The sequence below is a fragment of the Sinorhizobium fredii USDA 205 genome, assembly GCF_001461695.1.
GTDB classification, from domain to species: Bacteria; Pseudomonadota; Alphaproteobacteria; order Rhizobiales; family Rhizobiaceae; genus Sinorhizobium; species Sinorhizobium fredii.
In genome coordinates, this window is the sequence record NZ_AUTC01000141.1 from 1 (window position 1) to 57671 (window position 57671).

General features: G+C 63.6%; 44 protein-coding genes and 1 pseudogene. 27 read left to right on the top strand and 18 right to left on the bottom strand.

Annotation, left to right across the window (positions count from 1 at the left end; all coding sequences use genetic code 11):
- Window positions 1–40 precede the first annotated feature (40 nt).
- From dnaQ to N181_RS16810, 5 genes are all read right to left on the bottom strand, one after another.
- Window positions 41–739: a DNA polymerase III subunit epsilon gene (dnaQ, locus tag N181_RS16790; protein WP_037398703.1), complete on the bottom strand. Its 699-nt coding sequence runs from the start codon at window positions 737–739 to the stop codon at window positions 41–43.
- A 103-nt stretch (window positions 740–842) separates the two neighbouring features.
- Window positions 843–1433 carry a dephospho-CoA kinase gene (gene coaE / locus N181_RS16795; RefSeq protein ID WP_037398701.1) on the bottom strand — a complete coding sequence of 197 codons (591 nt, stop codon included), beginning with the start codon at window positions 1431–1433 and terminating at the stop codon, window positions 843–845.
- A complete protein-coding gene (locus tag N181_RS16800) occupies window positions 1430–2290 on the bottom strand; it encodes a shikimate dehydrogenase (RefSeq protein ID WP_037398698.1) in 861 nt (286 codons plus the stop codon). Before N181_RS16800 ends, coaE begins: the two co-directional genes overlap by 4 nt.
- Entirely contained in the window at window positions 2283–2882 is a 600-nt protein-coding gene (locus N181_RS16805; RefSeq protein ID WP_037398696.1) for a Maf-like protein, read from the bottom strand. Before N181_RS16805 ends, N181_RS16800 begins: the two co-directional genes overlap by 8 nt.
- A 131-nt stretch (window positions 2883–3013) precedes the next feature.
- The gene (locus N181_RS16810) at window positions 3014–3835 is read right to left on the bottom strand and encodes a pyruvate, water dikinase regulatory protein (RefSeq protein WP_014330370.1); all 822 of its coding nucleotides are present in this window, start codon (window positions 3833–3835) and stop codon (window positions 3014–3016) included.
- A gap of 406 nt (window positions 3836–4241) precedes the next feature.
- Between N181_RS16810 and hemE the strand changes: the two genes are divergently transcribed.
- From hemE to N181_RS16850, 8 genes are all read left to right on the top strand, one after another.
- Entirely contained in the window at window positions 4242–5276 is a 1035-nt protein-coding gene (gene hemE, locus N181_RS16815) for a uroporphyrinogen decarboxylase (protein WP_037398694.1), read from the top strand.
- Window positions 5273–5812 carry a protoporphyrinogen oxidase HemJ gene (hemJ, locus tag N181_RS16820; protein ID WP_080577672.1) on the top strand — a complete coding sequence of 180 codons (540 nt, stop codon included), beginning with the start codon at window positions 5273–5275 and terminating at the stop codon, window positions 5810–5812. Before hemE ends, hemJ begins: the two co-directional genes overlap by 4 nt.
- Window positions 5813–6014: 202 nt before the next feature.
- Window positions 6015–7280 (top strand): transcription termination factor Rho, encoded by a 1266-nt coding sequence (gene rho, locus N181_RS16825; protein ID WP_012709824.1) that lies wholly within the window; start codon window positions 6015–6017, stop codon window positions 7278–7280.
- A gap of 356 nt (window positions 7281–7636) precedes the next feature.
- Window positions 7637–8956, top strand: coding sequence for a tRNA uridine-5-carboxymethylaminomethyl(34) synthesis GTPase MnmE (gene mnmE, locus N181_RS16830; protein WP_037398690.1), 1320 nt, complete (start codon window positions 7637–7639; stop codon window positions 8954–8956).
- Between the two features lie 103 nt (window positions 8957–9059).
- Complete coding sequence (gene mnmG, locus N181_RS16835) at window positions 9060–10943, top strand: tRNA uridine-5-carboxymethylaminomethyl(34) synthesis enzyme MnmG (RefSeq protein ID WP_037398688.1); 1884 nt, start codon at window positions 9060–9062, stop codon at window positions 10941–10943.
- On the top strand, window positions 10940–11581 hold the full coding sequence (rsmG, locus tag N181_RS16840) for a 16S rRNA (guanine(527)-N(7))-methyltransferase RsmG (RefSeq protein WP_037398686.1): 642 nt from the start codon (window positions 10940–10942) through the stop codon (window positions 11579–11581). Before mnmG ends, rsmG begins: the two co-directional genes overlap by 4 nt.
- A 14-nt stretch (window positions 11582–11595) precedes the next feature.
- Window positions 11596–12390 (top strand): ParA family protein, encoded by a 795-nt coding sequence (locus tag N181_RS16845; protein ID WP_014330364.1) that lies wholly within the window; start codon window positions 11596–11598, stop codon window positions 12388–12390.
- A gap of 32 nt (window positions 12391–12422) precedes the next feature.
- Window positions 12423–13313: a ParB/RepB/Spo0J family partition protein gene (locus N181_RS16850; RefSeq protein WP_014330363.1), complete on the top strand. Its 891-nt coding sequence runs from the start codon at window positions 12423–12425 to the stop codon at window positions 13311–13313.
- Window positions 13314–13547: 234 nt separating this feature from the next.
- Here the strand turns inward: N181_RS16850 and holA are convergent, their stop codons facing one another.
- Genes holA through leuS form a run of 3 tightly spaced genes read right to left on the bottom strand, consistent with a single transcriptional unit; the run spans window position 13548 to window position 17740 of the window.
- On the bottom strand, window positions 13548–14579 hold the full coding sequence (gene holA, locus N181_RS16855; RefSeq protein ID WP_037398683.1) for a DNA polymerase III subunit delta: 1032 nt from the start codon (window positions 14577–14579) through the stop codon (window positions 13548–13550).
- 13 nt (window positions 14580–14592) lie between these two features.
- The gene (locus N181_RS16860) at window positions 14593–15123 is read right to left on the bottom strand and encodes an LPS assembly lipoprotein LptE (protein ID WP_037398682.1); all 531 of its coding nucleotides are present in this window, start codon (window positions 15121–15123) and stop codon (window positions 14593–14595) included.
- Window positions 15110–17740, bottom strand: a complete 2631-nt coding sequence (gene leuS / locus N181_RS16865; RefSeq protein WP_037398680.1) for a leucine--tRNA ligase — start codon at window positions 17738–17740, stop codon at window positions 15110–15112. The genes N181_RS16860 and leuS overlap by 14 nt, the downstream gene beginning before the upstream one ends.
- A gap of 213 nt (window positions 17741–17953) precedes the next feature.
- Between leuS and N181_RS16870 the strand changes: the two genes are divergently transcribed.
- Window positions 17954–18613, top strand: coding sequence for a YggS family pyridoxal phosphate-dependent enzyme (locus N181_RS16870; RefSeq protein ID WP_037398678.1), 660 nt, complete (start codon window positions 17954–17956; stop codon window positions 18611–18613).
- Window positions 18614–18755: 142 nt separating this feature from the next.
- On the top strand, window positions 18756–20663 hold the full coding sequence (locus tag N181_RS16875; protein ID WP_037398676.1) for a propionyl-CoA synthetase: 1908 nt from the start codon (window positions 18756–18758) through the stop codon (window positions 20661–20663).
- A gap of 111 nt (window positions 20664–20774) precedes the next feature.
- On the opposite strand, the gene N181_RS16880 is transcribed toward N181_RS16875, so the two are convergent.
- Window positions 20775–21650 (bottom strand): LysR substrate-binding domain-containing protein, encoded by an 876-nt coding sequence (locus tag N181_RS16880; RefSeq protein WP_037398674.1) that lies wholly within the window; start codon window positions 21648–21650, stop codon window positions 20775–20777.
- 138 nt (window positions 21651–21788) lie between these two features.
- On the opposite strand from N181_RS16880, the gene N181_RS16885 reads away from it, so the two are divergent.
- Window positions 21789–22175 carry an ectoine synthase gene (locus N181_RS16885; RefSeq protein WP_014330356.1) on the top strand — a complete coding sequence of 129 codons (387 nt, stop codon included), beginning with the start codon at window positions 21789–21791 and terminating at the stop codon, window positions 22173–22175.
- Between the two features lie 164 nt (window positions 22176–22339).
- On the opposite strand, the gene N181_RS16890 is transcribed toward N181_RS16885, so the two are convergent.
- The gene (locus N181_RS16890; protein WP_014330355.1) at window positions 22340–23035 is read right to left on the bottom strand and encodes a DUF1013 domain-containing protein; all 696 of its coding nucleotides are present in this window, start codon (window positions 23033–23035) and stop codon (window positions 22340–22342) included.
- 298 nt (window positions 23036–23333) lie between these two features.
- On the opposite strand from N181_RS16890, the gene acs reads away from it, so the two are divergent.
- Entirely contained in the window at window positions 23334–25283 is a 1950-nt protein-coding gene (gene acs / locus N181_RS16895) for an acetate--CoA ligase (protein WP_014330354.1), read from the top strand.
- Window positions 25284–25557: 274 nt separating this feature from the next.
- Here the strand turns inward: acs and N181_RS16900 are convergent, their stop codons facing one another.
- On the bottom strand, window positions 25558–25812 hold the full coding sequence (locus tag N181_RS16900; RefSeq protein WP_037398672.1) for a DUF1674 domain-containing protein: 255 nt from the start codon (window positions 25810–25812) through the stop codon (window positions 25558–25560).
- Window positions 25813–25947: 135 nt separating this feature from the next.
- On the opposite strand from N181_RS16900, the gene htpX reads away from it, so the two are divergent.
- The 4 genes from htpX (at window position 25948) to purH (ending at window position 31930) form a co-directional block, all read left to right on the top strand.
- On the top strand, window positions 25948–26907 hold the full coding sequence (gene htpX, locus N181_RS16905) for a zinc metalloprotease HtpX (RefSeq protein WP_060563605.1): 960 nt from the start codon (window positions 25948–25950) through the stop codon (window positions 26905–26907).
- On the top strand, window positions 26907–28331 hold the full coding sequence (locus N181_RS16910; RefSeq protein WP_014330350.1) for an RsmB/NOP family class I SAM-dependent RNA methyltransferase: 1425 nt from the start codon (window positions 26907–26909) through the stop codon (window positions 28329–28331). The genes htpX and N181_RS16910 overlap by 1 nt, the downstream gene beginning before the upstream one ends.
- A 164-nt stretch (window positions 28332–28495) precedes the next feature.
- Window positions 28496–30181: a heparinase II/III family protein gene (locus N181_RS16915; RefSeq protein WP_014330349.1), complete on the top strand. Its 1686-nt coding sequence runs from the start codon at window positions 28496–28498 to the stop codon at window positions 30179–30181.
- A gap of 138 nt (window positions 30182–30319) precedes the next feature.
- Window positions 30320–31930: a bifunctional phosphoribosylaminoimidazolecarboxamide formyltransferase/IMP cyclohydrolase gene (purH, locus tag N181_RS16920; RefSeq protein ID WP_014330348.1), complete on the top strand. Its 1611-nt coding sequence runs from the start codon at window positions 30320–30322 to the stop codon at window positions 31928–31930.
- Between the two features lie 56 nt (window positions 31931–31986).
- Here the strand turns inward: purH and N181_RS16925 are convergent.
- Together N181_RS16925 and N181_RS16930 are read right to left on the bottom strand one after the other, a co-directional pair.
- Window positions 31987–33377: pseudogene (locus N181_RS16925) on the bottom strand (MFS transporter).
- A 122-nt stretch (window positions 33378–33499) separates the two neighbouring features.
- Window positions 33500–38287: an NAD-glutamate dehydrogenase gene (locus N181_RS16930; protein WP_037436917.1), complete on the bottom strand. Its 4788-nt coding sequence runs from the start codon at window positions 38285–38287 to the stop codon at window positions 33500–33502.
- A 282-nt stretch (window positions 38288–38569) separates the two neighbouring features.
- Between N181_RS16930 and pdxY the strand changes: the two genes are divergently transcribed.
- On the top strand, window positions 38570–39448 hold the full coding sequence (gene pdxY / locus N181_RS16935) for a pyridoxal kinase PdxY (RefSeq protein WP_060563606.1): 879 nt from the start codon (window positions 38570–38572) through the stop codon (window positions 39446–39448).
- A gap of 137 nt (window positions 39449–39585) precedes the next feature.
- On the top strand, window positions 39586–40233 hold the full coding sequence (locus N181_RS16940; RefSeq protein ID WP_014330344.1) for a carbonic anhydrase: 648 nt from the start codon (window positions 39586–39588) through the stop codon (window positions 40231–40233).
- A 79-nt stretch (window positions 40234–40312) separates the two neighbouring features.
- Here N181_RS16940 and N181_RS16945 read toward each other — a convergent pair whose 3' ends face one another.
- Both N181_RS16945 and N181_RS16950 read right to left on the bottom strand, forming a co-directional pair.
- A complete protein-coding gene (locus tag N181_RS16945; protein WP_037398646.1) occupies window positions 40313–41134 on the bottom strand; it encodes a lytic murein transglycosylase in 822 nt (273 codons plus the stop codon).
- A gap of 178 nt (window positions 41135–41312) precedes the next feature.
- Complete coding sequence (locus N181_RS16950; protein ID WP_037398643.1) at window positions 41313–42347, bottom strand: aspartate-semialdehyde dehydrogenase; 1035 nt, start codon at window positions 42345–42347, stop codon at window positions 41313–41315.
- A 513-nt stretch (window positions 42348–42860) separates the two neighbouring features.
- Here N181_RS16950 and N181_RS16955 point away from each other — a divergent pair.
- Window positions 42861–44753 carry an MFS transporter gene (locus tag N181_RS16955; protein WP_037398641.1) on the top strand — a complete coding sequence of 631 codons (1893 nt, stop codon included), beginning with the start codon at window positions 42861–42863 and terminating at the stop codon, window positions 44751–44753.
- Between the two features lie 131 nt (window positions 44754–44884).
- Here N181_RS16955 and N181_RS16960 read toward each other — a convergent pair whose 3' ends face one another.
- On the bottom strand, window positions 44885–45577 hold the full coding sequence (locus tag N181_RS16960) for a phosphatase PAP2 family protein (RefSeq protein WP_037398638.1): 693 nt from the start codon (window positions 45575–45577) through the stop codon (window positions 44885–44887).
- Between the two features lie 126 nt (window positions 45578–45703).
- Entirely contained in the window at window positions 45704–46816 is a 1113-nt protein-coding gene (leuB, locus tag N181_RS16965) for a 3-isopropylmalate dehydrogenase (RefSeq protein ID WP_037398635.1), read from the bottom strand.
- Window positions 46817–46930: 114 nt separating this feature from the next.
- Here leuB and N181_RS33220 point away from each other — a divergent pair, with 114 nt between their 5' ends.
- The 3 genes from N181_RS33220 (at window position 46931) to N181_RS16975 (ending at window position 49983) form a co-directional block, all read left to right on the top strand.
- Window positions 46931–47083, top strand: coding sequence for a hypothetical protein (locus N181_RS33220; protein ID WP_153451492.1), 153 nt, complete (start codon window positions 46931–46933; stop codon window positions 47081–47083).
- A gap of 109 nt (window positions 47084–47192) precedes the next feature.
- Window positions 47193–47834 carry a LysE family translocator gene (locus tag N181_RS16970; protein WP_014330337.1) on the top strand — a complete coding sequence of 214 codons (642 nt, stop codon included), beginning with the start codon at window positions 47193–47195 and terminating at the stop codon, window positions 47832–47834.
- An 85-nt stretch (window positions 47835–47919) separates the two neighbouring features.
- A complete protein-coding gene (locus N181_RS16975; protein WP_037398653.1) occupies window positions 47920–49983 on the top strand; it encodes a M3 family metallopeptidase in 2064 nt (687 codons plus the stop codon).
- A gap of 256 nt (window positions 49984–50239) precedes the next feature.
- On the opposite strand, the gene N181_RS16980 is transcribed toward N181_RS16975, so the two are convergent.
- Window positions 50240–51412 carry a dihydrodipicolinate synthase family protein gene (locus tag N181_RS16980; RefSeq protein WP_037398651.1) on the bottom strand — a complete coding sequence of 391 codons (1173 nt, stop codon included), beginning with the start codon at window positions 51410–51412 and terminating at the stop codon, window positions 50240–50242.
- Between the two features lie 293 nt (window positions 51413–51705).
- Here N181_RS16980 and N181_RS16985 point away from each other — a divergent pair, with 293 nt between their 5' ends.
- From N181_RS16985 to N181_RS17005, 5 genes are read left to right on the top strand one after another with little or no spacing between them, the layout of a single operon-like run.
- Window positions 51706–52749, top strand: coding sequence for a LacI family DNA-binding transcriptional regulator (locus N181_RS16985; RefSeq protein ID WP_037398632.1), 1044 nt, complete (start codon window positions 51706–51708; stop codon window positions 52747–52749).
- The gene (locus tag N181_RS16990) at window positions 52746–53747 is read left to right on the top strand and encodes a Gfo/Idh/MocA family protein (protein WP_037398629.1); all 1002 of its coding nucleotides are present in this window, start codon (window positions 52746–52748) and stop codon (window positions 53745–53747) included. Before N181_RS16985 ends, N181_RS16990 begins: the two co-directional genes overlap by 4 nt.
- A 5-nt stretch (window positions 53748–53752) precedes the next feature.
- Window positions 53753–55372, top strand: a complete 1620-nt coding sequence (locus tag N181_RS16995) for an acyl CoA:acetate/3-ketoacid CoA transferase (protein ID WP_060563609.1) — start codon at window positions 53753–53755, stop codon at window positions 55370–55372.
- Window positions 55365–56144, top strand: a complete 780-nt coding sequence (locus N181_RS17000) for an enoyl-CoA hydratase/isomerase family protein (protein WP_037398623.1) — start codon at window positions 55365–55367, stop codon at window positions 56142–56144. Before N181_RS16995 ends, N181_RS17000 begins: the two co-directional genes overlap by 8 nt.
- Entirely contained in the window at window positions 56144–57652 is a 1509-nt protein-coding gene (locus N181_RS17005) for an aldehyde dehydrogenase family protein (RefSeq protein ID WP_037398620.1), read from the top strand. The genes N181_RS17000 and N181_RS17005 overlap by 1 nt, the downstream gene beginning before the upstream one ends.
- Window positions 57653–57671 lie beyond the last annotated feature (19 nt).

Consider the following 57671-nt stretch of genomic DNA (forward strand, 5'->3'; position numbering starts at 1 on the left):
CATCATGCTCTGGCTCAAATGATTAAATTGTCACTACAGCCTAGCCGCTGTACTTCATCCAGATCGCCTTGGCGCCGATCTTCGAAACAAGCGCCGCGTGAGCGGCGATCTCGGTTTCGCTCAGGCGCGGCGCCAGCAACCGCTCCCTTTGCATGACAATAATCGGACCGTCGTCCGCCTGGACGGCTAGGCCGCCGATCTCGCTGGTGACCAGCCCCAGCGCCGCCTGCCGGCCGCCGATCATCTCGATATAGACTTCGGCCAGAAGTTCGGAGTCGAGAAGGGCGCCGTGCTTGGCGCGATGCGAGTTGTCAATGCCGTAGCGGCGGCAGAGCGCGTCGAGCGAATTCGGGCCCATCGGATGCTTGCGTCGCGCCAGCGCCAGCGTATCGGTCACCCGATCGATGGCGATCGGCGACAATCCGAGACGGTCAAATTCCGCATTGATGAAGCCGATGTCGAAGGTCGCATTGTGCGCGACCCAACGCGCGTCGCCAAAGAAATCGACGATTTGCTCGACGACGTCGGCAAAGGACGGTTTGTCCTTGAGGAACTCGTCGGTGATGCCGTGTACGGCCAAGGCGTCGGGATGAACCTTGCGGTCGCCCGGATTGATATAGAGATGAAGCGTGCGCCCCGTTGGGAACTGGTTCTCAAGCTCGACGCCACCGATCTCGATCACCCGGTCCTCGCGACTGTCGAGGCCGGTCGTTTCCGTATCGAAAATGATCTCACGCATGTCTTTTCCTAAGGCGGGCGCTCGGCGAATCAGTTCGGGCCATTCGTGCGCTCGATTCTAATGTCGTTCTTCTTACAGTTGAAGCCCGCTCGGTTGCCGTGGGTCAGTGGCGGTCGGCGCGCAATTCTTCGACAATGGCGCGAACCTGCTCCCGGGTGACGTCGAAACTGTCGCTCGTGTCGATCACGTAGTCCGCGCGGGCGCGCTTGTCTTGGTCGGGGACTTGCCTAGCCAGGATCATCGCGAATTTCTCGGCCGTCATCCCCGGGCGTTTCATGACCCGTTCTCTCTGGGCCTCCGGGGCGCAGCTGACGACGACGACCCGGTCGACGCGCTTTTCAGCCTTCGTCTCGAAAAGCAGCGGAATATCGAGAAGAACGAAAGGCGCTTCCGCCGCCTTGTGCATGGCGATGAACTCGCCTTCCTTAGCGCGCACGAACGGATGAACGATCTGCTCCAATTCGCCGAGGCGCTGCGGCTGCGCAAGGAGCTGCCTCGAAAGTTCCGCCCGATCGATGACGCCGTCCTTCGCTACGCCCGGGAAGGCCGCCTCGACCGGCGCCACCGCTTCGCCGCGATAGAGCTCGTGAACCACCTCGTCGGCGTCGTTCACCGGGACGCCGAGCTCCCGGAACATCTGAGCGGCCGTCGTCTTTCCCATGCCGATGGAGCCCGTGAGCCCGACAATGATCATGCGTGAACGTCCATATCTTTTATGATGATCTGCCGAAGCGCTTCATCGACAACCGGCCTCTGACCGAACCATTTCTCGAATCCGGGCGCGGCCTGATGCAAGAGCATGCCAAGGCCGTCGACGATGCAGTAACCCTGTTCTTCAGCCTGGCGAAGGAGTGGCGTCTTCAGCGGCACATAGACGATGTCGGTCACCACCGCCCCGTTCGCCAAGGGGGAGAAATCGATCGGCGGCGCCGGCTCGCCGTCCATCCCAAGCGAGGTCGTGTTCACGAACAGACCGGCACCGGCCATGACTTCGGAGAGCGCCGCGATCGGATGCGCGTGCACGGCGCGACCAAACCGGTCGGCCAGTTCCTGCGCCCTGGCGGCGGTGCGGTTCACCACATGGATCGTCTTGACACCGCGATCGCGGACCGCCTGGATCACGGCGCGACTGGCGCCGCCGGCGCCGAGAATGACGGCCGTCGAGATCCGGTCCCAGCCGCTAGCGCGCTCGTCGAGATTGGCGACAAAGCCTCGCCCATCCGTGTTGGCCGCGCAGATCCTTCCGTCCTCGAGCCAGAGCGTATTGGCCGCGCCGAGCTCCGCGCTCAGGTCGTCCGGCCGGTCGGAGAGCTCGAAAGCCATCTCCTTGTGGGGGATGGTGACGTTGCCGCCGCAAAAGCCGGCTCTGCCGTCCCGCAATTGGCGCATGAAATCCGGGAAGGCCTCCGGGGCGACCTCGTGAGCCCGGTAGCTTCCGGCAATGGCGAACTGCTGCAGCCAATAGCCGTGGATGAGGGGCGAGCGCGAATGCTTGATCGGATAGCCGGTGACGAAAGCGTGGTTAACAAATGTTTCACGTGAATCACGCATCGATCGATCCCAGTTCGCGAAGTTTTTCAAGAAGCGGCAGCATCGGCAGGCCGAGGATCGTAAAGTAATCGCCCTCGATCTTCTCGAAGAGCTGGATCCCCTCGCCCTCGAACTGATAGGCGCCGACGCTCGAAAGCGCCATCTCGCCGACCCTGTGCAGATGCCGTTCGATAAAGCCCCGGTCCAAGAGCCTGACCGTCATATGCGCCGTCGAAACGTGCCGCCAGAGGATATCTCCATCCCGGACGAGCACGATCGCGCTGTTGAGGCTGTGGGTCCTGCCGGACAGCGACAGGAGATGCTCGGCCGCCTCCGCCATGTCCTTCGGCTTGTGATAGACCCGCAACCCAAGCGACATCGTCTGGTCGCTGCCGATCACGATGGCGCCGTCGAAATGGCGCGACACATCCCGCGCCTTGGCTTCGGCAAGCGCCAGCGCAACTTCGGCAGGCGGCGCACCCGCTTCCTCCAGGGGCCGCTCCAGGACCCGCTCGTTAATCTGGGCTGCGCGGGCCGAGAACCTCAGCCCCGCGTTCTCGAGAAGCGCGCGTCGAAATGGACTGGCGGAAGCCAGAACGAGCGAGGATGTCATCTTTCAATCCGCAATTCGAGATCACGATGGTGACTGGACCCATTCGATCCGACCATTATGACCGGTTCCTCATGAACCGGAACCGAACGGCGCGACCGTCCGGCTCATGCGACCGGTTCCTGCGATTCGCTCTATCTGAGCCGAGGACGGAGGGCAACGATCGCCGCAGCCGTTTCTTCTATCGAGCGTCGCGTCACGTCGATCAGCGGCCAATTGTTGCGGGCACAGAGCGTGCGCGCATATTTCAGCTCCTCCGAAATCGCCGCTCGGTCGGTATATTCCTCGCCATGGAAGCTCGGCGTCGTGCCGAGCAGGCGGTGTTGGCGAACCTGGGACAGCCGGTCGGCACTGGCGATCAACCCCACCACCAGCGGCTTCGTCGCCTTGAGCAGACCATCCGGCAAGGGCACGCCGGGCACGATCGGGATATTGGCGGTCTTGATGCCGCGATTGGCGAGATAGATGCTCGTCGGTGTCTTGGAGGTCCGGCTCACCCCGATGAGCACCACGTCCGCCTCGTTGAAATCGGCCGGCATCTGGCCGTCGTCGTGATCCATGGTGAAATTCAGTGCCTCTATCCGGGCGAAATAGTCGGCATCCATGACATGCTGTGCGCCGGAACGCCGACGCGATGGCGAACCGAGATAGGATTGGAACAGTTCGATGATCGGATCGAGGACGGAGACGCAGGGAACGCCGATCTCGCGACATCTCTGGTCGATCATGCCGGCAAGCTCCCGATCGACGATCGTATAGAGCACGATGCCCGGCGCGCCGTCGATGGCATCGAGGACCTGCATCAACTGCTTCCTGTTGCGGATCAGCGGGTAGACGTGTTCGAGCGCGTGCGAGGACTGGAATTGCGCGGCCGCGGCGCGGCCGGCGGCGATCAGCGTCTCGCCCGTCGAATCGGAGACGAGATGCAGATGGAAATAGTTTTTTCGGTTCTCCACGCAATTCTCCGGGGGCTGTTGATAGGCCGGGACACCAGACGGCTTAAGTCGCGGTCGCCGCCCAGGCCCGTGGAAAAACGTCGCGTTATTCACATTTGACGCCCAAACGAAAAACGCTCAGGCGCAGTTGTGGAAAAGACTCAAGTCGACGACAAATTGTCACGCGGAACGACTCCTTGTCCACAGGAATCGCAAATTCCGAGGGTCCAGCAAGATGCTGACTTTTCTGCCTTTTCTAGGCTTTGCCCGATCGATAATGAATTCGGGTGATCCTTCTCCCGCCACGCACGTGGAGATCTGCGCAGATTGGACGAACTGAGGATTGATTTTAATCCTTGATAGCCACCGACTCTAAGAAATAGAAACCTTTTAAATAAGGTTTGTTTTTTAGATTGGGGAATGGCGAGTGGCCGAGACACGTCGCAAAGTTCTAGAGGTGTTGAACGGAAAATGTCTCACGCCTCCACCCGTCTGGCTGATGCGCCAGGCCGGCCGCTACCTGCCTGAATATCGAGCGACGCGCGCCACGGCCGGGAGCTTCCTCGATCTCTGTTATACGCCGGATCTCGCGGTCGAGGTGACGCTGCAGCCGATCCGCCGCTACGCTTTCGACGCCGCGATCCTCTTCTCCGATATTCTCGTCATACCAGACGCACTTCACCGCAACGTCCGCTTCGAGGAGGGCCACGGCCCGCGGATGGATCCGATCGACACCGACGGCATCGCCCGCCTCAAGGCCGATGGCGTCTCGACCCATCTCTCTCCCGTCTTTGAGACCGTCTCGCGGCTTCGGCGGGAGTTGCCGGAGGAGACGACTCTGCTCGGCTTCTGTGGTGCGCCGTGGACGGTTGCGACCTACATGATTGCCGGGCGCGGCACACCGGACCAGGCGCCGGCACGGCTCTTTGCCTACCGCCACCCCGAGGCTTTCGAGCAGCTTTTGGCCTTCCTGGCAGACGTTTCGGCGGACTATCTCGTCGAGCAGATCGACGCGGGCGCCGATGCGGTGCAGATCTTCGATTCCTGGGCGGGCGTGCTCGGCGAGGACGAGTTTGCCCGCTTCGCCGTCGAACCGGTGCGGCGGATGATTGCGTCCGTGCGGGCTCGCAGGCCTTCGGCGAAGATCATCGCCTTCGCCAAGGGGGCGGGCCTGTTGCTCAAGGACTATCGCCGCTTGACCGGCGCCGACGCGATCGGCCTCGATTGGGCCGTGCCCCTGTCCTTTGCCGCCGAATTGCAGAAGGACGGTCCTGTGCAGGGCAATCTCGATCCGATGCGGGTCGTTGCCGGCGGCGTGGCCATGGAGAGCGGCATCGACCGGATTCTCGATGTGCTCGGCAATGGACCGTTGATCTTCAACCTCGGGCACGGCATTACGCCCGAGGCGGACCCGGAGAACGTCTCGGCCCTCGTCGCGCGCGTTCGTGGGACAAAAGGATGATCGAGCGCCAGACGGATAGCGCTCCGGGAAAGCGGGCAAGGCTTCGGGCCCTCGTCGCGCTTCTCGTTTTCGTCGCGCTGCTGGCGGGGCTTTTTGCCGCGCAGCCGGACGATCTCTATCTGTGGATCAAGGCGCTTCACATCATCGCGGTGATGTCGTGGATGGCAGCGCTTCTCTATCTGCCGCGGCTGTTCATCTATCACACCGACGCGCCGCCCGGCTCGGTGCAGTCCGAGACCTTCAAGACGATGGAACTGCGCCTCCTGAAGGTCATCATGAACCCGGCCATGATGATTGCCTGGAGCCTCGGCCTTTATCTCGCCTGGAGCGTCTACGGGTTCAGCGGCGGCTGGCTCCATGCGAAGCTTTTCTGCGTCGTGCTGCTGACGCTGGTGCATGTCCATTTCAGCCGGGCGGTGGCCGCCTTTCAGCGGGACGCGAATCGGAAGAGCGCGCGCTACTGGAGGCTGATGAACGAGGCGCCGACCCTGTTGATGATCGTCATCGTAATTCTCGCCGTCGTGAAACCATTTTGAATTCAATCGATTCGCAGCCGTGGTAGTTGCCGCTAATTTGCTGCGCCCCCTTGCGGCGTTTCACGTGAATCGCTATTTTCGCCCATCTCCTTCATCCCAAGGCCTGTGACGAAGTTTAGAGCCTGCCCCCCTTTCCCCCTCGCAGCTCCCTTACGAAAATCACGCCTGTTCCCTATTTCCCCCTACAAATCATGGACTCTTCATGGCTGAAATGAAGCTTCAAGACCTCAAGAACAAGACGCCGACGGATCTCCTCGCCTTTGCCGAAGAGCTCGAGGTCGAGAACGCCAGCACCATGCGCAAGCAGGAGCTGATGTTCGGCATCCTCAAGAATCTCGCCACGCAGGAGATCGAGATCATCGGTGAAGGCGTTGTCGAGGTTCTTCAGGACGGATTCGGCTTCCTTCGGTCGGCTAATGCAAACTATCTGCCAGGTCCGGACGATATCTACATTTCGCCGTCGCAGATCCGTCGCTTTTCGCTGAAGACCGGCGATACGGTCGAAGGGCCGATTCGCGGCCCGAAGGAAGGCGAGCGCTACTTCGCGCTTCTCAAAGTCAACACGATCAACTTCGATGATCCGGAGAAGATCCGGCACAAGGTTCACTTCGACAACCTGACGCCGCTCTACCCAAATGAGCGCTTCAAGATGGAACTCGAAGTGCCGACCTCCAAGGACCTCTCGGCTCGAGTCATCGACCTCGTCGCGCCGCTCGGCAAGGGCCAGCGCGGCCTGATCGTCGCACCGCCGCGGACCGGCAAAACGGTTCTCCTGCAGAACATTGCCCATTCGATCACCGCCAACCATCCGGAATGCTACCTGATCGTTCTGCTGATCGACGAACGGCCGGAAGAAGTGACCGACATGCAGCGCTCGGTGAAGGGCGAAGTGGTGTCCTCGACCTTCGACGAACCGGCAACGCGCCACGTCCAGGTCGCCGAAATGGTCATCGAAAAGGCCAAGCGCCTCGTTGAGCACGGCCGTGATGTCGTCATTCTCCTCGACTCGATCACCCGCCTCGGGCGCGCCTATAACACCGTCGTGCCGTCCTCCGGCAAGGTGCTGACCGGCGGTGTCGACGCGAATGCCCTGCAGCGTCCGAAGCGCTTCTTCGGTGCCGCCCGCAACATCGAGGAAGGCGGATCGCTGACGATCATCGCCACCGCGCTGATCGACACCGGCAGCCGCATGGACGAAGTCATCTTCGAAGAGTTCAAGGGTACCGGCAACTCGGAAATCGTCCTCGACCGCAAGGTCGCCGACAAGCGCATCTTCCCGGCGATGGACATTCTGAAGTCCGGAACGCGTAAGGAAGACCTGCTGGTGCCGCGCCAGGACCTGCAGAAGATCTTCGTACTGCGGCGGATTCTCGCGCCAATGGGCACGACCGATGCAATCGAGTTCCTTATCGACAAGCTTAAACAGACCAAGACCAACGGCGATTTCTTCGATTCGATGAACACTTGATCGATCGACGAGTGTCGGGTTTTGCGTGGCCGGGATCGCCAGATTCCGGTCATTTCTTTGCGCTCGATTTCTCGACCAGGTTCAACTTTGTTGCTCGGTAGAAAGACCTTTGTAGCTTCAGTTTTCACAATGATTCACGTGAAACAGCCGACGTCCTTTCCCTGAATCCGGCGGTGCTTGATTTTCGGCCTACAGAGATGCATAAGTCTGCGCTCCGTCCGCTATGCCGGAAAGCCGAAAGCGTGCAGGGACAAAGCCGCTGTCTAGCGGCGGCTGGATGACCTCTTCATAGATAAGAAATCAGGCTGGCGCGGCGCCCGCGTTTGAGCGTTGGGCTGACAGGTCCGAATGAGCCGATGCAGATAACGGATACCATATACGCGCTCTCCAGTGGCGCCCTGCCCGCGGGCGTCGCCGTCATCCGCATCAGCGGACCGGCCACGGCCGATGTGATCGGGCGACTTTGCGGCGCCCTGCCGCAGCCGCGCAGGGCCGCGCTCAGAACGATTCGGACTCGAAACGGTGAGATCCTGGACAGCGGTCTGGTGATCTATTTTCCTGGTCCGGCGTCGTTCACCGGCGAGGATTGCTGCGAACTGCAGGTGCATGGCGGGCGGGCCGTGGTCCATGCCATTCTCGATGCGCTTGCCGGGTTTGAAGGGTTGCGGCATGCCGAAGCCGGCGAGTTCTCGCGACGCGCCTTCCAGAACGGCAAATTGGATCTCGTCGAGGTCGAGGGCTTGGCCGACCTGATCACGGCCGAGACCGAGATGCAGCGCCGCCTTGCCATCGAACAGTCCGGCGGCGGTCAGTCGGCTCTCTATCAGGGCTGGGCGCGACGCCTGACACATGCGCGCGCCATGATTGAGGCGGAACTCGACTTCGCCGATGAGGACGACATTCCAGGTTCTGTCAGCGAGACGATCTGGTCCGACATGGCGAAGCTCGCGGGCGAGATTGACGCGCATATCGACCAGGCCGGCCTGGCCGAGATCATTCGTGACGGCCTGAAGATCGTCATCGCCGGAGAACCGAATGCCGGAAAATCGAGCCTCCTCAATGCGCTTGCCAAGCGGGACATTGCGATCGTCACCGAGATCGCCGGCACGACCCGCGATGTTTTGTCGGTTGATCTTTCCTTAGCCGGATTCTCCGTCAAGCTCTACGACACGGCGGGACTTCGGGAGACGGACGAGCTCGTCGAGCGCGAAGGCATTCGACGCGCGCGGGAGGTTATCGGCCATGCCGATTTAATCCTCCTATTATCGGAAAAACCGGGTGATTTCGTCTGGAACGAGCCCGTCGGCAACGACGTGCCGGTGATCCGGGTTGCGACGAAGATCGACCGAAACGGGGCGAATTGGGCGCCTGGACAGGCCGATCTGTTTCTGTCAACGAAGACGGGTGACGGCATAGCCGATCTGCTGGAAGAATTGAAAGCGCACCTGCCCGATCTGGCCGGCCGGACTTCCTTGGCCATGCCGTCGCGAAAGCGACACGTGGACTGCCTGAAGCAGGCGAGCGCGGCGCTGGCACGCAGCCTAGCGGTCGAGGGCCTGGATATCCAGGCGGAGCAACTCCGGATGGCAAGCGATGCGTTGGGTCGGATCACCGGTCGCGTCGATGTTGAGAACCTGCTCGACGTGATATTCTCGGAGTTCTGCGTTGGCAAATGATGCAGCGATACAACAATGACGAGTCCGGGACACGTTTCACGTGAAACCTTCTTGACTCGATGCGCCGAAGTGAGAATCAAGACCCGAGCAGGCGGGAGTGTCTATGACAAGCTATGATGTCATTGTGATCGGCGGCGGCCACGCCGGCTGTGAAGCCGCCTCGGCGGCGGCGCGACTGGGCGCGCGGACGGCGCTGGTCACTCATAAGAAAGAAACGATCGGGGTGATGTCCTGCAACCCCGCCATCGGCGGTTTGGGCAAGGGACATCTGGTTCGCGAGATCGACGCCTTGGATGGTCTGATGGGGCGCGTTGCCGATGCGGCCGGCATTCAGTTCCGGCTGCTCAATCGACGCAAGGGACCGGCGGTCAGGGGACCACGCACCCAGGCGGATCGGCGGCTCTATCGGGAAGCAATGCAGCGGGAGATCGATGCGATCGAGAATCTCGATGTCATCGAAGGCGACGCTTTTGATCTGTTGACCGACGATGAGACTGTTGCCGGCGTGATCATGAAGGACGGCCGGGTGTTCCGCGCCGCCGCGGTCGTACTGACAACCGGCACTTTTCTCAAGGGCCTCATTCACGTCGGCGATCGCAAGATTCCGGCGGGCCGTGTCGGCGAGGCGCCATCCGTCGGCCTGTCGGAGACGCTGTGCCGTTTCGGCTTGCGGCTCGGACGATTGAAGACCGGCACGCCCGCACGCTTGGACGGCCGGACGATCGATTGGGATCGGGTCGGCCGTCAGGGGCCGGATGAAGATCCGGTGCCCTTCTCTTTCATGACCGACACAATTCTGAACCGGCAGATCGAGTGCGGCGTCACCCGGACGACGGACGCCACCCATAAGATCATTGCCGACAATATCCACCGCTCCGCCATGTACTCCGGTCAGATCGAGGGCGTTGGTCCACGCTATTGCCCGTCGATCGAGGACAAGATCGTCCGCTTCGGCGAACGGGACGGCCATCAGATCTTCCTCGAGCCGGAGGGGCTCGACGATGACACGATCTATCCGAACGGCATTTCGACATCCTTGCCGGAGGATGTGCAGGCGGCTTTTATCCGCACCATCCCAGGTCTGGAGAGTGTGGCGATTCTCCAGCCCGGCTACGCAATCGAATATGATCATGTCGATCCCCGCGAGTTGCAGCTTTCGCTGTCGGTGCGGAAAATGCCGGGCCTCTTCCTGGCAGGTCAGATCAACGGTACGACGGGCTATGAGGAGGCCGGCGCGCAGGGCCTAGTGGCCGGATTGAACGCGGCACTGGCCGCCATGGGTCGTGAACCTTTCGTCTTCAGCCGCACGGATTCTTATATCGGCGTGATGATCGACGACCTGACCTCGCGCGGCATCACCGAGCCTTACCGGATGTTCACCTCCCGAGCCGAGTATCGGCTGTCGCTGCGTGCCGACAATGCCGACATGCGCCTCACCCCGGCCGGCATCGAACTGGGTTGCGTCGGCGAGGAGCGGAGGACGCGGTTCGGCTCCTGGAAGGGTGCCTATGAAGAGGGCCGTACGCTTCTGCGGTCACTTTCGATCACACCGAATGAAGGCGCGCGGCACGGCTTGAAACTCAACCAGGACGGCCAACGACGCACGGCCTTTGATATCCTCGCGTTCCCGGATCAGACGATCGAAGGGTTGAGACCCCTGTGGCCGCAGCTTGAGGCGATCGATCCACGCGTCAGCGGAGCCCTGCAGATCGATGCCGCCTATGCCGTCTATATGGAGCGACAGGCCGCGGATATCGCCGGCATCCGGCGGGAGGAGAGTGCGACGATCCCGGATGATTTCGACTATAGCGATTTGCCCGGACTTTCGAATGAACTGAAGCAAAAGCTGGCGCAGCAGCGGCCACGCAACCTGGCCCAGGCGATGAAGGTCGACGGAATGACCCCTGCCGCTGTGTCGCTGCTGCTCTCCTGGTTGCGGCGGCAGGAGCGCCGAGCCCAACGTGTGGCGGGGCAAGCAGCACAATGAAAGAGAGTCCTGCCGAGCGCATGAAAGCCCTGCGCGTTTCACGTGAAACGCTCGACAAGCTGGAGCATTTCGCGGTGCTTTTTCAGAAGTGGGCGAAGTCGATCAATCTGGTCGCACCATCGACGCTCGAGGACCTCTGGCAGCGCCATATCGTCGATAGCCTCCAGATCATTCGATTGTCCCCCTCCCCAAAGACCTGGGTGGATCTCGGCAGCGGTGGCGGCTTCCCGGGCGTTATCACCGCCATCTGCCTGTCCGAATTTTCTGACGGCTGGGTCCATCTTGTCGAAAGCAACAACAAGAAAGCCGCCTTTCTGCGCGTCGCCCTGAACGAGACTGGCGCTCGCGGCTCGGTGCATCCGATTCGGGTTGAACAGGCACCGTCGGTGATTCCCCGCTGCGAGGCGATTTCGGCCCGGGCGCTCGCTGATTTGAGCCAGTTGCTGGACTACTGTGCGCCCTGGATGCTTGCGGATGGCTCCAAGACCGTCGCTTTCTTTCACAAAGGCCGGGATTATCAGCAGGAAATAGACAAAGCCGTTAGCCGGTTTCAATTCGATCTGGTAAAACATGCAAGTGTCGTCGAGCGAGATTCGGTTGTGCTCGAGATTGCAAATCTTTCACGTCGCACGAAGTGATAGGCGAGCGAAGCATGTTTGGCCCAAGAAATCGGATCATCACCATTGCCAACCAGAAAGGCGGCGTCGGCAAGACGACGACCGCGATCAACCTGGCTACTGCCCTAGCGGCGATCGGCGAAAGGGTGCTGATCGTCGATCTCGATCCGCAGGGTAATGCAAGCACCGGGCTCGGCATCCAGCGCCGCGATAGGCATCTGTCCTCCTACGAGCTGATGATGGGCAGTCATTCGATTGGCGAGATTGCGCTTGAGACGGCCGTGCCGAACCTTGCCATCATCCCGTCGACAATGGATCTGCTCGGCGTTGAGATGGAAATCTCGCGGGAATCCGATCGGGTCTTTCGGCTGCGCAAGGCACTGGCTGCCTCGGAGGCGCTCGCATACTCCTACGTGCTCGTGGATTGCCCGCCGTCTTTCAACCTGTTGACGATGAACGCCATGGCCGCGGCCCATTCCGTCCTGGTGCCGTTGCAATGCGAGTTCTTCGCGCTGGAGGGATTAAGCCAGCTTCTCGAAACGGTCGATCAGGTGCGTCGCACCGTCAATCCGAGCCTCGATATCCAGGGAATTGTCCTGACCATGTTCGATTCGCGCAACAACCTGGCCCAGCAGGTCGTCAGCGACGTGCGGACCCATCTCGGCGAAAAGGTCTATCACACCTTGATCCCGCGGAATGTTCGCGTTTCCGAGGCGCCTTCCTATGGGAAACCGGCGATCCTTTATGATCTCAAATGCGCCGGCAGCCAGGCCTATCTGCAACTGGCGTCGGAAGTCATCCAGCGCGAGCGGCAGCGGAAGGCTGCCTAATCGTTTCGGTATCGTAATAAATTGGGTGCAGTATGAACGATGACAGCTCCAAGAGGCGCCTTGGCCGCGGTCTGGCCGCTTTGATCGGCGAGATGGACCAGCCGTTGCAGAGCGGCAGCGCACCGGCAAGCGCGGTCAACCCGGATCGGCGGGTGCCGATCGAGTTCGTCTCGCGCAATCCGCGCAACCCGCGTCGCCAGTTCGACGAAGCGGAGTTGCAGGACCTGGCGAGCTCAATTCGCCAGCATGGCATCGTGCAGCCCGTCGTGGCGCGTACCGTCGGCCACGATCGTTATGAGATCATCGCCGGCGAGCGGCGCTGGCGGGCGGCCCAGCTTGCAGGGTTCACAGAAATCCCGGTGATCGTGCGCGACGTCGACGATCGGACGGCGCTGGAGATCGCCATCGTCGAGAACGTCCAGCGCTCCGACCTCAATCCGCTGGAAGAAGCGCTTGGCTATGAACAACTGATCGCCGAACACGGTTATACGCAGAACGATCTCGGCGACATCATCGGCAAGAGCCGCAGTCATGTGGCGAACAGCCTGCGGCTCCTCAAATTGCCGGAACCGGTGCGCGACATGCTTTCGGACGGCAGTCTCTCCGCCGGTCATGCTCGTGCCCTGGTCCCGACCTCAGACCCGGTGGCTTTGGCCCGCTCGATCGTCGCCAAGGGCCTCTCGGTGCGCGAGACGGAGCGCCTGGCCCAGAACGACATCAAGGCTCAGAATGATCCCAATTTTGCCAAGGGCCGGTCGCGCGAGGAGAAGGACGCCGATACGCTTGCGCTGGAGCGCACCCTGTCGGACAGCCTCGGCTTGGAGGTGACCGTCAGCCACAAGGCCTCGGGTGGGCATCTCCGGATCTCCTATAAGACACTGGATCAGCTCGAGGAGATTTGCCGCCTGCTGGAGCGGCGCTGAGGGTCGGCGCTTCTTCCGCCGGGTGGTCAAGCCCGCGTCAAGCCCGAGGATGACGGGGGCGGCGAGAGAGCTGCGGCAACTGCGTCGGCGCGCTTTGTGATCTTCGTGCAGCAAAACGCTTGGCCCTGACAAAGAGCGGCGGGACAAGAACGCTCATTGCTAAGCGATGCATGGGAGTGGGATCGGCAACGATGCGGCGTTCTATCAAATGTCCGGTTAAGCGTTCGCACGGCCTCAACGCCTTGCCGATTGAATCGCTATCGCCAGCAGGTTCTGCAAAACAAGACTTTCTTCGAGGCTCTGGCGGGCGCGGCTCTGGTATATCGTGGCCTGGAGCCGGCTCAGTTCGCGCCGGATCGCCGGGGTCGTCCAGTGCTTGAGCGCCGCCTCGACGATCGGCTTGCGGCGGAAATGCAAGCCGCGACCGAGGCTCGCGATCACCTGGCTCGCCGGCTGGCGGCTGGCGTCCATTTCGGCGCGCATCACATCCAGCTGCTGGAACTGCCTGAGACAGGCCTGAAGCACCAGGAAGGGCGGCGTTTTGGAGGTGGTGATCTTTTTCATGGCGTGCAACAGCGCATCGACGTCGCCCTTGAGCACTGCATCGACCGCGTCATCGACGGAGATGGCGCTGGCGTCGCCGACGATCGCGAGGACATCCTCCTCGTCGACCATATCCTTGCCGCGGCAATAGAGCGCCAGCTTTCTGAGCTCGTTGCGTGACGCCATCCGGTCGCCGCCAAGCGCTTCGAGAAGACGCTCGCGGGCCGCTGGGCCTATACGCAAACCGGCCTCTGCGAGCTCCTTGTCGATCAAGGCATGCAGGCTGCGGGCGTCGTCGCTGTAGCAGGCGATCGAGGCGACGGCGCGCGACGTTTCGCCGATCTTTCTGAGCGCGGCGCCCTTCTTGAGGTCGCCCGCCTCGATGATCAGCGTGCTGCCGCTTGGCGGGGTGTCGGCGAGGATCTGCAGGGCTTCGGCAATCGTCTTCTCGCTGGAGGCGCCGCGGATCCAGACGAGTTTTTCGCCGCCGAACAGGCCAATGGCGTTGACCTCGTCGAGCACCCGGCCGGCCTGCTGCAGCTCCGACGCATCGAGCTTGACGACGGCAAAGGGATCATCAAGGGCGACGCCGGAGCGGCCGGCAAGCTGGACGGCCCGCTCGGAAACGAGGCCGCGGTCGGGACCGTAGAGCAGGAAAAGCCGGTAGGTCGACGCACCTCTATTCAAGAAGCCGTCGAATTCGTGCGACTTGACCTCGCTCATCCGAATACCGGTGTCAGCGGCCGAGGGCGGCGGCGATGTCAGCCCTGATCAGCTCCGCCAGTTCTTTGGCGGCACGATTCTCCGCGTCACGAACAGCGCGAACCTTGGCGAACTCCTGTTCCGGAAAGTCGGCCAGCGCGACTGCGGAGCGGTAGCCCGCCTTCACCGTCTCGCCCGTTGCCGTCCGCGTCAGGTTGTAGTCCGCCTTGACGACGATGCGGCCGGCGGCTGCCCGGTCCTCCGCATCGTCGTAAAGCACACCCATTGTTCGATGAGTGACGTTGAGGGCGAGATGGTATTGCGGGTTGACCGGCTCACCCTGACCGCCGGACGCCAGGAAGATCAAGGCATTGCGCACTTCCTGCTCGACCCGATCGTCCGCTTCCGCGATCTCGATGGAGCCGAGCGCGGCAGAGGTCGCGCCGGTCGGGCCGTCGGAATAGAGCGGCCGCACTTGGCAGCCGGCCAGCGCCGTCAGCAGCAACGTGCCGGCGAGCACGCCAATGGACCGGAGACGAAGGCCAGCTTTCTCAGACGACGACATTGACGATCCTTTGGGGCACGACGATGATTTTTCTCGGGCTGGCGCCGTTGAGCGCCGCCTTGACGGCGTCAAGCGCAAGCACGGCGCTTTCGATCGCACTCTGATCTGCGTCGCGCGCGATTGTCAAATCGGCGCGTTTCTTGCCGTTGATCTGCACCGGCAAGGTGATTTCGTTCTCGACGACGAGCGCCGGGTCAAAGGCCGGCCAGGGTCTCTCGGCGATCAGCCCCTCGCCGCCGATCTCGCGCCAGCATTCCTCCGCCAGATGCGGCATCATCGGCGCGATCAGGTCGATCAGGATCGTTGCGGCGTCCTTGACGGCTGCGGTGACGGCTTGGTCGGCCTTGCCGGCGGCAACCTGCGTGAGCGGCGCCGCCAGCACGTTGACCAGTTCGTAGATCCGCGCCACGGCCTTGTTGAAGGCAAGTTTGTCGTAGTCGGCCTCGACGGCGCGCAGCGTACGGTGGGCGGCCTGCGAAATCGCCAGCCCCTCGCCTTCCCTAGCCGGCGAAGCATTTACGACGCGCAGGCTTTCCGCGGCCTCGCCGACCAGCCTCCAGACACGCTGGACGAAGCGGTGGGCGCCCTCGACGCCGGCTTCAGACCAGATGACGTCGCGATCCGGGGGTGAATCCGACAGCACGAAGAAGCGTGCCGTGTCGGCGCCGTAGGAGCCGATGATGTCATCCGGATCGACGACGTTCTTCTTGGACTTCGACATCTTCTCGATCGAGCCGATGGCGATTTCTTCGCCGGTCTCGATCAGCACGGCGCGGCGGCGGCCGTCGATCTCCTCGATGCGGATTTCCGCCGGCGTGACCCATTCGCGCTGCGCGCCTTCGCCGCGGCTATAGGTCTCGTGCACCACCATGCCTTGCGTGAACAGTCCCTTGAAGGGCTCGTCCATCGCCACGTGGCCGGTCGCCTTCATGGCCCGGGTGAAGAAGCGCGAATAGAGCAGATGCAGGATCGCGTGCTCGATGCCGCCGATATACTGGTCCACCGGCAGCCAATGATTGGCGGCCTTGGGATCGGTCGGCTTGTCCTCCCAAGGCGCCGTGAAGCGCGCAAAGTACCAGGAGGAGTCGACGAAAGTGTCCATCGTGTCGGTTTCCCGGCGCGCGTCCTTGCCGCATTCCGGGCAGGCGACGTGCCGCCAGGTCGGATGCCTGTCCAGCGGATTGCCGGGCTTGTCGAAGGTGACGTCCGGCGGCAGGATCACCGGCAGGTCGGCCTTCGGCACCGGAACGACGCCGCAGTCCTCGCAATGGATGACCGGGATCGGGCAGCCCCAATAGCGCTGTCGGGAGATGCCCCAGTCGCGCAGGCGGAAATTCACCTTGCGCTCGGCGCGTGGCGTCCCGTTCAGCGTGTCCTTCTCGAGCCTGGAGGCGATGGTCTCGAAGGCCTCCCCCGTCGAAAGCCCGTCGAGAAAGCGCGAATTGATCATCACGCCGTCGCCGTCATAGGCCTCGTCGCCGATCGTGAAGGTCGCGGCATCGGCGTCCTTCGGCATGACCACCGGCACGACCGGCAGGCCGTATTTCCGGGCGAAATCCAGATCGCGCTGGTCGCCGGACGGGCAGCCGAAAATGGCGCCCGTGCCATAGTCCATCAGCACGAAATTGGCGACATAGACAGGCAGTTCCCAATCCGGGTCGAACGGGTGCCGGGCGCGAATGCCGGTATCGATGCCCTTCTTCTCGGCCGTCTCGAGGGCGGCGAGCGAGGTGCCGGCGCGCCGGCACTCGTCACAGAAGGCGTCGATTGCCGCATTTTTGGCAGCGGCTTCTTTGGCGAGCGGGTGGTCGGCGGAAATCGCCAGGAAGGAGGCGCCGAACAGCGTGTCCGGCCGCGTCGTGTAGACCGTCAGCTCCTTCGTCTCGCCGGGAACCGTCGCCGGATCGAGTGCCCAGCGGAGAGCCAGGCCCTCGGAACGGCCGATCCAATTCTTCTGCATCAGCCGCACCTTCTCCGGCCACTGATCCAGCGTGTCGAGCGCGTCGAGCAGGTCCTGGCTGAAATCGGTGATGCGGAAGAACCACTGGGTCAGCTCGCGCTGCTCGACCAGCGCGCCGGAGCGCCAGCCACGTCCGTCGATCACCTGCTCGTTGGCGAGCACGGTGTTGTCGACCGGGTCCCAATTGACCTTCGACTGCCGGCGATAGACCAGGCCCTTTTCCAGGAAGTCCAGGAACAGGTACTGCTGGCGCTGGTAATAGGCCGGATCGCAGGTGGCGAACTCGCGGCTCCAGTCGAGCGACAGGCCCATGACCTTGAGCTGCGCCTTCATCGCGGCGATGTTCTGGTAGGTCCAGCCGGCCGGATGCACGCCGCGTTCCATGGCGGCGTTCTCGGCCGGCATGCCGAAGGCATCCCAACCCATCGGGTGCAGCACGTTGAAGCCGCGGGCGCGCTTGTAGCGGGCGACGACGTCGCCCATCGTGTAGTTCCGGACGTGGCCCATGTGGATCCGCCCGGACGGATAGGGGAACATCTCGAGCACGTAGTATTTTTCGCGCGGATCGTCGTTCTCCGTCTCGAAGACCTTGCGCGAGTCCCATTCCTGCTGCCAGCGCGGTTCGGCATCACGCGGATTATATCGTTCGGTAGCCATGTCTCTGTCGATGTTCCGGAAATTTTGCGGGGCTCAAAGCGCCCTCGTGATCGCTGGGCTGACCTTCATCATGAAACCGCCTGACCGTCAAGTTTTGAAGGGCTAAAGCGCTGTACTTTGGCCTATTCGGCGGCAGCCGGCTTTGACAGGCTTGGCAAGCAACGCAAGTTTCAATAATCGCTTGACGGGCCTCGACACCGCAAGGAGCTCAGAATGGAAGTCCAGGAACGGCTGAACGATGTGATGAGCCGGATTCGTTCCAGCGAAGCGGCGGCGAGCCGCGCTGAAGGCGCCGTCACGCTCGTCGCGGTCTCGAAGACCTTCGATGCCGAGGCGATCCGGCCGGTGATTGCTGCCGGCCAGCGGATCTTCGGGGAAAATCGCGTCCAGGAAGCGCAAGGCAAATGGCCGGAGCTGAAACGCGAGACGCCCGGCCTCGAACTGCACCTGATCGGTCCGCTGCAGTCCAACAAGGCGGCCGACGCCGTCGCGCTCTTTGAGGTGATCGAAACGATCGATCGGGAAAAGATCGCCCGCGCCGTCGCCGCCGAAATCAAGCGCCAGGGCCGCAAGCCCCGGCTCTATGTGCAGGTCAATACCGGCCTCGAACCGCAAAAGGCGGGGATAGCACCGCAAGAGACCAGCGCCTTCGTCGATCTCTGCCGCCTGGAGCTTGGCCTCGAGCTCGAAGGGCTGATGTGCATCCCGCCGGTCGATGAGAATCCAGGTCCGCATTTTGCGCTGCTGGCAAAGCTCGCGGCCACGTGCGGTCTCAACAGGCTGTCCATGGGCATGTCCGGCGATTTCGAAACGGCCATCGGCTTCGGCGCCACCAGCGTTCGGGTCGGATCGGCGATCTTCGGCGCGCGCTGATTGGCCGAGGAGTAGAGCTCGAAAAGCTCCTGCTCCCGCTCATTACTCTTTCGTCGGGGTTCATCTTTCTCTCCGCGGGCCTATCCTCAGAGCCGAGGAGCCGGGCTGAGCAGTCCGGAAAGCACAGTGGAGGAGAACGGAAATGGCGAGCCGCTATTCCGACGTGTATGCCGCATGGAAAGCCGATCCGAAAGGCTTCTGGTCCGAGGCCGCAGAGGCGATCGACTGGTTCGAAAAGCCGCGGCAGATCTTCGACGCCGAGCGCGGAACCTACGGGCACTGGTTCCCGGATGGCGTCACCAACAGCTGTTACAACTGCCTCGACCGCCATGTCGAGGCTGGGCGCGGTGAGCAGACGGCATTCATTTACGACAGCCCCGTCACCGGTCGGATCGAAAAGATCTCCTATGCGGCGCTGCTTGACGACGTGAAGGCGATGGCTGCGGTCTATGGCAAGCTCGGCATCGGCAAGGGCGACCGGATCATCATCTATATGCCGATGATCCCTCAGGCGGCGATCGCCATGCTGGCGGCGGCGCGGATCGGCGCGGTGCATTCGGTCGTCTTCGGCGGCTTCGCCGCCAACGAGCTCGCCGTCCGCATCGACGATTGCCAGGCCAAGCTCGTCGTCTCGGCAAGCTGCGGGCTCGAGCCGGGCCGCACCATCGCCTACAAGCCGCTGCTCGATCAGGCGATCGAGATCGCCAATAACAAGCCGGCCCATTGCCTGATCTTCCAGCGCGACATGCTGGCCGCCGGGATGGTGCCCGGCCGCGATATCGACTTCGCCTCCGCGCTTGCCGCCGCAAGACAAGCCGGTGAGGAAGCACCCTGCGCCGAGGTCGCATCCACAGATCCGCTCTACGTCCTCTATACGTCGGGAACCACCGGCCAGCCGAAGGGCGTCGTGCGCGACAATGGCGGCCACATGGTCGCGTTGAAATGGTCGATGGAGAATTTCTTCGGGGTCCAGCCTGGCGAGGTCTTCTGGGCGGCATCCGACATCGGTTGGGTCGTCGGGCATTCCTATATCGTCTATGGACCGCTCCTCAACGGCAGCACCTCGATCCTCTTCGAAGGCAAACCGGTCGGCACGCCCGATCCCGGCACCTATTGGCGCATCATCGCCGAGCACGGCGTCGCCGTCATGTTCACTGCCCCGACGGCGCTACGGGCGATCCGCAAGGAAGATCCGGAAGCCTCCCATGTGGCGCGTCATGACCTGTCGCGTTTCCGGGCGCTCTATCTCGCCGGCGAACGCGCCGATCCGGACACGATCCGCTGGGCCGAGCGGGCGCTCGGCGTGCCGGTCATCGATCACTGGTGGCAGACGGAGACCGGCTGGCCGGTCGCCGGCAATCCGCTCGGCCTCGGCCTGCTGCCGGTCAAATACGGATCGCCCGCGGTTCCCCTTCCCGGCTACGACGTCCAGGTCCTCGACGATGCCGGCCATCCCGTCGAGGCGGGGAAGCTCGGCAATGTGGTGGTCAAGTTGCCGCTGCCGCCCGGCTGCCTGCCGACGCTCTGGAAGGCTGACGATCGCTTTCGGGCAGCCTATCTTGAGGAATATCCCGGCTACTACAAGACGGCGGATGCCGGCTATCTCGACGAGGACGGCTATGTGTTCATCATGGCCCGCACCGACGACATCATCAACGTCGCCGGCCATCGGCTTTCGACCGGGGCGATGGAGGAGGTCTGCGCCAGCCATCCGGACGTCGCCGAATGCGCGGTGATTGGCATTGCCGATCCCTTGAAGGGCCAGATCCCGGCCGGCTTCCTGGTGATCAACTCGAATGTTTCCCGTGAAACGTCGGAAATCGAGAAGGAGGTCGTGGCCCTCGTCCGCGAGCGCATCGGGCCGGTCGCCGCCTTCCGAACCGCGATCTGCGTCAAGCGGCTGCCGAAGACCCGGTCCGGCAAGATCCTGCGCGCGACAATCCAGAAGATCGCCGACCGCCAGCCCTGGAAGATGCCGGCGACGATCGACGATCCGGCGATCCTCGATGAAATCGCCGACGCGCTGCATGCCAAGGGGATTGGTGTCTAGGGAATCCACCTTCGGGTGGCAATGCCGCACCGCGTAAGTCCCCTCTCCCCGCCTGCGCGGAGAGGGTTAGGGCGAGGGGCAAGTCTCTGATAGTGCCGTGTAAGAACCGACCTACAGGCCCGACGTCGGGTCGACGACGCCCTTGAACCACGCGCAGAAGGCGGACACCGCTTTCTGCCGGGACGATTTGCTGATGAGGAAGTAGCTCTCCTGCTCGAGAACGGATGTTTCCGAGAGCACGATCAGGTCGCCGTTGGCGATTTCCCTTCGGCACACCTCCACCGGACAGAGCGCCACGCCGTGGCCGGCGATCGCCGCCGTGGCGAGCAGGTTGAAGTCCTGGAACACCGGCCCCCTCGGTGCGGTCACATGCACGCCGGCCCTGGCGAACCAGTTCTGCCAATGGGCCGTTGTCTCGTCGTGCAGAAGGTCGGCGCCGGCGATGCGTTCGGCGTCGTCGAGACGGCCCTTGCGCTCCAGATAGCGCGGGCTGGCAACCGGCCGGTTGACGCGGGAGAAGAGCCGCTCGCAGAGGACTCCGTCCGACATGTCGGCGCCGAGCGTGATCAACACGTCGCAGCCGGTTTCGCGCAGGCGCTGCGCCGCCATGGCATAGACGACCTTGACCGTGACGTCGGCGTGCGTCGCGAGAAAATCGCCGAGCGCCGGGATCAGCCAGCGCGTTGCGATGGAAGGGATGCAGGCCACGGTGATTTCGGATTTGGTCCTGAGCTTCAGCGCTTCCGTCTCGGCGACAATCCGCTCGAAGCTGGCCGACAGGGCTTCGGCAAGCCTTTCGGCCTCGGGCACGAGCCGAACGCCGCGTTTTTCGCGCCGGAACAGGGGGCGGCCGAACCATTCCTCCAATTGCCGGATCTGATGGCTGACCGCGGCGTGCGAGACGTGCAATTCGTCGGCGGCGCGCGAGAAGCTCGCAAGACGGGCGGCGGCTTCGAAGGCCCGCAAGGCGCCCAGGGGCGGCATCATATGTAAATTCTCCTCAACTATCCGGTGAGGAATCATCGTTTGTAAGGAGCAGAAATCAAGCAAATAAAGTACTGTATCGCGATCGGCTTGACGCCGGATCTCGACAATTGTCAAAATTTCTTACGGGGAGAAAATACCATGTTCGTGCGCAGCCTGCAGGATGTCGAGGCCACCGATCATTTCGTCGAGTGGGGCAGCGGTACGAGTCACCGCCTGCTGACGGAAAGGGACGGCATGGGCTTCACCGTCTGCCATACGATCGTGCGGGCCAATACCGTGTCGCTGCTTCAATACCGCAATCATCTGGAAGCCTGTTACTGCATCGCCGGCGAAGGCGAGGTCGAGGACGTGGACGGCAATGTCTTTGCGATCCGCACGGGCGACATCTATGTGCTCGACAAGCACGACAAGCACTATCTGCGTGGCGGCCGCGACAAGGACCTGATCCTCGTCAGCATCTTCAATCCGCCGCTCAAAGGCACCGAACGACACAACCTCAATGACTCGTCGGGTTCGGCCTACTGAGTGAATCCCCCTCATCCGACCTGTCGGCCACCTTCTCCCCGCATGCGGGGAGAGGGTTAGGGTGAGGGGCGATTCGATCGGTCGGACTCGTTGTGAAGCCGTAGCCAACAAAAAACCCGGATCCTACGATCCGGGTTCTTGAAATTTCATCCGCGACGAAACGATCAATAGTCTTCGTCTTCGTCCTTGCGGTCCGACTTCAGCGACTTCAGCTTGGCGAAGACGGCATCGGCGTCGATTTCCTTCTCCTCTTCGCGCTCGAAATCGTAGTTCAGCTTCTCGGTTTCCCGTGCCGCTTCGAGCGTCGCGCCCACTTCGGCCGCGGTCGGCAGCGGGCGGCCCTTGGCGGCGCGCTCGACTTCGAGGTCGAGGTCGATCTGCGAGCAGAGGCCGAGGGTGACCGGATCCATCGGCGTCAGGTTGGCCGAGTTCCAATGGGTGCGCTCGCGAATCTGCTCGATCGTCGACTTCGTCGTGCCGACAAGGCGCGAAATCTGCGCGTCCTTCAGTTCCGGATGGTTGCGGACCAGCCAGAGAATGGCGTTGGGGCGGTCCTGACGCTTGGAAACCGGGGTGTAGCGCGGTCCCTTGCGCTTCGAATCCGGAACGCGGACCTTCGGTTCGGAGAGCTTGAGCTTGTGGTTCGTATTCGCCTCGCCGCGGGCGATCTCGTCGCGCGAAAGCTGACCGGTGGCAATAGGATCGAGGCCCTTGATGCCCTGCGCCGATTCACCGTCGGCAATCGCTTTGACTTCGAGCGGGTGCAGCTTGCAAAACTGCGCGATCTGGTCGAACGAGAGCGCGGTGTTGTCAACGAGCCAGACGGCCGTTGCCTTGGGCATAAGCAATTGCTGAGCCATGGATAGAGTCCTTTTGTCCGTCCGCGCCGGTGTCGCGGGCCGTGGAGTTTACCACTGATTTCCGGGAATTGAGCGTTCTATATCGTTGTTGTCTCGAAATTGCAATTCTTCACTTCCGAATGTGCTTTTGTCTAATTGCGGCCTAGCTTTGACCTGCTATGAATCGTGCAAAGGGCGGTGGGAGTGCCGCCGAGAGCGGTGCGCGCCGCTCCAATTTTCGAAATCATCATGGCGATGTTCTGGGTGGATTCGACCCACATTCATCGTCATCCAGGCAGCAATGCGCAGGGAGGAAAATATGGATGTCAAGACCTATCCGGTCCTGGAAGCGGCCAAGAACCGCACGCTTGTCGACAACGCGACCTATCTGAAATGGTATGAGGAGAGCGTTGCCGATCCGGAGGCGTTCTGGGGTGAACATGGCAAACGGATCGAATGGTTCGAGCCCTATACCGAGGTCAAGAATACGTCCTTCGAGGGCAATGTTTCGATCAAGTGGTTCGAGGACGGGCTGACCAACGTCTCCTACAATTGCATCGATCGCCACTTGAAGACGCATGGCGACAAGACCGCAATCATCTGGGAAGGCGACAATCCCTACATCGACAAGAAGATCACCTACAACGAGCTCTACGACAAGGTTTGCCGGCTTGCCAACGTGCTCAAGAAACATGGCGTCCAGAAAGGCGACCGCGTCACCATCTACATGCCGATGATCCCGGAAGCGGCCTATGCGATGCTCGCCTGTGCCCGCATCGGCGCCATCCACTCGGTGGTTTTCGGTGGCTTCTCGCCTGAAGCGCTGGCCGGCCGCATCGTCGACTGCGAATCAACCTTCGTGATCACCTGCGACGAGGGCTTGCGCGGCGGCAAGCCGGTGCCGCTCAAGGAAAACACTGAAAAGGCGATCGACATCGCTGCCAGGCAATATGTCATGGTCAACAAGGTCCTGGTCGTACGCCGCACCGGCGGCAAGGTGCCATGGGCACCGGGCCGCGACGCCTGGTACCATCAGGAGATCGCCACGGTCGAGCCGCATTGCCCGCCGGAGAAGATGAGCGCCGAGGATCCGCTGTTCATCCTCTATACCTCCGGTTCGACCGGCAAGCCGAAGGGCGTGCTGCACACGACCGGCGGCTATCTCGTCTACGCCTCGATGACGCATCAATATGTCTTCGACTATCACGACGGCGACATCTACTGGTGCACGGCCGATGTCGGCTGGGTCACCGGCCACTCCTATATCGTCTACGGGCCGCTCGCCAACGCCGCGACGACGCTGATGTTCGAGGGCGTGCCGAACTTCCCGGATGCCGGCCGTTTCTGGGAGGTCATCGACAAGCACAAGGTCAATATCTTCTACACCGCCCCGACGGCGATCCGCTCGCTGATGGGCGCCGGCGACGACTTCGTCAAACGCTCGTCGCGCTCGTCCCTGCGTCTGCTCGGCACCGTCGGCGAGCCGATCAATCCGGAAGCCTGGGAATGGTACTACCACGTTGTCGGCGAGGAGCGCTCGCCGATCGTCGATACCTGGTGGCAGACGGAGACCGGCGGCATCCTGATCACGCCGCTGCCGGGCGCCACCGATCTGAAGCCCGGTTCGGCGACGCGGCCCTTCTTCGGCGTCCAGCCGCAGATCGTCGACAATGAAGGCAACGTGATCGACGGCCCGGCCGACGGCAATCTCTGCATCATCGACAGCTGGCCGGGCCAGATGCGCACCGTCTATGGCGACCACGAGCGCTTCATCCAGACCTATTTCTCGACCTACAAGGGCAAGTACTTCACCGGCGACGGCTGCCGGCGCGATGCGGACGGCTATTACTGGATCACCGGCCGCGTCGATGACGTGCTCAATGTCTCTGGGCATCGTCTCGGTACGGCGGAAGTGGAGTCGGCTTTGGTGTCGCACCACCTCGTTTCCGAGGCTGCGGTGGTCGGTTATCCGCATCCGATCAAGGGACAGGGCATTTACTGCTATGTGTCGCTGATGGCGGGGGAGGTCGGCAGCGACGAGCTGCGCCAGGAACTCGTCAAGCATGTGCGTTCGGAGATCGGGCCGATCGCCACGCCGGACAAGATCCAGTTCGCCCCCGGCCTGCCGAAGACGCGCTCCGGCAAGATCATGCGCCGGATTCTGCGCAAGATCGCCGAAGACGATTTCGGTTCGCTGGGCGACACGTCGACGCTCGCCGATCCGGCGGTCGTCGACGACCTGATCGCCAACCGCCAGAACCGCGGGTAAGGTTGGATTCAGGGGTGTGAGCGCGAAGGCGCTACGAAACGCCCCTCATCCGGCCTGCCGGCCACCTTCTCCCCGCAGGCGGGGCGAAGGAGACTCGCGGCGCCCTCTCAAGACCCCTCTCCCCGCCTGGGGGGAGAGGGCTAGTCCTCGGGTTAAACCCGAGGAGAGGGGCGATCTTGGGCGGCATTCTGAACGCGAATCGTACAGTCCAAAGACCTCGGCCAGCATCGAATCGCCGGCGAAACGATGGTCAGCCGGTTCGTGGCAAGGGGTTTCAGAAGTCGATGGCCCTACCCTTGATCTCCCAATCGCCGAAACGAGCCGGATCGAGACCGCCGCGACCGCCGAATTCCTCCGGCATCGCCGCCTGCTCCTCGGCGCGCCGTCTCTCCTCGGCCTCCTTCAAGGCGCGACGCGCAGCCGGCGACAGCGGCCGCTTGGGGCGATCGGGTGAATTATCGTTGTCGTTCTGCATTGGCGACCGGATTTCCCTGACGATATTGAAGAGCGGCGGCTTCATCCCCATCATATAAGTCGCTTCCGTCAAAGCGGGAACCCTGATTCACGTGAAACGTTTGGAGAGGGATCGCATCACACGCCGGGCCGGTCCGCCGTGCTTCGCCGCTGAACGAGAAGCGAACCGAGAATGCCGGGAGCCTGATTCATGAACCTTGTTCGCACCGCAATGTTGCTTGCCTTCATGACCGTGCTTTTCATGGCCGTCGGCTATGTCATCGGCGGCAGGGGCGGCATGATGATCGCCCTGGTCCTGGCCGCCGGCATGAACTTCTTCTCTTACTGGAACTCCGATCGCATGGTGCTGCGCATGTATCGGGCCCGGGAGGTCGCCGAGCGCAGCGCGCCGGAATATTACGGCATCGTGCGCGACCTGGCGCAGAATGCCGGCCTGCCGATGCCGCGCGTCTATGTCATCGACAGTCCGCAGCCGAACGCCTTCGCCACGGGGCGGAACCCGGAGAACGCGGCAGTCGCGGCTTCGACCGGCCTCCTGCAGTCGCTCTCCTATGAGGAGGTGGCCGGTGTCATGGCGCATGAACTCGCGCATATTCAGTACCGCGATACCCTGACGATGACGCTGACGGCGACGCTCGCCGGTGCCATTTCGATGCTCGGCAACTTCGCCTTCTTCTTCGGCGGCAACCGCGAAAACAACAATCCGCTCGGCTTCATCGGCGTGCTGGTCGCGATGATCGTCGCGCCGCTCGCGGCCATGCTGGTGCAGATGGCGATCAGCCGGACACGGGAATATTCCGCCGATCGGCGCGGCGCGGAGATCTGCGGCAATCCTCTCTGGCTCGCCTCGGCGCTCCGTAAGATCGCCGGCGCCGCCCATGTCATTCACAACGATGACGCCGAGCGCAATCCGGCGACGGCGCACATGTTCATCATCAATCCGCTGTCGGGCGAACGCATGGACAATCTCTTCTCGACCCATCCGAATACGGAAAACCGCGTCGCGGCGCTCGAGCAGATGGCAGGCGAGATGTCGGCGGGCTCGACGTCGACGGCTCGCCCTGATAATGCGGTGCGCAAATCGCGCTCTGTCCCGAGAACCGGCTGGGGTCGCGGTGGTTCCGAACCGCCCAAAGGCCCCTGGTCCTGATGCCCGAAGACAGACGCAACGATTCACATCCGAAACGATCCCACAGGAACAAGCCGTCCCAGAAGGCCGGGCCACGGCCCGGTGTGGCCGAGGCGCCGGCCAAGCCGGGCCTGAAGAGCCGTCAGGCCGCCGCGAAGATCCTGGCGGCGGTGATCGACCGCAAGACCTCCCTCGACGGGATGCTCGACCAGGAGCACGGCAACCCAGCTTATCGCGAGCTCAACGATGCCGACCGGGCGCTGGTGCGCGCCATCCTCAATTCGGCGCTCCGCCACCTGCCGCGGATTCGCGCCGCGATCGATTCGCTGCTGCAGACACCGCTGCCCGAGGGCGCGCGCGCGTTAGAGCACGTGCTGACGGTTGCCGCAGCGCAAATCCTCTATCTCGACATTCCAGATCACTCCGCCGTCGACCTCGCCGTCGAGCAGGCGCAGTCCGATCCACGCAATCGCCGCTTCGCCAGCCTCGTCAATGCGGTCCTCAGGCGGCTTTCGCGCGAGAAGGAAGCGATCCTCGAAAAGGTGCAGGTTGTGCCGCCAATTCCGGCTTGGTTCTATGACCGGCTCGTCGCTCATTACGGCCGCGCCGAGGCGGAAGCGATTTCGGAAGCACAGCTCGTGCCGGCAGCGATCGACCTGACGGTGAAATCCGACCCGGCTTTGTGGGCGGAGCGCCTCGGCGGCACGGTCCTGCCGACCGGTTCCGTTCGGCTCGGCGATTTTACCGGCACGATCCCGTCCTTGCCGGGCTTTGCGGAAGGGGCTTGGTGGGTGCAGGACGCCGCCGCCTCCATTCCGGCGCGGCTCTTCGGCGATCTTTCCGGAAAAACCGCGGTCGATCTCTGCGCGGCGCCGGGCGGCAAGACGGCCCAGCTCATTCTCGCCGGGGCGATGGTGACGGGGCTCGACCAGTCCTCCAGCCGGTTGCGGCGGCTGAAAGGCAATCTCGAGCGGCTCGGCCTCGAAGCCCGCACGAAAGAGACCGACATGGCGGATTTCCGTCCGGACGAGCTCTTCGACGCAGCCCTTCTTGATGCCCCCTGCTCGTCGACCGGCACCACACGCCGTCACCCGGATGTGCTCTGGACGAAGGGGCCGGAGGACGTCGAAAAGCTGGCTCGGCTGCAGGAGCGGTTGCTCCGCCATGCGCTCACCGTCGTCAAGCCCGGCGGCATCGTCGTCTTTTCCAACTGTTCGCTCGATCCGCGCGAGGGCGAAGAGGTCGTGGCGCGCGTCCTTGCCGAGGGACTTTGCGCGCGCATCCCGATCACCCCGTCGGACTGGCCGGGGCTCGAGGCGGCGATCACCGCTGTTGGCGAGTTCCGCACGACGCCGGCGATGCTGCCGCTCGGGCCGCCCTTTTCCGGCGGGCTCGACGGTTTCTATGCCGCCGTGCTTCGCCGCGCGGACGACGGGGACAATTGACGCTTCCGGACCGCCCGCCTATCAATGGTGGCAGATTGATAGAAATTTAATCATCCTTCCGGCACGATCCCGGCCCATGAAAGCGATTCTGGCGCAATCCCGACAAGTGCTCATCAAGCGCTTCGAAGGTTCCGTCGCGGCAATCAAGAAACCTGCAGGCGCCGATGCTGTTTTCCGGTAAACGAAGGCTGCTCTACCTGTATCTGCGCGAAGGTTGGCGCCGCTTTGCGCGCCGGCTGGCGCTCGGGCGCCTGTCGGCTCTGCGCTTTTCCGGAACGACACCGGATCGGCTCATCGTCGCGCCCACCGATCTCAGGGCGATCGATCCCTTCGTGGCGGAGGAGATACTTCAGGGCCGCTATCCATTGGCCGGGCGCGTCCTTGATACCGAGGGCGATTCGCCCTTCGAGATCGACCTGCCGTCGCACGAATTCGCCAATCGGCTGCACGCCTTCGACTGGCTGCGCCACATGCGTGCCGTCCGCGATGAAGCCGGCTTCGCCCGGCTTCGCCAGATCCTCGACGACTGGATGGGCACGCATGGCCGCAATGTCGGCGGAATCTCCTGGGAGGCCGACGTGGTCGCCCAGCGCATCATCGCCTGGCTGTCGCATTCGCCGGTGGCGCTGCGCAATGCCGAGCATGGTTTCTATCGCCGCTTCCTCAAAAGCCTCGCCTTCCAGGTCCGCTATCTCCGCAATATCGCCGGGACCGTCCCGGACGGCGAGGCGCGGCTCAGGGTCCGCATCGCGCTGGCAATGGCTTCCGTTTCGATGCCTGTCTCGGCTTCGGCGCTGCGCAGGGCCGGGCGCGGTCTCGATCTCGAGCTTGACCGGCAGATCCTGCCCGATGGCGGCCATTTTTCGCGCAATCCGCGCGCCGCACTCGAACTGCTGCTCGACCTGCTGCCGCTCAGGCAGACCTATGTCAATCTCGGTCACGACGTGCCGTCGCGGCTGATCTCCGGCATCGACCGGATGTATCCGGCGCTGCGCTTCTTCCGGCATCAGAGCGGCGAACTGGCGCTCTTCAACGGCGCAACCTCGGTGCCGGCGCATGAGCTTGCGTCGGTGCTGCGCTACGACGAGACGGCCGGCGAGCCGTTCCGGTCGCTCCCGCATATCGACTTCGAGCGGCTTTCGCTCGGCGAGACGGTCGTGATCGTCGATACCGGACGTCCGCTGTCGGTCGATCTGTCGCGCAGCGCCCACGCCGGCTGCCTCTCCTTCGAGATGTCGTCGGGGCGAAATCGTCTGATCATCAATTCCGGCGCGCCGAAATTCGCCGGCGAACGTTTTCGGCAAATGGCCCGCGCAACCGCCGCGCATTCGACGGTGACGGTGAACGACACCTCCTCCTCGCGCTTTTCGCAATCGCAGTTTCTCGGGCCGATCATGGTCAGTGGGGTTTCGCGGGTCGAGGCGGAACGAAGCGACGAGCCCGGCCGCATCGAATCCGTCAAGGCGCGTCATGACGGCTATCTCGCCGCCTTCGGGTTGATCCATGAGCGCGACGTCGGCGTTCTGAACGGCGGCCGGCTGATCCGCGGACGCGACCGGCTTGCCCGGGGAAACGGCAGCGATCCGGAGGCGTCCGATGCGGCGATCGCCATTGCCCGCTTTCACGTTCATCCGGCGATCGGGCTCCGCCAGAGCAGCAAGAGCGAGATCTATCTGAGTGCGCCCGACGGCGAAGGCTGGCTTTTTGCCTGCCGGGACGGCGACCTGGCGATCGAGGAGGACGTCTTCTTTGCCGACGCCTCCGGCGTGCGTGCCTCGTCGCAGATCACCGTTACTTTCGCGGCCGGGGCGCAGCCGGAGATCCAGTGGACGCTGACCCGCGAGGGTTAGACCGGGACTGCGCAGCCTATTTTCACCCCCCTGTGGCGGCGAAGGTTCCTTCCGGTGGCAAGCTGTGCTAACGGGCAGCCACCCCAATCGCCGGCACCCCTCTTCCCAAGCGTCCGGCGCTGCAAAGGAGCATGGTTGATGGCTGTCGCCTCCAAGAAAATCCCGGCTCCGGACGAGGTCCGGATCCAAACGGCCCTTCTCTCCGTGTCGGACAAGGCCGGCATCGTCGAGCTTGCCCGCGCCCTCTACGAAAAGGGTGTTCGGCTGGTTTCGACCGGTGGCACGCACAAGGCGCTGGCGGCGGCCGGGCTTCCGGTCAGCGACGTTTCCGACCTGACCGGCTTTCCGGAAGTCATGGACGGTCGCGTCAAGACGCTCCATCCCGGCGTGCACGGCGGCCTGCTGGCGATCCGCGACGATCAGGAACACAAGGCGGCGATGGATGAGCACGGCATTACCGCCATCGATCTCGTCGTCATCAATCTCTATCCGTTCGAGGAAGTCCGCGCCCAGGGCGGCGACTATCCGACCACGGTCGAGAACATCGATATCGGCGGGCCGGCAATGATCCGCGCGTCGGCCAAGAACCATGCCTATGTGACGATCGTCACCGACCCGGCCGATTATTCGGTGCTGCTCGAGGAAATCGCCAACGGTGCGACGCGCTTCGCCTTCCGCCAGAAAATGGCAGCCAAGGCCTACGCCCGGACCGCCGCCTATGACGCGGCGATCTCCAACTGGTTCGCCGAGGCGCTCGACTTGGCCATGCCGCGTCATCGGGTGATTGGCGGCGTGCTCAAGGAAGAGATGCGCTACGGCGAGAACCCGCATCAGAAGGCGGGCTTCTACGTCACCGGCGAGAAGCGGCCGGGGGTTGCGACCGCGGCGCTCCTGCAGGGCAAGCAGCTTTCCTATAACAACATCAACGACACGGACGCGGCCTTCGAGCTGGTGGCGGAGTTCCTGCCGGAAAAGGCGCCGGCCTGCGCGATCATCAAGCATGCCAATCCCTGTGGCGTCGCCACCGCGCCGACGCTCGCCGAAGCCTATCGCCGCGCGCTCGCCTGCGATTCGACCTCAGCCTTCGGCGGCATCATCGCGCTCAACCAGCAGCTCGATGCCGAAACCGCCGAAGAGATCGTCAAGCTCTTCACCGAGGTGATCATTGCGCCGTCGGTCAGCGACGAGGCCAAGGCGATCATCGCCCGCAAGCCGAACCTCCGCCTGCTGGCGGCCGGCGGCCTGCCGGATGCGCGCACGCCCGGGCTGACTGCCAAGACGGTCGCCGGCGGGCTGCTCGTCCAGACGCGCGACAACGGCATGGTCGAGGATCTGGAGCTTAAGGTCGTCACCAAGCGGGCGCCGACGGCACAGGAGCTCGAGGACATGAAGTTCGCCTTCAAGGTGGCGAAGCACGTCAAGTCGAACGCCGTCGTCTATGCGAAGGACGGCCAGACCGCCGGCATCGGCGCCGGCCAGATGAGCCGCGTCGATTCGGCCCGCATCGCTGCCATCAAGGCCGAGGAAGCCGCCAAGGCACTCGGCCTTGCGGCGCCGCTGACACGCGGTTCCGCGGTCGCCTCGGAGGCCTTCCTGCCCTTCGCCGACGGTCTCCTCTCGGCAATCGCCGCCGGCGCCACCGCCGTCATCCAGCCGGGCGGCTCGATGCGCGACGAAGAGGTGATCGCCGCGGCCAACGACCACAATGTCGCGATGGTCTTCACCGGCATGCGGCATTTCCGCCACTGAGCGAGCCTATAGGATCGACCCGAAAGACCCGCCGCGAACCTTCGCGGGCGGGTTTTTCATGCCGGTCGATGGGCGGGATAGGGCGTGCGCAGCAGCAGGACGAGCCCGACGGCCAGAAAGGCGACCAGCGCCATCATGCCGATGCGGGCCGAACCGGTCGTCAGGGTGATGGTGGCGACGGAGGCGGGGGCCAGGAAAGAGGTCGCGCGCCCCGACAGCGCATAGAGCCCGAAATAGCGCCCGGCCTCGTCGGGCGAGACGCTGCGGGCGAGATAGGACCGCGAGGAAGCCTGGACCGGGCCGAAGGCGATACCAACCAGCAGGCCGTAGAGAATGTAGGCCTTTTCGGCGGCCGTGCCGAAAAGGCCACCCGAATCCACGCTCGGCAGCGCGACAAGCCCGAACAGGGTGAAGCCGGGACCGGTCGAGACGATGCCGAGCGTCGCGACCGTCAGGCAGATGAGGCTGGCGACGACGATTCGTTTCGAGCCGAGCCGCGTGTCGAGCCGGCTTGCGTAGAGGCAGCCGCCGATCGCGACGACGTTCAGGATGATGCCGTAAAGGCCGAGTTCCATCGTCTGCCAGCCGAACATGCCGGCGGCGAAGGTTCCGCCGAGCGCCAGCAAGCCGTTGACGCCATCCTGGAAGATCATCCGGGCGATCAGGAAGCGCAGGATTCCCGCCCTCTCCCTGAGCTCGCGGAGCGTGCCTCTGAGTTCCCCAAGACCCCGGGCGGTCGCCTTTCCGAGAGACATCGTCGCCTTGCCCGCATCCGGGGTGAAGAGGAACATCGGCAGGATGAAGACCAGGTACCAGAGCGCCGAGATCGGCCGGTGATGCGCGCGTCTTCGCCCTTGGCCGGATCGAGCCCGAACAGCGGATCAAGCCCGAGCGCCGTCTTGCCGGTAGCCGGATTCCCGGCCAGCAGGGCGACGACGGTGATCAGGACGATCATGCCGCCGAGATAGCCGAGCCCCCAGGCGATGTTGGAGATCCTTCCGACCTCCTTCTCGTCGACGAGCCGCGGCATCATTGAATCGTTGAAGACGATCGAAAACTCTGCCGCGACCGTTGCAAGCGCCAGGAAGATCGCCGGGTAGATGAGCGGCGAACCGGGCACCGCGAACCAGAGCATGGCAAGCGAGAACACCTTGATGGCGGCAAAGAAGGCGATCCATGGCTTGCGCGGGCCGGTCGCGTCGGCGATGGCGCCGAGCACCGGCGAAAGCACCGCGATGAAGATACCGGAAACCGCGAGCGTGTAGCCCCACAGCGCCTGTCCCGCGGCATGATCTGTCGTTAGCCGGGAAACGAAATAGGGCGCGAAGATGAAGGTCGTGATGACGGTGAAGAAAGGTTGAGCGGCCCAGTCGAACAGCATCCAGCCGGCGATGCCGAGGCGCGTGGTTTTCGGCTGTTCCTTCGCCCGTGCGGCTGCAATGTCCAAACTTCCCTCCCGGAACTGGCCGACCCGCGCCAAGGGTGGGGCGCGGGCGCCAATGCGTCGAAATCCACGCTTGAACCGGGAACGAAATCAGTCCTCCGGGCCAGCGGCCCGAAGGGAATGTGTCATTTCGCCCTGCCGCGCGCAAGATCGCTGAGGAGACCTGCGGCGACGGTGATCTTGGCAAGTGTCGTCTCGCCCTTTTCGGTCAGGAGCTTCAGCTGGTCGCCAGCGCGCGATACACGCTCACGGTCCTGTTCCTGCCAGGCGAGAATCGGATTGCGTTCACGCTTCTGTTCGACCAGCGCGGCGACGGTGATGTCGCGGCGGGCGGTGGCTATGTCGGCAACGGCCCGTGTCAGCGCCATCGCCTCGAACTGTTCGGTGGCGGGCACACGGTCGGCGGCCGTCAGCAGCCGGTTGACCCGGAGCGTCTCGGTCACCGCGAAGTAGCCTTGTGCCGTGCGATTGAGAGGCTCTCCGGTCACCGTGGCGATCTGCATGATCTCGGGGACCAGGGTCATCATCGACAGTTCGGCGATCTCTTCGGCAAGCTTTGCCGGCACGCCGCTTTCGATGAAGCCCGCTGCCTTTAGGCGCGCCTCCTCGGCGCTCTCGCTCGAAATTGCCGCGCGCATCGTGCCGCGCAGCTTCTGCAGCCCCTCGCGCAGCCGAGCCACCGCCTCGGCCACGGGTCCCTCGGAGGCCCCGGTGCGCAAGGCTCGTTCGGCGACCAGCGTAAAGATACGCCCGACTTCCTGGTAAAGCCGGTTCTGGACGCCGCCGCTGATCCTGTTGTCGAGAGCGTCGATCTCGCCATAGATGCGCGGCAGGTCGAAACCGTCGAGCGCCAGCACCGCGGCCTTGACGACGTCGGCGGACAGGAAGCCGGTCGCGTCCGTGAGTGTCGAGACGAAGGCGGGTCCACCGCGGTTGATCGTCTCGTTGGCGAGCACCGTCGCAATGATTTCGCGGCGCAGACGATGGCCGTGGATGTCCCCGCCATAGCTCTTGCGCATCTTTGCCGGGAAGTAGCGTTCGAGCGTCGCGGTGAAATACGCGTCGTCCGGCAGCTCGCTCTGGATCAGTTCCTCGAACAGAACCAGCTTCGCATAGGAGAGCAGCACGCCGATCTCCGGACGCGTCAGCGGCTTGCCCGCCTGGTAGCGCTCGCCCATCGCCAGTTCCGTCGGCAGCGTCTCCACCTTGCGGTTCAATTGGCCATCGGCTTCGAGCCGCGCCATCAGCCGCGCCAGCGGCGTGCGGTTGGCGAGGCCCAGCATTTCCGTGAGCGAGATCGCCAGCGATTGCTGGTAGTTGTTGCGCAGCACGAGATGGCCGACTTCGTCGGTCATCGCCGCCAGCAGCGTGTTGCGCTTCGGTCGCGTCAGGCGCCCGTCGCGCATCGCCGAGGCGAGCGCGATCTTGATGTTGACCTCGACGTCGGAGGAATTGACGCCGGCCGAATTGTCGATCGCATCGGAATTGCAGCGCCCGCCGGCGAGCGAGAAGCCGATCCGCCCCCTCTGCGTGACACCGAGATTTGCGCCCTCGCCGATGACCCGGGCACGCACCTCTTCCGCCGTGACGCGGATCGGGTCGTTGGCGCGATCGCCGACATCGGCGTCGGTTTCGCTGCTGCCGCGCACATAGGTGCCGATGCCGCCGAACCACAGGAGGTCGACCTGGCTCTTCAGGATGGCGTTCATGATCTCGAACGGCGTCGCCTTCTGCTTGTCGATGCCGATCGCCGCCATCGCCTCGGGCGTCAGCGTGACGAGTTTCTCCGCGCGCGAGATGATCATCGCGCCGGGCGAAAGCGTCTTGCGGTCATAGTCCTGCCAGCTCGAGCGCGGCAGCGCGAACATCCGCTTGCGCTCGACAAAGGAGAGATCGATATCCGGATTCGGATCGATGACGATGTCGCGGTGGTCGAAGGCGGCAATCAGCCGGATCTTCTCCGAAAGCAGCATTCCGTTGCCGAAGACGTCGCCCGACATGTCGCCGACGCCGGCGACGGTGAAGGGCGTCGTCTGGATGTCGATGTCCATCTCGCGGAAATGCCGCTTGACGGCCTCCCACGCGCCGCGCGCCGTGATGCCCATCTTCTTGTGGTCGTAGCCGGCCGAGCCGCCGGAGGCGAAGGCGTCGTCGAGCCAGAAGCCGGCCTCCTGCGCCAGCCCGTTCGCCGTGTCCGAGAAGGTCGCCGTCCCCTTGTCGGCCGCCACGACGAAATAGGGATCGTCGCCGTCGAGACGGAGCGTGTCCTTGGGCGGCACGACCTCCTGGCCGACGATGTTGTCCGTTACCGAGAGCAGCGTGCGAATATAGGTCTTGTAGGCCTCGGTTCCGGCCCTGAAGATTTCGTCACGCGTGCCGCCGACCGGGAGCTGCTTCGGATAGAAGCCGCCCTTGGCGCCGACCGGAACGATGACGGCGTTCTTGACCTGCTGCGCCTTGACGAGGCCGAGCACCTCGGTGCGGTAGTCCTGGGCCCGGTCCGACCAGCGCAGCCCGCCGCGCGCCACCTTGCCGAAGCGCAGGTGGACACCTTCCACTTCGGTGCCGTAGACGAAGATTTCGCGGAAGGGCCGCGGTTCCGGCAGGCCTTCGAGCTGTTTCGGATCGAGCTTGAAGGCAAGCACGGGACGCGGCCTGCCCTCGGCGTCCTTCTGGAAATAGTTGGTCCTGAGCGTCGACTGGATGACGTTGACGTAGCGGCGCAGGATCCGGTCCTCGTCGAGGCTCGGCACGGCGGAGAGCGCCTCCTCGATCGTCGCGAGCAGGGCGCCGGTTTTCTTCGCGCGCGCCTTGGCGTCAATCTTCGGATCGAGCCGCGTCGAGAACAGCCGGAAGATATCGGCGGCGATGGCCGGATATTTGTTCAGCGTCTCGGCGATATAACCCTGCGAATAGGTGATCCCTGCCTGGCGCAGGTAGCGTGAATAGGCGCGCAGCACCGTGACTTCCCGGGCGGTGAGCCCCGCGAGCAGGACCAGCCGGTTGAAGTTGTCGTCCTCGATCGTGCCGTTCCAGGCGGCGAGGAAAGCCTCCTCCAGGGCGGCACCCGTCTTGGCGAGGTTGAGCGTGTGACCGTCGCGGTGAATGAGTTCCATGTCGTGCAGCACGACCTCGCGCGGTTCTTGCCCAGGGGCGCGCACGCCGATGTCGTGGGTCTGCTCGCTGATGACGCGGAAACCGAGATTTTCGAGCAGCGGCACGCGGCGGGAGAGCGAGACCGGCGTGTCGGCGTGGAAGATCTTCAGCTCCAGCGCGTCCGGGCTTTCCCGGTCGCGGTGGTAGAAGGAGATGCGAATCGGGTCGTCCGCCTTGCAGGCGGCTATGCCGTTAAGGTCGGCATAGGCCTCGGCCGGCGTGAAGGCGGCCTGGTAGGCCTCGCCGACCGAAAGCTCGATGCCGTCCTTGCGGGCGAACAGGTTGAAACGGTCGGTCCAGCGGGTGACGATGGAACGGACCGCTTCCTCGAGCTTGGCCTGCGGGACGCGCGGCGTCTTGCCGCCCGAGCGGCCGATGATGAAGTGGACGCGGGCCAGACCGCCTTCGGGGAAGGCGGGGTAATAGGCGGAGACGCGGCCGTCATAGACGGTCTTCAGGTAATCGCCGATCTTCTCGCGGACATCCGAGTCGTATTGCTCGCGCGGCACGAAGACGATGACTGACACGAAACGGTCGAAGTGGTCGATGCGCGGCAGCACGCGCACGCGCGGCCGGTCGCCGAGTTCGTTGATCTGCTCGCAGAAGGCGGCGAGCACGCCGACATCGATCTGGAAGAGATCGTCGCGCGGATAGGCTTCGAGTGTATTCGCCAGCATCTTGCCGGAGTGGCTCTGCGGATCGTAGCCGAAGTGGTCGATGATCTTCTCGATCTTGTGCCGCAGGAGCGGGATCTCCGCCGCCTGGCAGGTATAGGCGGTCGATGTGAAGAGCCCGACGATGCGGAGTTCCCCGACGACATTGCCGGAGGCGTCGAAGCGCTTGACGCCGATGTAATCCATGTAGGCCCGCCGGTGCACGACCGACTTCACATTGGCCTTGGTGACGATCAGGAAGTCGGGACCTTCCAGGAAGGCGAGGATCTCCGGCGTCGTCAGTACCGCGTCCTTGCCCTGACGCAGAACGCGGACGTCCGGATTGGAGAGAATGCCGAGGCCCCTGCCCTTGCCGCGCTCGACGCTGGCTTTCTCACCCTTGCCGGAATAGGTGTATTCGCGCATCCCGAGGAAGGTGAAGTTGTTGTCCCTTAGCCAACGAAGAAAGGCGAGCGCCTCGTCGCGGTCGCTCTTCTTGCGGGACGCGTTGTAATCCTCCAGTTCCTGCATGGCCTGATCGAGCAGGGCCGTCATCGCCGGCCAATCGTGTACGGTCTGGTGAACCTGTTCCAGCACGTCGGTGATGCGCTTGCTCAGCGACCGCTCCTCGAGCGGCGTCAGCTTGCTCAGATGGATCTGGATGTGGCTGACGCGGTGCGCCGGGTCGCTTTGCTCGTCCGGGTCGAAGAGCTTCGCCGGCCGGCCGGGCTCCGTCACCAGAATGGGATGGATCGCCAGGTGGATGTCGCGGTGGGTACTCGTCACCTCCCCCATGACCGAGTCATAAAGGAAGGGCATGTTGCGTTCGGTGACGGCGATGATCGAGACCTCGGTTCCACCCGGCGCTATGCCCGGCACCGTCTCGACCGAAACCTGCGGCTTGCCGCCGTCCCAGCGCGCCAGTTCCTGGCGGGCGTGGGCGGCCGTCAGCGCCAGCATGTCCGGCGAATAGAGATCGAGGTCGTCGTTGCTCGCGCCGCCGAAGAGAATCTCGGGCGGCAGAGTTTCGGTACCGATCTTGGTTACTGCCGCGCGGGCCGCATCAATGTGACGGTCCCGTTTCGGATTATGCTTCACGCCCATGAATTCGCTCCCCCAAAATGATAGTCGACCCTATCAGAACCATGGTCAATGGCGATCGTTTTTATGCTGGATTTGGGCAAAATCGAGCCTGTTTTTGGAGAAATTCACGCAGAATCGACCTAAATCCATTTAAATCGGGGGTGATTTTGCGAAAATTTCTCAAAAAACGATGAAAACGAATAAAAACGCCGCAGAACTTCAAGATCGTCCGGAGCGGCTCCCTGTTGACAGGGCCGCGACAGCGGGCGATCACACCGTCCAATCGAAGGATGGTCTCGCCCGATGCCCGAAATGCCCGCCGCCTCCGGCGCCGTCATCGTCATATCCAGCCATGTGATTCGCGGCACCGTCGGCAATCGCGCCGCGGTGTTCGCCCTCGAAACGCTCGGGCACCGGGTGTGGGCCCTGCCGACGGTCATTCTTCCCTGGCATCCCGGCCATGGCCGCTCGACGCGGGTGGTGATGCCGGACGCGGATTTCCAGTCCATCATCGATGATCTCGCCAAGGCCCCCTGGGTGGGCGAGGTACGCGCCGTCCTGTCCGGTTACCTTGGCTCGCCAGCCCAGGCCGAGGGCGTTGCCCGGCTGGTGACTACGCTCAGTGAACGCAATCCGGACCTTTTCTACGCCTGCGACCCGGTGATCGGCGACGCGAACGGTCTTTACGTGCCGGCCGAGATCGCTGCCGCCATTCGCGATCGGCTACTGCCGCTGGCGACGCTGGCGACGCCCAACCGGTTCGAGCTCGCCTGGCTCGCCGGTGCGGCGCTTGAAACCAACCAGGCGATCCTCGACGCTGCGCTCGGTCTCGGGCCGTCCCGAGTGCTGGTGACGTCGGCGATCCCGATGATGAGCGGCGGCACCGGCAATCTCTATCTTTCCGGGCGGCACGCGCTGCTTGCCGAGCACCGGCTGATCGACAATCCGCCGAACGGCACCGGAGACCTGCTCTCGGCCGTCTTTCTGGCGCGGCTTCTCCAGGGGCTTTCCGAGGAGCGCGCTTTGCAGATGGCGACCGCCAGTGTGTTCGAGATCATCGCGCGCAGCCGCAAACGCGGCGCCGACGAACTGACGCTCGAACAGGATGCACCGAGCCTGGCGACGCCGATGGCGATGGTGCAGATGCGCCGGCTGTTGCATCCGAGCCAGGTGAAGAAATAGCTGCGGATATAAAAGAAATGGCTCATAAGCGCTCTTCGCCCTTTCAGGCGCGCAAAGGTCGCTGTAACACTTCGACGCCCATGGTTTCCCAAGGAGCCATGCGGCAGTGAATGACAGTGGATGACGCGGGGTTACCGATGGATATGCAGGGCTTTCCGGAACATCTTCTGACCGGCTACCGCAACTTCATGAGTGGTCGTTTCAGCGAACAGCAGCAACGCTACAAGACGCTTGCGGAAAGCGGGCAGAAGCCTAAGACGATGGTCATCGCCTGTTGCGATTCGCGCGCCGCACCTGAAACTATCTTCGATAGCGGCCCGGGAGAACTCTTCGTCGTTCGCAACGTCGCCAACATGATGCCGCCCTACGAGCCGGATGGGCACTATCATTCCACATCCGCGGCACTTGAGTTCGCGGTGCAGTCGTTGCGCGTCAGCGACATCGTCGTGATGGGTCACGGACGCTGCGGCGGCATCAAGGCGGCGCTCGATCCGGATGCGGAACCCCTCTCCCCGGGCGATTTCATCGGCCGCTGGATGAACCTCCTGAAGCCGGCCGCGGAACAGATCCAGAGCAATGACTTCATGACCCAGTCGGAACGCCAGCGCGCGCTCGAGCGCGTCTCGATCCGCAACTCGGTCGCCAATCTCAGGACATTCCCCTGCGTGCAGATCCTCGAATCGAAGGGAAAGCTGCGTCTGCATGGCGCCTGGTTCGACATCTCGACCGGAGAGCTGTGGGTAATGGACGCGAAAACCGGCGATTTCGCCCGGCCTGGCACGTGATACTGCACCGCCCATGAAAGCAAGAAGCGCTGTCCTTTCGGACAGCGCCCCGGTCAATTCGCAACCCTCGGGGGATTCGTCAGTCGCCGTCGATCTCGGCGCCGATGATGGCGATCGCCTGTTGGTAGACGCTCGCGGCGTTCCAGCCCTGGATCGCCGCGTAGTTCACCTGGCCCGGCTGGTAACCGCCGCCCGGTTGCCAGCCGTGGCCGCGCAGGAAGTTCGCGGTCGAGGCCAGGGCGTCGGCCTTGGAGCGGACCATGTCGACATGGCCGTTGCCGTCGCCGTCGACGCCGAATTTCAGAACGTTCAAAGGCAGGAACTGGGTCTGGCCGATTTCGCCGTGCGCCGCGCCCCGGGCGGCCGGGCTGAGATCACCCCGTTCGACGAGTTGAAGCGCGGCGTAGAGCTGGTCGGTGAAATAGGCGGAGCGGCGACAATCATAGGCGAGCGTCGAAACGGCGGAGAGCGTATGCTCCTTGCCCATGAAGGAGCCGAAGCCGGTCTCCATGCCCCAGATCGCGATCAAAGGGCCGGCCGGCACGCCGAAGCGCTGTTCGATGCTGTCGAAAAGCCGGGCGTTCTGGGCGCGCATCTTGCGGCCGCGCGAGATGATCGCCTGGCCGCCGCGTTTCTGCATGAATTGGTCGAGCGACAGCTTGAAGCTCTTCTGGCCGCGGTCGGCGCGGATGGTCGCCCGGCTATAGGAGACGTTGGCGAGTGCCGCGTTGAGCGCTGACGAACTGATGCCGTTGCCGGCGGCCTCGCGCTTGAACTCGGCAACCCAGGCGGAAAAGCCGCCGGAGTTGTTGCCGCATTGCGCCGCCGAGGCGGCTGCGGGAAGAACTGCTATTGAGATGAGGGCTGCAAGCCCCGTCACTGCGCACCTTGCCATGTGCATGGTATACCCCGTCAAAGCCCGAATAATTGACTTGAAAAGCCCGCCCCGCCCGGGCTCGTCGTTTCGCTCTCGTCCCCCAGGCGATGGTTTCACGTGAATCCACCGCCCGAACCTCAATGCGAAACCCCGCAAGGTCCGTGGCCGAGCGGGGTTCGTATTACACTTGATTGTCGCCTCGTCAGGCGGCCTGCTTGCGCGGCTTGATCAGGCCGCGATTGACAAGCAGTTCGGCGATCTGAACGGCGTTCAGCGCCGCACCCTTGCGCAGGTTGTCGGAAACCACCCACATGTTGAGGCCGTTTTCGACGGTCGCGTCCTCACGGATGCGCGAAATATAGGTGGCGTCTTCGCCGGCGCATTCGTAGGGCGTCACATAGCCGCCGTTCTCATGCTTGTCGACGACCAGGCAACCCGGCGCCTCGCGCAGGATATTGCGCGCCTCGTCGGCGGTGATCTCGTTCTCGAATTCGATATTGACCGATTCCGAATGGCCGATGAACACCGGAACGCGCACCGCCGTGCAGGTCACCTTGATCTTCGGATCGAGCATCTTCTTGGTCTCGGCGAGGACCTTCCACTCTTCCTTGGTGTAGCCGTCTTCCATGAAGACGTCGATGTGCGGAATGACGTTGAAGGCGATGCGCTTGGTGAACTTCTTGCTCTCGATCGGATCGGCGACGAACACGGCGCGCGTCTGGTTGAAGAGCTCGTCCATGCCGTCCTTGCCGGCGCCGGAGACCGACTGGTAGGTGGAAACGACGACGCGCTTGATCTTGGCGTGGTCGTGCAGCGGCTTCAGCGCGACGACGAGCTGGGCCGTCGAGCAATTCGGATTGGCGATGATGTTCTTCTTGGCAAAGCCGGAAATCGCATCGGCGTTCACTTCTGGCACGATCAGCGGCACCTCGGCGTCGTAGCGCCAAGCCGAGGAATTGTCGATGACGACGCAACCCTGCTGGCCGATCTTCGGCGAGTACTTCAAGGAAACCGCGCCGCCGGCCGACATCAGGCAAATATCGGTGTCGGAGAAATCATAGGTTTCGAGGTTGGAGACCTTCAGCGTCTTGTCGCCGTAGGAGACCTCGGTGCCGATGGAGCGCGACGAGGCGAGCGCCACAACCTCATCCGCGGGAAATCCCCGTTCGGAAAGGATGTTCAGCATCTCCCGGCCGACATTGCCGGTGGCGCCTGCGACTGCAATCTTGAAACCCATGTTCTAAGCTCTCTTTCTGTCTCTCCTCACCTGGTGGAGGCGGAGCCGCGCGGATCGTCCGCGAGGTTCCTGTCCCCGGCCGTACCGGGGAGAGAGCGGAGGGCCAGAGACGTCAGACGGTTTTCGTCGTCGTTTTGGCCGTTGTTTTGCGATCGAGCGAGAAAGGGCGAGCCTGCCCGGCATGGGCCGGCAGGTTCAGCGCAGCGATGGACGAACTGTTCGGTCGCATCTGAGGTTTCCTCGTTCGCCGCTGCTCTTACCGGCTTTTCCGCAAGAGTCAAGCCGCCGGCCGCTCTCCGCCTTGAATTGCCCGGCCGGATATGGGGCTTCAGTTTTCGCCGGCCGCGCCCGATCGCCGCGTTAGACGAAAGTCATAGGACGAAAGCATCCCTGCCTCCGCCAAGGCTTTTCTGACATCCTCTCAATCAGGTGACCCGCGTTCGGGGCTTCGGGGAGGAGCTGGAACGATCCAACGGGCGCTCAAAAATGCCTTTTGAAGTGGAGGATCATCAAATGGCACATGTCGCAACAGCGGACGGCGTTAAAAAAGCCGGCCCCATGACCGGCGAGGAGAAGAAGGTCATCTTCGCGTCGTCGCTCGGTACCGTCTTCGAATGGTACGATTTCTATCTTTACGGGTCGCTCGCCCTCTATATCGGAGCGACCTTCTTCAGCCAGTATCCGGAGACGACCCGCAACATCTTCGCGCTGCTTGCCTTTGCCGCAGGTTTCCTGGTGCGCCCCTTCGGTGCTCTCGTCTTCGGCCGGCTGGGGGACCTCGTCGGCCGTAAATATACCTTCCTCATCACCATCGTGATCATGGGCGTGTCGACCTTCCTGGTCGGCGTCCTGCCCGGTGCCGCCTCGATCGGCATCGCCGCGCCGATCATTCTGATCGTGCTGCGCCTGCTTCAGGGTCTTGCGCTTGGTGGTGAATATGGTGGTGCTGCTACCTATGTCGCCGAACATGCCCCGCATGGCCGCCGCGGCTACTTCACCTCCTGGATCCAGACGACGGCGACACTCGGTCTGTTTCTCTCGCTGGTGGTGATCCTGCTCGTGCAGTTCCTGGTCGGCAAGGAAGCCTTCGCCGAGTGGGGCTGGCGCATACCCTTCCTGCTCTCCTGCGTGCTTCTCGGCGTTTCCGTCTGGATCCGGCTGAAGATGAACGAATCGCCCGCCTTCAAGAAGATGAAGGAAGAGGGCAAGGGTTCGAAGGCGCCGCTGACGGAGGCCTTCGGCCAGTGGCGGAATGCGAAGATCGCCCTCCTGGCCCTTTTCGGCGCCGTCGTCGGCCAGGCCGTCGTCTGGTATTCCGGCCAGTTCTACGCGTTGTTCTTCTTGCAGAACATTCTTAAAGTCGATGCCCAGTCGGCAAACCTGATGGTCGCCGCCTCGCTTTTGCTCGGCACCGGCTTCTTCGTGTTCTTCGGCTGGCTTTCCGACAAGATCGGCCGCAAGCCGATCATCATGGCCGGTCTCCTGCTCGCCATGCTGACGTACTTCCCGCTTTTCAAGGCAATGACCTGGGCGGGCAACCCCGCTCTTGCCGAAGCCCAACAGAACATCCGTGCAACGGTCACTGCCGCTCCGGGCGACTGCAATTTCCAGTTCAATCCGACAGGCGTCCAGAAGTTCACGACGTCCTGCGATATCGCGACGGACTTTCTCACCCGCAACTCGGTGCCCTACGACGTCGTGACCACGGCCGCCGCGGGAACGCCGGCAACCGTGAACATCGGCGAGACGACGATCACCGGCTACGACGCCGTTGCTGCCGGCGACAAGGCCAAGGCTGAAGACTCCGCATTCAAGAAGCAGGTCAACATGGCGCTCCAGGCCTCGGGCTACCCGTTGGTGCGTGGTGCGGCCAAGGTGCCGGAATCCAAGCTCGATGGCTTCGTTGCTGCCAATCCGGAACTGGCCCTTGATGCCGGCGCCATCCGCGCCGGCGAGAAGGCCATGGTTCCGGCCGACAAGCTTGTCGCCGACAAGCTGCTCACCAAGGACGAAGTCGGCGGCGCCACCGAAATGGCGGTCTATTCGATCGACAAGGGCGGCGCCTTCACGATGGTGGCCGACCCGGCTCGCGTCAACTGGACGGTGATCATCGCGGTTCTGACGGTCCTCGTCATCTATGTGACGATGGTCTACGGCCCGATCGCTGCCCTGCTCGTCGAGCTCTTCCCGACCCGCATCCGCTACACCGGCATGTCGCTGCCCTATCACATCGGCAACGGCTGGTTCGGTGGCCTGCTTCCGGCGACGGCCTTCGCGATGAGCGCCGCAAGGGGCGATATCTACTATGGTCTCTGGTACCCGATCGTCTTCGCCGGCCTGACGCTGGTGATCGGCCTGCTGTTCCTGCCGGAAACCAAGGACCGCGACATCCATCAGATGGACTGAGCGGGCGCGAATCACGACGCGGGATGCGGTCGGAAAACCGCTTCCCGCTTCCCATCAAGCTCTCCTGACTCCGGCGCGGCTTCCGCGCCGGCTTTTTTTGATCCTTTGGGCGCGGCTTTCGCGCCGGCTTTTTATTTGGGCGGAGGCCGTGTGGCCTTCGGCGCCGGCCAGCCGCCAGTGTCGAGAAGGAAGAGCCAGTCCCGCCGGGCGAAGAGAAAGGCGACCATCATCGCCACCCAGAGACCGAGCAGCAGGCCGGCGGCCACGTCGCTCGGATAGTGGGCGCCGACGATGACGCGCGACACGCCGATCAGCAGCGCCAATATCAGAAAAAGCGGCCGTAGCTCAGGCTTCAGCATGGCGAAGGCACCGAAGAAGGCACCGGCCGCCGTCGAATGGCCGGAGGGGAAGCTCTCGAACAACCGGTCGCCGGTAAAAGGCGTCAGGCTGTAGGCGCCATAGTCGGCGAAAAGTTCCGGGCGGGCGCGGCCAATCAGGAACTTCAGCCCATGCACCAGCGCGCTTGCCGTGCCGATCGTCAACAGGAAATAGGCCGAGAGATTGCGCGCGGTTCGGGCCCGCTGTCGGATCGTGTCGCGCCGCGAAGCGCGGCGGACGACAAAGGCGATCAGGAGCAGGGTGGCGGAGGTATAGATCATCCAGGCGAAAGTGCCGACGTCGGTGATCGTCCGGTTGAAGTCGACGATCTCGTCCGGCAGGGCTTGCGCCCATTCCGACAATTGCGGATCGAAAGGCACGAGAGCCAATACGAGGACGATCGTCGTCAGCACGATCCAGCCTGTCGAGGCAAGCGGTTGGTTCATGTCGGTCTTTCCTGTCGCTTTCCTGCATGTGAAAACGAACGCGGAAAAATCAAGGGATTACAAAGAAAAACACCTCCGGAGTGCATCCGGAGGTGTCTGGGTAATTTGTGGTGCTGCAAGGGCCGATCAGGCCGAGAGCGCCTTGAATTCGGCGAGGATGGCGTCGCCCATCTCGACGGTGCCGACCTTCTGGCACCCTTCCGCCATGATGTCGCCGGTGCGGATGCCCTTGTCGAGCACGTTGGCGATCGCCTTCTCCAGATTGTCGGCTTCCTTCACCAGGTTGAGGGAGTAGCGCAGGCACATGGCGAAGGAGGCGATCATCGCGATCGGGTTGGCGATGCCCTGGCCGGCGATGTCCGGCGCAGAGCCGTGCACCGGCTCGTAAAGCGCCTTGCGCTTGCCGGTCTTGGCATCCGGTGCGCCGAGCGAGGCCGATGGCAGCATGCCGAGCGAACCGGTGAGCATCGCGGCAACGTCGGAGAGCATGTCGCCGAACAGGTTGTCGGTGACGATGACGTCGAACTGCTTCGGCTGGCGCACCAGCTGCATGCCGCCGGCATCGGCCAGCATGTGCTCGAGCTGCACATCGGAATACTTCGCCTTGTGCGTCTCGGTAACCACCTGGTTCCAGAGCACGCCCGACTTCATGACGTTGCGCTTTTCCATCGAACAGACGCGGTTATTGCGGGTGCGTGCCAGTTCGAAGGCGACGCCGGCGATGCGTTCGATCTCGTAGGTATCGTAAACCTGCGTGTCGATACCGCGCTTCTGGCCGTTGTCGAGGTCGATGATCTCCTTCGGCTCGCCGAAATAGACGCCGCCGGTCAGTTCGCGGACGATCAGGATGTCGAGGCCCTCGACCAGCTCCGCCTTCAGCGAGGAGGCCTTGGCAAGCGCCGGGTAGCAGATGGCGGGACGCAGGTTGGCAAAGAGTTCGAGATCCTTGCGCAGCCGCAGCAGGCCGGCTTCCGGCCGCACCTCATAGGGCACCGCATCCCATTTCGGTCCGCCGACCGCGCCGAAGAGCACGGCATCGGCGGCCAGCGCCTTCGCCATGTCCCCTTCCGAGATCGCCGCGCCATGGGCGTCATAGGCGGATCCACCCACAAGCCCCTCGTCCGTCACAAAGCCGGCATCCTGCTCGGCATTCATGTAAGCGATGATTTTGCGGACTTCCGCCATGGCTTCCGGGCCGATGCCGTCGCCGGGCAGAAGGAAGAGATTGCGCACAGTCATGGATAGTCCTTCTCGAGGGGAAAACTCGGGCGGTTCTTAGCGCAACTTCGTATCGAGGGAAATCGCGGCGGCGAAAGATTTGTGCGTGCCCAAGGCGTTCCCCTGGAAACAGTCGTGCGCCCCTGGCGGGAGGAAAATGCCGCGACCGATCACCGGTCAGCACAGCGCGAGAGAAAGACCATGCGCAAGCTCATCAGAGCCATCGCGGCCTTGGTCCGCGACACGATGGACATTCTCACCTTCCGCAAGCCTTCGCGCCGAGGCTGATCTGCCTAGCAAGCCGGTCAGGCAAGCCGGTTTGCCGCCATTGCCGTTTCCGCTTGACGGAATCGGCGCCGGAGGCTCGAATGGCCGAATTGCAACCGGGGTTTCCAAGATGTCCGAGACGCTTCTTGTCGGTGCCTTCCTTGCCGCGCTGTCCTATACGCTGATCCCCGGCCCCGCCTTCCTGGCGCTGCTCGGCATCGGCGCCGGTCAGGGCCGGAAAGCCGGCGCGCTGTTCATGGGCGGCCATCTCGCCGGCGATATTCTCTGGTCGACGCTGGCGCTCGTCGCCATCGTCGGTGCGCGGTCGATCGGAACGGCGATCTTCGACATCCTCGGACTTTTCTGCGGCGCCTATCTCGCCTGGATCGGCTGGACGGCGCTCAGGGCCCGCCCGAAGGGCGACAACCGGGCGCTGATGACGGTCGAGCGGCCGCTGCGGCGCGGGCTGATCTTCGGCCTCACCAATCCCAAGGGCTACCCGGTGGCGCTCGCGACCTTCACGGCGCTGCTCGCCAGTTCCGCGAATGCGCTGGAATTCAACGCCCTGCCGATGCTACTCGCCGTGTCGCTGATCGGTTTCCTGATCGCCGACGTGATCCTGATCGCGATCATCGGCGCCTCCGTCGTCCGGCGCTTCTATCGGCGCCATGAGCTCACCATCGTTCGGCTTTCCGGGTTGCTGTTCATCGGCTTTGCGGTGCAGGCGGTCTGGCACGCGGCGCCGGGTCTTCTTGGCCTGCGCAAGCCTTGAAGGGGCCGCACTTATCAACCACTTCAAACATCTCGTCCGGCTCGCCCTGATCGTCGCGCCGCGCTCCGCATGCGAAAGGAATCCCATGATCGTCAACGCTTCGCTCAACCCCGCCCTGGTAAATTGGACCGGCCATGAGGGCCTGCCTCGCTTCGAGGCGATCAAGGACGAGGACTTCGCCCCTGCCTTCGATGCCGCTTTCGTGAGCCACGAGGCGGAGATCGATACGATCGCCAGAAATCCGGAGCCGCCGAGCTTCGAGAACACCGTCGTCGCACTGGAGATTGCCGGAGACGAGCTGTCGCGCGTTTCGGCGCTGTTCTGGACCAAGGCGGGTGCCCACACCAACGAGACGATTCAGGCGCTGGAGCGCGACATCGCACCGAAGATGTCACGCCACTACTCGAAGATCGGCACGAATCCGGCCTTGTTCAGCCGCATCGACACGCTGTGGGAGAAGCGGGAAAAGCTCGGCCTCGACCTGGAGGCAACGCGCGTCCTGGAGCGGCACTGGAAGGGTTTCGTCAAGTCCGGCGCCAAGCTCGAAAAGCCGGCGCAGGACCGGCTTGCCGCGATCAACGAGACGCTCGCCGGGCTTGGCGCGAAATTCGGCCAGAATGTGCTGGCCGACGAGAAGAGCTGGGCGCTGCTGCTGGCGAGCGAGGCGGAACTGGACGGGCTGCCGGATTTCCTGAAGGATGCGATGGCGGCTGTGGCGCGCGACCGGGGCGAGGACGGCAAATACGCGGTGACGCTGTCGCGGTCGATCATCGAGCCCTTCCTGACCTTCTCGGAAAACCGCGAGCTTCGCGAACAGGCCTTCAGGGCCTGGACGGCGCGCGGCGAAAACGGCGGCGAGACCGACAATCGGGGCATCATCGCCGAGACGCTTGTCCTTCGGGCCGAGAAGGCAAAGCTGCTCGGTTACGAGAATTATGCGTCGCTGAAGCTCGATGACACCATGGCGAAGACGCCCGAGGCCGTGAACGGCCTGCTGATGCAGGTCTGGGAAAAGGCGGTGGCGCGCGCCGGTGAGGAGGAGGCGGATCTCGCCAAGCTCATTGCCGCCGAGGGCCGCAACCACGAGGTCATGCCTTGGGACTGGCGCCATTATGCCGAAAAGCTCCGGGCGGAAAAATTCAGCTTCTCGGAAAGCGAGCTGAAGCCCTATCTGCAGCTCGAAAAGATCATCGACGCCTGCTTCGACGTCGCCCGTCGCCTCTTCGGCATCACCGCCACGGAAAAGAAGGGGATCGCCGCCTACCATCCGGATGTGCGCGTCTTCGAGATCCGCGACGCTTCGACCAAGCTCGTGGCGCTCTTCCTCGGCGACTATTTCGCCCGCTCCTCGAAGCGCTCCGGCGCCTGGATGAGCTCCTTCCAGTCGCAGCACAAATTGAGATTGAAGAACGGCGCCGTCGGCGAAATCCCGATCGTCTACAATGTCTGCAATTTCGCCAAGCCCGCCGACGGCAAGCCCGCCCTGCTCTCGATCGACGACGCCCGCACCCTCTTCCACGAGTTTGGCCATGCGCTGCACGGCATGCTGTCCAACGTCACCTACCCGTCGGTGTCGGGCACTGGCGTTTCGCGCGATTTCGTCGAACTGCCGTCACAGCTCTACGAACATTGGCTGACGGTGCCGGAAATCCTCAAGAAATATGCCGTGCACTACCGGACCGGCGAGCCGATGCCGCAGGCACTGCTCGACAAGGTGCTGGCCGCCCGAACCTTCAATTCCGGCTTCGCCACCGTTGAGTTCACTTCGTCGGCGCTTGTCGACATGGCCTATCATACGGCCGAAAGCATCAGCGACCCGATGGCGCTGGAGGCAGCGACGCTCGACAAGATCGGCTTGCCGAAATCGATCGTCATGCGGCATCGCAGCCCGCATTTCCTGCACGTCTTCTCAGGCGACGGTTACTCCGCCGGCTATTATTCCTACATGTGGTCGGAGGTGCTCGACGCCGACGCCTTCGCCGCTTTCGAGGAGACCGGCGATCCCTTCGACCCGGCGATGGCGGAGAAGCTCAAGGGCCACATCTATTCGGTCGGCGGGGCGATCGATCCGGAGGACGCCTACAAGGCCTTCCGCGGCAAGCTGCCGAGTCCCGAGGCGATGCTGGCGAAGAAGGGGCTGGCGGCGTAGCGGGCAGATCCTGAACTGTCGGGGCGGAACTGCGAACGTTCGCCCCTCCCCAACCCCTCCTCAGAGGTGGGAGGGGCTTGTTGCCGCGCCCCCTCGCCTTTATTCGGTCGCTGCAGGAAGGTTCGACGTTTGGGAATGGCAGTCGGCGGCAACGGGCACCAAAGCCCCTCCCCCTTGTGGCCCTTGTGGGGAGGGGTTCCGGGATGGTGGCCACGTGGCGGCTGACAGATGGGTGCAATGTTCCGAAGCCGAGATGCTACGCCGCCTGCTCTACCCCCAGAACCGCCAGCAGGTTGCGCATCCGTGCTGCCGCCAGTTCCGGCCTGTCGAGCACATTGGCCTGGTCGGCGAGGCGGAAGATATCCGCATAGTGCAGCAGTCCGCGGGCCGATTGCAGGCCGGCCGGCAGGGTGAAATGGCGCTGGTGGCCGTTCAGCCAGGCAAGAACGACGACGCCGGCCTTGTAGTATTGCGTCGGCGCCTCGAAGATCTTGCGTGACAGCGGCACGGTCGGCTCGATGACGCCGCGGAAGGTGGTGAGATCGCCATCTGCCAGGGCGGCAAGCGCCTTCGAGGCGGACGGCGCGACGGCGTCGAAGATGCCGAGCAGGGCGTGGCTGTATTTCGTGCCGTCGCCCTCGATCAGTTCCGCATAGTTGAAGTCGTCGCCGGTGAAGCAGAGCACGCCGTCCGGCAGCCGGCTGCGCAGCGCCACTTCCTTGGCGTTGTCGAGCAGCGAAATCTTGATGCCTTCGACCTTGGCGCTGTTCTCCTTAATGATCGACAGCACCGTTTCGAGAGCCTCGTCGAAATTCTCGGAGCCCCAATAGCCCTTGAGTTGCGGGTCGAACATGTCGCCAAGCCAGTGGAGCACCACCTTGTCCTTCGCCTGGGCGAGGATATGACCATAGACACGCCGATAGTCATCGCCGGAGCTCGCCACGCGGGCGAGCGCCCGGCTCGCCATCATGATGGCGCGGCCGCCCTCCCCCTCGACGAAGCCGATCTGTTCCTCGTAGGCCGCGATGACGTCCTCGATCGAACGGGCCTCCGTGGGCGAAAGATGGTCGGTGCCGGCGCCGCAGGCGAGATCCGCACCCGGGACGCTGCGCGCTTCGGCGAGCGAACGGCGGATCAGCTCCTTGGCGCCCGTCCAGGAAAGCCCCATGCCGCGCTGGGCGGTGTCCATCGCCTCGGCGATCTTGAAGCCGAGGTTCCACAGGTGATGACGAAAGGCCATAGTCGCCTCCCAGTCGATCGCCGGATTGCCCCAGGGATCGGCGTCGCGCAAGGGATCGGAAACGACATGGGCGGCCGCATAGGCGATGCGGTTGAACCTCGGCACGGTCGCCGGCCGAGCGATCGGTGTCCCCTGTAGTCGGTATTCTTCGAGCGAGCCGTTTTGGCGCGGCATCAAAAGGCTGGTCATCGGCATTGATCCTCCTCAAGTTCGCGGCATCGAATAATTTAGATCGATCCAAAATGCAAGGCGGAATATTTTTCGAGCTCTGCCGAGCGGTCCACTGTGATGTCCGGCTTTTTATCGACGCGGAACACACCTATTCTGCTGAAAGATAAACGTATTTGGCAAAAATTCTCCCTCACGTGAAGCGCTTATGCTTCGTGAGACGTCTCAAAAAAAGTGAACAAAGCCCTCTTGACGGATTTGGAACGTTCCAATTATTAAGGATGCAACAGGCGAATTGCCGAGGGAGGGCAGTGATGGCGAGGGAGCGGGTGACGGTCGTCGACATAGCGCGCGCCGCGGGCGTGTCGAAGTCGACCGTGTCGCTCGTCCTGCAGGGAAGCTCGCTCGTCAACGAGGCGACGCGCGCCAAGGTGAACGCAGCGATCCGCGAGCTTGGCTATGTCTACAATCGCGGTGCCGCCAATCTGCGTCAGTCGAAATCGAAGATCATCGGCATCGTCGTCAACGACCTGACGAACAGCTTCTTTGCGGAGCTCGCCGTTGGCGTCGATGCAGTGGTGCAGTCCGCCGGCTTCGTCCAGTTCCTGGCCAACACCGGTGAGAAGAGCGAACGCCAACGCGAGGTCATCGCCTCGATGCGCGAGCACGGCGTTTCCGGCCTGATCATCTCGCCGGCGCGCGGTACGGAAGTGTCCGATCTTGCGCCGCTCGTCGCCAGCGGCATTCCGGTCGTGCTCGTCGTGCGCGACATTGCGGACGCCGGGGTGTCGTCGCTGATTTCCGACAATCATGCCGGCGCCATGGCCGCCGTCCGTCATCTGATCGAGCGCGGCCATCGCCGCATCGCCTTCCTCGGCGGCTTTCCGGATACCGCCGTCTTCGAGGCGCGCATGCGCGGCTTTCGTGATGCGCTGCGCGAGGCGGGAATGCCTGCCGTCGACGAGCTGGTCATCGGTTCTGCGCCGTCGCGCGCCGGCGGCGTGACGGCGATCGAGCAGGCGATGATGCTCAAGGAGCGGCCGACCGCGGCGCTCTGCTTCAACGACGCGGTCGCTTTCGGCGTGTGCGACGGGCTCAGGGCCCGGCGGCTCGAGCCGGGCGCCGACTTTGCGGTGATCGGTTTCGACGACGTCATCGAGGCGAAGACTGCGGTGCCGGCGCTGACCACCGTTTCCGTCGACCCGCAGGGCATGGGCGAGCGGGCGGCGGAATTGCTCCTGAAACAGATCATGGCCGGGCGTGCGGAGCCCGAAGCGATCGTCAGCCCCGTACGGCTCGTCGTTCGTCAGAGCTGCGGCGGCACCGTCGAGCGCAGAGTGAAGGAGATTTCGTCATGATTCGATGGGGATTGATCGGCGCGAGCACGATCGCGCGCGAATGGGTGATCGGCGCGATCCGCGCCGCCGGCGGCGAAGTCGTCTCGGTGATGAGCTCGAGCGAGGAGCGTGGGCAGGCCTATGCCGCCGAAAACGGCATCGCCAAGGCCGTGACCAGCCTCGACGACCTCGTCGGCGATGCGGAGGTCGATGCCGTCTATATCTCGACGACCAACGAGCTGCATCACGCCCAGGCGCTGGCGGCGATTCACGCTGGCAAGCACGTGCTCTGCGAAAAGCCGCTGGCGATGAACTTGAACGACGGCTGCGAAATGGTGCTGAAGGCCTGCGAGGCCGGCGTCGTGCTCGGCACCAACCATCATCTGCGCAATGCCGCCACGCACTGCGCCATGCGCGAGGCGATCGCCGCCGGCCGGATCGGCAGGCCGATCGCGGCGCGGGTGTTCCACGCCGTCTACCTGCCGCCGCATCTGCAGGGCTGGCGGCTCGAAAGGCCGGATGCCGGCGGCGGCGTCATTCTCGACATCACCGTGCATGATGCCGATACGCTGCGCTTCATTCTCGACGACGACCCGATCGAGGCGGTGGCGATCAGCCACAGTGCCGGCATGGGCAAGGAGGGGCTGGAGGACGGCGTCATGGGGGTCCTGCGCTTCCGTTCCGGGGTGATTGCGCAGTTCCATGATGCCTTCACCACGAAATACGCCGAGACCGGGCTTGAAGTGCACGGCACGGACGGTTCGCTGATCGGCCGCAACGTCATGTCCCAGCGCCCGGTCGGGACGGTGACGCTGCGCAACGAAGAGGGCGAGGTCGAGCTGCCGCTCGACCACCGCAATCTCTACGAGACGGGCGTGAGCGCCTTCCATGCCGCGATCGAAGGAAACGGCCGGCCCTCGGCAACCGGCGAGGACGGCGTCTGGTCGCTGGCCACGGGCCTTGCCGTCGTCAAGGCGGCGGCGACCGGCGTCGCCGCCCAGATCGAAACGGGACTTTGACGCGCATGTCTGTGAGCAAGCATATTTCGCCGGCACAAGCGGCCGCAATGATCCCGGACGGTGCCGTCGTTTCGGTCTCCTCGTCCAGCGGTCTCGGCTGCCCGGACCTGATGCTGAAGGCGATCGGCGAGCGTTTCGACGCGACGGGCCATCCGCGCGGCCTCACGACCCTGCATCCGATCGCCGCCGGCGACATGAGCGGCATCAAGGGCGTCGACTACATCGCCAAAAAGGGCCTGCTGAAGAAGATCATCGGCGGCTCCTATCCGTCCGGGCCCTCCAGTGCCGAGCCGCCGCTGATCTGGCAGATGATCGGCGCCAACGAGGTGGCGGCCTACAACATCCCCTCCGGCATCCTCTTCGACATGCATCGCGAGGCGGCGGCGAAACGCCCGGGGGTGATGACCAAGATCGGGCTCGACACCTTCGTCGACCCGTCGCGGGAAGGCTGCGCCATGAATGCGTCGGCTGCCGCCGAGCCGGTGGTCAAGAAGATTTCCTTCGAGGGTGAGGACTGGCTCTATTTCAAGGCGATCGCGCCGCAGGTGGCGATCATTCGCGCCACCACGGCGGACGAGCGCGGCAATCTCACCTACGAGCACGAGGGCGCCTATCTCGGCGGGCTCGACCAAGCGCTGGCCGCCCGCAACAATGGCGGCATCGTCATCGCCCAGGTCAAGCGCATCGCCAAGGAAGGTTCGCTGAAGCCCCATGACGTGCGGGTGCCGGGCGTGCTCGTCGATTACGTCGTCGTCGATCCGGACCAGAAACAGACGACGCTGACGCCCTACGACCCGGCCATTTCAGGCGAGATCTTCCGGCCGCTCGACAGTTTCCGCGTCCCGGAATTCAACATCCAGAAGGTGATCGCGCGCCGCGTCGCGCAGGAGCTCGAGGCAGGCAGCGCCGTCAATCTCGGCTTCGGCATTTCGGCCAATGTGCCGCGCATCCTTTTGGAAGAAGGCCTGCATGGCGCTGTCACCTGGGTGATCGAGCAGGGGGCTGTCGGCGGCGTGCCGCTGCTCGACTTCGCCTTCGGCTGCGCGTCGAACGCCGACGCCTTCATGCCGTCGCCCTACCAGTTCACCTATTTCCAGGGCGCGGGCTTCGATGCCTCGCTGCTTTCCTTCCTGGAGATCGACCGTACCGGCTCGGTCAACGTCTCGAAGCTCAGCTTCCGCCCGCATGTGACGGCTGGAGCAGGAGGCTTCGTCGACATCACGGCGCGGGCGAAGAAGATCGTTTTTTCCGGCATGTTCAATGCCGGCGCGAAACTTGCCGTCGCCGACGGCAGGCTCGTCATCGAGAAGGAAGGCAAGCTGAAGAAGCTGGTCAATCAGGTCGAGCACGTCACCTTCTCCGGTCGCCGGGCGATCGAGCAGGGACAGGACATCACCTATGTCACCGAGCGTTGCGTCATGAAGCTCACGCCCGAAGGCATCGTGCTGACCGAAATCGCTCCGGGCGTCGATCTCCAGGCGCATATCCTCGACCAGTCGGAATTCCCGCTGATCGTCTCCGACAAGCTGAAGGTCACGGACGCGGCACTGTTCCACGAGGCGCCGATAGGCCTGACGCTGCCAGCCAAGCCGCGGCGCGAGATCGCAGGGGGCACGCATGGCTGACGAACGGATCCGCATCGAGATCGACGGCGCGATCGCGACGATGACGGTCGCACGGCCCGAGAAACTCAATGCCTTCGACATCGACATGCTGAAGGCGCTTGCTTCCGCCTGCGATACCGTCGAGGCGAACCGCGATGTGCGGGTGGCGATCCTCACCGGCGAGGGCAAGGCCTTTTCCGCTGGCGGTGACATCAGGGCCTGGGGCGGCATGGAGCCTGCGGCCTTCGGCCACGACTGGGTGCGCTTCGGCCACCGCGTCTTCGAGCGGCTGGCGACGCTGCGCATGCCGGTGATCGCCGCCTTGAACGGCCATGCGCTCGGCGGCGGTCTGGAACTGGCGGCGGCCGCGGATATCCGCATCGCCGAAAAACAGGTGAGGATCGGGCTTCCCGAAACGAGCCTCGGCATGGTGCCCGGTTGGTCCGGTACGCAACGGCTCGTTTCGCGCTTTGGCGCGCAGATTGTCCGCCGCATGGTGCTCGGCGGCGAGACGTTCACGGCGGAGGAGGCGAAGGCCGAAGGCCTCGTCGATGCGGTGGTCGAGACCGGCACGGTGATGACGGCGGCGCGGGCTTATGCCGCGCGCGTCGCGTCGCGTGGTCCGGCGGCGCTCGAAATATCGAAGCTGATGATCGCTTCGGCGAGCGGCGAGGACAAGGGCGCTGCCGTCGAGACGCTGGGCTCGATCCTCGTCGCCAAGACCGGTGATCTCAAGGAGGGCGTCGCGGCCTTCAGCGAAAAGCGCGAAGCGCGCTTCAAGGGAGAATGGTGATGACCGTACTGGTAAGGCCGAAGCCGCTCGGCGACGACAAGGTCCGCGAATTCCGGATGCTGATCGACGGTCAATGGGTGGCTGGCGCCGAGGGCCGGACGATCGAGCGCGTGGCGCCCGGGCATGGTGTCGTCGTCAGCCGCTACCAGGCGGCCACGAAGGTCGATGCCGAGCGCGCCATCGCCGCGGCGCGGCGCGCCTTCGATGATGGCCGCTGGCCGCGCATGACCGCGTCGGAACGCTCGCTGATTCTGCTCCGCGCCGCCGACATGATCGCCGCCCGCGCCGACGAGCTCGCCTTTCTCGACGCGATCGAATCGGGCAAGCCGATCAGCCAGGCGAAGGGCGAACTGGCCGGTGCTGCCGATATCTGGCGCTATGCGGCAGCGCTTGCCCGCGAGCTTTCCGGCGAAAGCTACAATACGCTCGGCGAGGGGACGCTTGGCGTCGTGCTGCGCGAAGCGATCGGCGTCGTCTCGATCATCACGCCCTGGAACTTCCCCTTCCTGATCGTCAGCCAGAAATTACCCTTCGCGCTGGCCGCCGGCTGCACGACGGTGGTCAAGCCCTCGGAACTCACCTCCGCCTCCACACTCGTGCTTGGCGAGATCCTCGAAGCGGCGGGCGTGCCGGCCGGCGTCGTCAACATCATCGTCGGCACCGGGCCGGAAGCGGGCGCGCCGCTCACCACCCATCCCGATGTCGACATGGTCTCCTTCACCGGCTCGACCGGCGTCGGCCGGCTGACCATGGCGAATGCGGCGCAGACCCTGAAGAAGGTGTCGCTCGAACTCGGCGGCAAGAACCCGCAGATCGTCTTCCCCGACGCCGATCTCGACGCGTTCGTCGATGCGGCCGTCTTCGGCGCCTATTTCAATGCCGGCGAATGCTGCAATGCCGGCTCGCGGCTGATCCTGCATCGCGACATTGCCGACGAAGTAACCGGACGCATCGCGGCGCTGGCGGCCAAGGTCAAGGTCGGCGATCCGCTCGATCCCGAGACGCAGGTCGGTGCGATCATCACGCCGCAGCATCTCGAAAAGATTGCCGGCTATGTAACTGCTGCCGCGGTCGAGGGCGCGGCCGTCAGCCATGGCGGCGCGGCGCTCGATCTCGGCATGGGCCAGTACATGGCGCCGACCATTCTCTCGGCCGTCCGGCCGGACATGGCGGTGGCGCGCGAGGAGGTTTTCGGGCCGGTCCTCTCGGTGCTCACCTTCGAGACGACCGAGGAGGCGGTCCGGATCGCCAATTCGATTGATTACGGGCTTTCGGCCGGCGTCTGGAGCCGCGATTTCGATACGTGCCTGTCGATCGGACGGAGTGTGCGTGCCGGCACGATCTGGATGAACACCTTCATGGATGGCGCCTCGGAACTGCCCTTCGGCGGCTACCGGCAATCGGGCCTCGGCCGCGAACTCGGTCGGCATGCGGTGGAGGACTACACGGAGACCAAGACGCTCAACATGCATATCGGCCAGCGCACCAACTGGTGGATGCCGCGCTGAGATCGGGATTGGGAGGCTG

Excerpts from the sequence above, each read along its gene's own strand:
- N181_RS16995 (WP_060563609.1), top strand. The coding sequence starts at position 53,753 with ATGTCTGTGAGCAAGCATATTTCGCCGGCACAAGCGGCCGCAATGATC.
- holA (WP_037398683.1), bottom strand. The coding sequence starts at position 14,579 with ATGAGCGAGGTCAAGTCGCACGAATTCGACGGCTTCTTGAATAGAGGT.
- leuB (WP_037398635.1), bottom strand. The coding sequence starts at position 46,816 with ATGACTGTGCGCAATCTCTTCCTTCTGCCCGGCGACGGCATCGGCCCG.
- N181_RS16870 (WP_037398678.1), top strand. The coding sequence starts at position 17,954 with ATGGAAGTCCAGGAACGGCTGAACGATGTGATGAGCCGGATTCGTTCC.
- N181_RS16960 (WP_037398638.1), bottom strand. The coding sequence starts at position 45,577 with ATGAACCAACCGCTTGCCTCGACAGGCTGGATCGTGCTGACGACGATC.
- N181_RS16990 (WP_037398629.1), top strand. The coding sequence starts at position 52,746 with ATGATTCGATGGGGATTGATCGGCGCGAGCACGATCGCGCGCGAATGG.
- N181_RS16945 (WP_037398646.1), bottom strand. The coding sequence starts at position 41,134 with ATGCACATGGCAAGGTGCGCAGTGACGGGGCTTGCAGCCCTCATCTCA.
- N181_RS16805 (WP_037398696.1), bottom strand. The coding sequence starts at position 2,882 with ATGACATCCTCGCTCGTTCTGGCTTCCGCCAGTCCATTTCGACGCGCG.
- dnaQ (WP_037398703.1), bottom strand. The coding sequence starts at position 739 with ATGCGTGAGATCATTTTCGATACGGAAACGACCGGCCTCGACAGTCGC.
- pdxY (WP_060563606.1), top strand. The coding sequence starts at position 38,570 with ATGCCCGAAATGCCCGCCGCCTCCGGCGCCGTCATCGTCATATCCAGC.
- leuS (WP_037398680.1), bottom strand. The coding sequence starts at position 17,740 with ATGGCTACCGAACGATATAATCCGCGTGATGCCGAACCGCGCTGGCAG.
- mnmG (WP_037398688.1), top strand. The coding sequence starts at position 9,060 with ATGACAAGCTATGATGTCATTGTGATCGGCGGCGGCCACGCCGGCTGT.
- N181_RS16890 (WP_014330355.1), bottom strand. The coding sequence starts at position 23,035 with ATGGCTCAGCAATTGCTTATGCCCAAGGCAACGGCCGTCTGGCTCGTT.
- N181_RS17005 (WP_037398620.1), top strand. The coding sequence starts at position 56,144 with ATGACCGTACTGGTAAGGCCGAAGCCGCTCGGCGACGACAAGGTCCGC.
- mnmE (WP_037398690.1), top strand. The coding sequence starts at position 7,637 with ATGCAGATAACGGATACCATATACGCGCTCTCCAGTGGCGCCCTGCCC.
- N181_RS16885 (WP_014330356.1), top strand. The coding sequence starts at position 21,789 with ATGTTCGTGCGCAGCCTGCAGGATGTCGAGGCCACCGATCATTTCGTC.
- N181_RS16800 (WP_037398698.1), bottom strand. The coding sequence starts at position 2,290 with ATGCGTGATTCACGTGAAACATTTGTTAACCACGCTTTCGTCACCGGC.
- N181_RS16900 (WP_037398672.1), bottom strand. The coding sequence starts at position 25,812 with ATGATGGGGATGAAGCCGCCGCTCTTCAATATCGTCAGGGAAATCCGG.
- N181_RS16980 (WP_037398651.1), bottom strand. The coding sequence starts at position 51,412 with ATGACCAGCCTTTTGATGCCGCGCCAAAACGGCTCGCTCGAAGAATAC.
- htpX (WP_060563605.1), top strand. The coding sequence starts at position 25,948 with ATGAACCTTGTTCGCACCGCAATGTTGCTTGCCTTCATGACCGTGCTT.
- N181_RS16930 (WP_037436917.1), bottom strand. The coding sequence starts at position 38,287 with ATGGGCGTGAAGCATAATCCGAAACGGGACCGTCACATTGATGCGGCC.
- purH (WP_014330348.1), top strand. The coding sequence starts at position 30,320 with ATGGCTGTCGCCTCCAAGAAAATCCCGGCTCCGGACGAGGTCCGGATC.
- N181_RS16880 (WP_037398674.1), bottom strand. The coding sequence starts at position 21,650 with ATGATGCCGCCCCTGGGCGCCTTGCGGGCCTTCGAAGCCGCCGCCCGT.
- N181_RS16975 (WP_037398653.1), top strand. The coding sequence starts at position 47,920 with ATGATCGTCAACGCTTCGCTCAACCCCGCCCTGGTAAATTGGACCGGC.
- N181_RS16860 (WP_037398682.1), bottom strand. The coding sequence starts at position 15,123 with ATGTCGTCGTCTGAGAAAGCTGGCCTTCGTCTCCGGTCCATTGGCGTG.
- N181_RS16950 (WP_037398643.1), bottom strand. The coding sequence starts at position 42,347 with ATGGGTTTCAAGATTGCAGTCGCAGGCGCCACCGGCAATGTCGGCCGG.
- coaE (WP_037398701.1), bottom strand. The coding sequence starts at position 1,433 with ATGATCATTGTCGGGCTCACGGGCTCCATCGGCATGGGAAAGACGACG.
- N181_RS16910 (WP_014330350.1), top strand. The coding sequence starts at position 26,907 with ATGCCCGAAGACAGACGCAACGATTCACATCCGAAACGATCCCACAGG.
- N181_RS16845 (WP_014330364.1), top strand. The coding sequence starts at position 11,596 with ATGTTTGGCCCAAGAAATCGGATCATCACCATTGCCAACCAGAAAGGC.
- rsmG (WP_037398686.1), top strand. The coding sequence starts at position 10,940 with ATGAAAGAGAGTCCTGCCGAGCGCATGAAAGCCCTGCGCGTTTCACGT.
- N181_RS16955 (WP_037398641.1), top strand. The coding sequence starts at position 42,861 with ATGGCACATGTCGCAACAGCGGACGGCGTTAAAAAAGCCGGCCCCATG.
- N181_RS16940 (WP_014330344.1), top strand. The coding sequence starts at position 39,586 with ATGGATATGCAGGGCTTTCCGGAACATCTTCTGACCGGCTACCGCAAC.
- hemJ (WP_080577672.1), top strand. The coding sequence starts at position 5,273 with ATGATCGAGCGCCAGACGGATAGCGCTCCGGGAAAGCGGGCAAGGCTT.
- N181_RS16985 (WP_037398632.1), top strand. The coding sequence starts at position 51,706 with ATGGCGAGGGAGCGGGTGACGGTCGTCGACATAGCGCGCGCCGCGGGC.
- rho (WP_012709824.1), top strand. The coding sequence starts at position 6,015 with ATGGCTGAAATGAAGCTTCAAGACCTCAAGAACAAGACGCCGACGGAT.
- N181_RS16850 (WP_014330363.1), top strand. The coding sequence starts at position 12,423 with ATGAACGATGACAGCTCCAAGAGGCGCCTTGGCCGCGGTCTGGCCGCT.
- N181_RS17000 (WP_037398623.1), top strand. The coding sequence starts at position 55,365 with ATGGCTGACGAACGGATCCGCATCGAGATCGACGGCGCGATCGCGACG.
- N181_RS16970 (WP_014330337.1), top strand. The coding sequence starts at position 47,193 with ATGTCCGAGACGCTTCTTGTCGGTGCCTTCCTTGCCGCGCTGTCCTAT.
- N181_RS16915 (WP_014330349.1), top strand. The coding sequence starts at position 28,496 with ATGCTGTTTTCCGGTAAACGAAGGCTGCTCTACCTGTATCTGCGCGAA.
- acs (WP_014330354.1), top strand. The coding sequence starts at position 23,334 with ATGGATGTCAAGACCTATCCGGTCCTGGAAGCGGCCAAGAACCGCACG.
- N181_RS16875 (WP_037398676.1), top strand. The coding sequence starts at position 18,756 with ATGGCGAGCCGCTATTCCGACGTGTATGCCGCATGGAAAGCCGATCCG.